This window comes from Paraburkholderia sp. GAS33, from assembly GCF_050436645.1.
GTDB lineage: Bacteria > Pseudomonadota > Gammaproteobacteria > Burkholderiales > Burkholderiaceae > Paraburkholderia > Paraburkholderia phenazinium_B.
Window position 1 is genome coordinate 171,318 of the sequence record NZ_JBNDMP010000013.1, and the last position, 57,671, is coordinate 228,988.

Below are 57,671 nucleotides of genomic sequence, written 5' to 3' on the forward strand. Positions count from 1 at the left end.
TCGCGCAGGGTATATCGAGTGGGTCAACGAACACGTCAAGCCGTACGTCTCGCAAAACGGTCTCGATGAAGCAGCATGGGCTGGCTTCCTCGAGCGCATCCAGTATGTGAAGCTCGACCTGGGCAAAGCCGAAGACTTCGCGCTGCTGCGCGATGCAGTGAGCGAGTTGCCCGGTATCCGTGTGTTCTATCTCGCGACCGGGCCGTCGCTGTTCGTGCCTATCTGCCGTGCGCTCGCCGCGGTGGGCCTCAATACGAATTCGCGCATCGTGCTGGAAAAGCCGCTCGGTTACGACCTGAAGTCGTCCAACGCGATCAACGACGCAGTGGGCGAAATCTTCGCCGAAGAACAGATCTACCGCATCGACCACTATCTCGGCAAAGAGCCGGTGCAGAACCTGCTCGCGCTGCGCTTCGGCAATGCGCTCTTCGAACCGCTGTGGCGCCGCGAGTGGGTCGAGAGCATCCAGATCACAATCGCGGAAGAACTGGGCGTGGAAGCGCGCGGCGACTTCTACGACAATACCGGCGCACTGCGCGACATGGTGCAGAACCATTTGCTGCAGTTGCTCTCGATTGTGGCCATGGAGCCGCCCCACTCGATGGATTCGGACTCGGTGCGCGACGAAAAGCTGCGCGTGCTGCGGGCCTTGAAGCCCATCGATCAGCGCGACATCAGCAAGATCGCAGTGCGCGGCCAGTATCATGCGGGCGGCATCCGCGGCACCTCGGTGCCGGCGTATGCCACGGAACCGGGCGTCAAGGCGAACACCAACACCGAGACCTTTGTCGCGCTGAAGGTGGAAATCGAAAACTGGCGCTGGGCCGGCGTGCCCTTCTTCCTGCGCACCGGCAAGCGTTTGGCGGATCGCGTCGCCGAAATCGTGGTGAACTTCCGTGCAGTGCCGCATTCGGCGCTCGGACCGACAGCCCTGCGTCCGGGCGCGAACCGGCTGGTGATCCGCCTGCAACCGAACGAAACGATCCGTCTGTATTGCCTCGCCAAGCAGCCTGGCGAGGGCATGAACCTCGCCAGCGTTCACCTCGACCTCGCGTTCGACCAGTTCTTCCGCGAAGGACAGATGGAGGCTTATCAGCGTCTGTTGCTCGACGTGATCAACGGCCGGCTCGCGCTGTTTGTCCGGCGCGACGAACAGGAAGCCGCATGGCGCTGGGTCGAACCGATCCTGAACGAATGGGCAGCCGCTAACAAGCCGCCCAAGCCCTATGCAGCAGGCACGTGGGGGCCGGCGGCCTCGAGCGCGATGCTGGCGCAGCACGGCACCTGCTGGCTCGAAGAAGAAAACTGATCTGCGGTGACGCAGCGCATCTGAAAAGCCGCGCCGCGTGCACCGTATGCGATATACCGATCGACTGAACGGGGTGGCGCCGTAACAGCGGCAACGGCAGCGTAAGGAACCGGTCCCTTAGGCAGCAGTTGTCCAGCGTGACGGCATATTCCGCAGACCCGACAAAAAAGCAGTACGGAGGAGAAATGATCGAGCTTCACACTTTCGACGACCAGCGCGCCCAATCGGACGCGCTGTCGAAAGCGGTGGGCGACGCGTTACAGGCGTCCCTGACCGCTCGCGCGGCCTCGGCCGGTAATGGGCCGAACCACGTCACGCTCGCAGTGTCGGGCGGCAGCAGTCCGCGTCCGTTCCTGCAAACGCTGTCCACACAACCGTTTGACTGGGCGCGCATTGCCGTGACGCTGGTCGACGACCGCTGGCTTCCCGAAACGGACAGTGACAGCAATTCGCGTTTTGCGCACGAGACGTTGTTGCAGAACGCCGCGAAAGCTGCCGCATTCTGGCCGCTGGTGGACACCAGTCAATCGCTCGAGGCGCACGTTGCGGCGTTGAACGCCGACGCGCGTCGCACGCTGCCGGATGTCGCCGTGCTCGGCATGGGCGAGGACGGTCACACAGCGTCGATCTTTGCGGATGCGCCCGAGTGGGACTTCGCCATCACGACGCAGGAACATTTTGTTGCCGTGCATCCGGGCGCTGCGCCGCATGCACGCGTGAGCTGGTCCATGTCCGCGTTAAAGCAGATGGGCCGGCTATTTCTGTTGATTGCAGGACCGCGCAAGCTGGACGTGCTCAACGCTGCCGCCGCTGCGCCACAAAAAAATGCCATCTCACAGTTGGCAAACGACAAGGGAGTGAGACTCGATGTCTACTGGTGTGAAAAGTAACGCTGTCCCGGGCGCGGGCCAGCACGCCGACGGACCGCGCCTGCTGGCCGACATCGGCGGCACCAATGCGCGTTTTGCACTGGAGACGGGGCCGGGCGAAATTGGCCAGGTGCAGGTGTATCCCTGCGCCGACTACCCGGGCGTCGCTGACGTCATCAAGAAGTACCTGAAAGATACGAAGATTGGTCGCGTGAACCACGCGGCGATTGCGATTGCGAACCCGGTCGACGGCGACCAGGTCAGCATGACCAACCACGACTGGACCTTTTCGATCGAAGCCACGCGCCGCGCGCTGGGCTTCGACACACTGCTGGTCGTCAACGATTTCACGGCGCTGGCGATGGCATTGCCGGGCCTGACCGACACGCAACGCGTGCAGGTAGGCGGCGGCGCGCGCCGCCCGAACAGCGTGATCGGACTGCTGGGTGCGGGCACGGGTCTGGGCGTCTCCGGTCTGATTCCGGCAGACGACCGCTGGATTGCGCTGGGCAGCGAAGGCGGCCACGCCACCTTCGCGCCGGCTGACGAACGCGAAGACCTGGTGCTGCAGTACGCACGCAAAAAGTGGTCACACGTATCGTTCGAACGCGTGTCGGCGGGTCCGGGCATCGAGGTGATCTACCGGGCGCTGGCGGCGCGCGACAAGAAACGCGTGCCTGCCAGCTTCGACACCTCCGAGGTGGTCAAACGCGCGCTCGAGGGCGAGCCGCTGGCGGCGGAATCGGTAGATGTGTTCTGCGGCATCCTGGGCACGTTCGCCGGCAACATCGCGGTGACGCTGGGTGCGCTGGGCGGCATCTACATCGGCGGCGGCGTGGTGCCGCGGCTGGGCGAATTCTTCGAGCGTTCGTCGTTCCGCGAGCGCTTCGAAGCGAAGGGCCGCTTCGAGGCGTATCTGCAGAGCGTACCGACTTACGTGATCACGGCGGAGTACCCGGCGTTCCTGGGCGTCTCGGCGATTCTGGCGGAACAGTTGTCGAACCGCGCGGGCGGCAGCTCATCCGCAGTGTTCGAGCGCATCCGCCAGATGCGCGACGCGTTGACGCCGGCAGAGCGCCGCGTGGCCGATCTCGCGCTGAATCATCCGCGTTCGATCATCAACGATCCGATCGTCGACATTGCGCGCAAGGCTGACGTGAGCCAGCCGACGGTGATCCGTTTTTGCCGCTCGCTGGGCTGCCAGGGCTTATCCGATTTCAAGCTGAAGCTGGCGACGGGGTTGACCGGAACGATTCCGGTGAGTCATAGCCAGGTGCACCTGGGTGACACGGCGACGGACTTTGGCGCGAAGGTACTGGACAACACGATCTCTGCGATTTTGCAGTTGCGTGAGCATTTGAACTTCGAGCACGTCGAGCGGGCGATCGACCTGTTGAACGGCGCGCGCCGCATCGAGTTTTATGGGCTCGGCAATTCGAACATTGTCGCGCAGGATGCGCACTACAAGTTCTTCCGGTTTGGCATTCCTACGATTGCTTATGGCGATCTGTACATGCAGGCAGCGTCGGCGGCGCTGCTTGGCAAGGGGGATGTGATTGTTGCGGTGTCGAAGTCGGGGCGCGCGCCGGAGTTGCTGCGCGTGCTGGATGTGGCGATGCAAGCTGGGGCGCAGGTGATTGCTATTACGTCTAGTAACACGCCGCTGGCCAAGCGTGCGACGGTGGCGCTCGAGACTGATCACATCGAGATTCGCGAGTCACAGTTGTCGATGATTTCGCGGATTTTGCATCTTGTGATGATTGATATTCTTGCTGTTGGTGTCGCCATTCGGCGTGCCATGCCTAGTGAGGATGTGGCGGAGGCTGTCGCTAAGGCTCGTAGCGGGGCTGATGATGATGCGACTGCTGTGCTGGACTGGCTTAGTCATGGGGCGGCTTCTTCGGCGCCGGACTAAGGTGGGTGGTTTTTTTTGCCTGTGCGGCCGCTTGTCGGTGTTCTTGCTGCTTTGGCCTTTCCTTGCATTCTTTTTGGTTTGCTTGCGTTGCCCCTGTGCGGGGCGGCACCTACTTTTCTTTGCCGCCGCAAAGAAAAGTAGGCAAAAGAAAGCGGGCTTCCAACCGCTAGCCGGTAGGTGTCCACCACTGGCATGAAGCCGGAGAGGTCCGCGCACGGGACCGTCCCTCGCATCACATCCCTTAGTGACAAAGCGCTCATCCACCCCACTCCGCACTACGTGCGTCGCGGATGGGTCTGCAAGGGAAAGCGGGGTTGCGGGAATGCCTGGAGCGCCGCGCTTTACGGCGCCCCCGGAAGCGAGATGAAGAAACGGCTCAAGCTGCCGAACAAAGGCCGCCTAATATAGTTAGCATCCCTACAGATCTTCCTGAGGATGTTATACCCGACGGCGGGGCGCGTAGCGCGACGCTGGAACGGATGACTGCCTTGTCACTAAGGGACGCAGCGCGAGGGCGGAACGCGTGCGCGGACCACTCTGGTTTCATGCCAGTGGGGGACACCTACAGGCTAGCGGTGTGAGCCCGCTTTCTTTTGCCTACTTTTCTTTGCGGCGGCAAAGAAAAGTAGGTGCTGCCCCGCACAGGGGCAACGCTAATAGACCACTAACAAAGCAAGGAAAGGCCAAAGCAGCAAGAACACCGACAAGCGCCGCGCAGGCAAAAAACCCCTAAACCCCACTCCTATGCCACCGCAAAACCAACCCCCTGCCACAAAAACAAAGCACCCCAGCAACCCCAACAGTAACCCCCATACCCGTAGGCGAAACCCCTTGCCAAAGCCCCACAGCAAGACTGGAAGCCGCGCCAAGCGCCAACTGCACTGCCCCAAAAACCGCCGCAGCCGCCCCCGCATTGTGAGGATACCGATGCATCAAATCCGTCGTGCAATTAGCCGACAACAACCCCACCACCCCGACCACAAAAAACAACCCGGCAACGATCGACCACAACCCGCCCCACCCCGTCAGGCAAACCAGACAAACAAACAACGAAGCCACACAACTGACGATCGCCGAAAACGAAATGATCGGCAACGACCCCAACCGTCCAATCAACCGTGTGTTGAGAAAATTGCCAAACATGATTCCAACAATATTCAGCCCAAACAAAAACCCATAATGCTGCGCGGAAACATGGAAATACTCGATGTACACAAATGGCGTCGCGGTGATGTACGCGAACATCGATGCAAATGCCATCCCGCCGCATAACATCAGCCCCCATGCCACCGGATCCCTCAGCAACTTCCCGTACACCCCAAACGATTGCAGCACCGCCGAATGCTTGCGCTTCTCAGGCGGCCAGGTCTCCGGAACCTTCAGGTAAGCCGTCACCGCGCACACCGTGCCAAACAAAGTCAACGCAACGAACACCACGCGCCATCCACCCAGCAACAGCAACTGCCCGCCAATCAGCGGCGCCAGCAACGGTCCAATAGACGTCACAATCGATAGCATCGACAACACCCGCGCCGCATCGGCCGGTTCGTGTGCGTCGCGCGCAATCGCACGTGAGAGCACGGATGCCGCACCCGCGCCAAGTGCCTGCACAAAACGGAACGTCACCAGCGATCCAATCGAAAACGAAAACCCGCATGCGATGCTCGCGAGCGCATACATGATGATGCCGCCCAGCAACACCGGCCGTCGTCCGTAGGAGTCGGAGAGCGGTCCGTACAGCAACATCCCGACCGAAAAGCCAAGCATGAAACTCGTGAGCGTCGTCTGTGCGGCACTCGTGCTGACCAGAAACGCCTGCGCAATTGATGGCAGGCTCGGCAGGTACATGTCGATCGAAATCGGCCCGCACGCGGCGAGCGCGCCGAGCAACAGGATCAGCCGGCCATCGGGCCGGCGTCGGGTGACGTGAGACATGGGAATCCAGAAGAGGCAGCCCGCCAACCACGCGTCGGACTGCAGGGAACAGCAAAGATTGCGGTATTACCGCTGTAATTGTACGCGACGGTTAACGGGGCGTCGCCCTCTCGCCTGGGTGCAGTGGACCTTCGGCACGCGCAGCGGACGACGAACGCAGCTATGCCGTCAATCGGTTAAGCTCCCGCCTGAGCCCGTCACGGCCATTCCAACGCACCCGCTTCTAGCCCGTTATGACCGCCTTCCTGTTGATCTGGAGCCCCAAGAAATGGCCTTGGCCAGAACTGCCCGATGTCGCCAAACGTGTCGCCGCCGGCGAAGCGGTAACCGATGTCTGGGGCTGTGGCGTCGCGCGCAGCATCCTGCCGGGCGATCGCGTGTTCGTCCACCGCGTCAGTCAGGAACCGCGCGGGGTATTCGGCTCCGGCTACGTCACGCGCGCTCCGTACGAGGTGCCCGATGTCCATTCGAAACGTGGCTATCGTCTTTGCATTGATTTCGTCTACGACTGGCTCGTAGACGCGAATCATGAAGTCGTCGTCACGCGCGAGGCTTTGCGCGTACACCCGTTCTCCGTGCAGACGTGGGATGCGCAGGCATCGGGAACCTCGATCAAGCCGGTCGCCGAAGGCGCGCTAGAGAAACGCTGGGCCGAGCTGACAGGCAAGCGCAAACCGCCGAAGCTCGATGCGCCGGCGGGTCCGACCCACTCCAGCAAGGTCTCGGCTCATGCGGCGGCGAAACAAGCCGCAGAAGCGAAGCTGAAGTCCGGCAGCGTGACGCGTAAAAGCCCGCGTCGAAGCAAGTCTGCAGCCTGACGCGTTTGCCTGCTGTGTCGACGAGGCGCGTTGCAGGGCCTCGCCAACGCCCCACCACTAGCAACTCCACAACGCTTAACGCGCCAGCACCTTCAGGAAGCGTCCACGTGCCGGCTTCAACACCAGCATCGCCAGCGCGGCCGTGCCGAGGTCGAGCGCAATCGCGCAGCCAAACACCGGGATCCAGCTACCCGTATGCTGATGCAGCAGTGCGGCCAGCGGACCGCCGAAAATCGAGCCCACGCCGAACGAGATATAGAGCCAACCGTAGTTCGCGGTTGCGTAACGGGTACCGAATGTATCGGTCAAGGTCGACGGGAACAGCGAGAAGATTTCTCCCCAGCCAAAGAACACGAGGCCCGAAAGCAGCACGAACAGCACCGCGTTATCGCGCGTCAGCAGCCAGAGCGTCATGGCCACGCCCTCCAGCGCGAAAGCGAATCCCATTGTGTTTTCACGGCCCAGGCGATCCGAGACCCATCCGAACAACGGCCGCGTCAGACCGTTTGTGAAGCGGTCGATGGTCAACGCCAGAGGCAACGCCGCCAGCCCGAACACCATGACTTTGCTCACGCCGAAGTCGGCGGCGAAAGTCGCCATCTGCGATGTGACCATCAGGCCGGAGGTCGCCATCATCGTCATCATCAGGAACATCAACCAGAAGAGCGGCTGCTTGAGCATCTCAGACGGTCGAAAGTCGCGCGTAGCGCCCCCCGTGAGCGCACTCGGCACGCTCGCGCCCAGATCCGCCGGCGGCACGCGCAGCCCCTGTGAAGCGATGAACCCGACCGCGGCAAAGACGATCCCGAACAGCCACAGCGTCGACTCCACGCCGCGCGAAGCCAGCGATGCCGCGATCGGAAAGGTCGTCACAATAGCGCCCATGCCGTAGCCGGCCGCCACCGCGCCGGCCGCGAAACCGCGTCGGTCGGGAAACCAGCGGACCATCAGTCCCACCACGCCGACATAGACGATGCCGGTACCGAGACCGCCGACGCCGCCATAGGTGAGATACAGCATCGGCGTGCTGTGCGCGTAGGAAGCCAGCACCCAGCTCACGCCCGCCAGCAGCGTGCCGATCGAGATCAGCAGGCGCGGGCCGAAGCGATCGATGAGCGCGCCCTGAAACGGCGAAAAGAACGCCTGCAGCAACACAAGAATCGAGAAGGTGACCTGCAACTCCGGCAAGGCGATGCCGAGCTTGGCGGCAAGCGGTTTGGTCATCAGGGTCCAGACATACTGCGGGCTCGAGATCGTCATCATGCAGACGAGCCCGAGGGCAAGCTGAAACCAGCGGGTGCGTGCGATTGACGGCGCGATTGGCGTGGCCGTGGCGTTCAACGCATGCGTGCGGCTATTCATTGGTGCTCTCCGGTTCGAATGGCGCGAGCCGCTCGAATCACCCCGGATTCGCTTGGACTACAGCCGGCGCCCTATGTATACAAGCTCGTCGACATTAGCGAGAAACATGCCGATTGAATGCCCGAGCCGGTCCGATCGAGAGAAGATCCTTATGGGACGGGGGTTTCCAGCCGGAGGAACAAAGCCGGCTGCGGGCATCGCGTTGCCGCCGAGTGAGCCCCAGGTGAATCTAGATGGTGCCGCGGCCCTTCGGCGGTGCGCCCGTCACTGCGGCGCGATCCGCCTTGGTGCGCACGCTATGGAGCCGGTGCACGGTCAGCTTGCGGACTTCGGCCTGACTGCCGTGAATGTGCCGGGCGATGCAGTCGAGCGCCGCGTTGGTATCGCCCGCACGGATCGCCGCGAGGATGGCGGCGTGCTCCTCGTAGGTTTCGTCGATGCAATTGCCGTACACGAGATCGAGCCGTCGCACGACGCGAATGCGGTCCGTGACGCGCTGCAGGGCGGCCGCCAGTTCGTCGTTGTCGGTTGCCGACACCAGCGCCAGATGGAACGCTTCGTCGAGCGCCGCCACTTCGCGGCCGTCAGTGAGACGTTCGCCCGCCGGCGCCTGCCAGATCACATCAAGTTGATCGAGGAGACCGCTCAACGCGGCGGAAAGCGGCCCATCGCGCTGACAAAGGCGGCGAATCGCGAAAGTTTCGATCAGCTCGCGCATCTCGTACAGATCGTCGAAGCGCTTGAAGTCGATCGGCACGACTTCCCAGCCGCCGCGCACGTAACCTTGCATCAGACCGTCGCCCTGCAGCCGCTGCAAGGCTTCGCGCGCAGGTGTACGCGAGACGTTGAAACGCTCCGCGATGCCGCCTTCGGTCAGACGGTCCCCGGGCAGCAGCCGCAATTCGAAGATGTCGTCGCGCAGTTGTGCATAAACGTAGTTCGCGCGCGACGCGCCCGCACCCGGCGGCGTGGCTGCCGATGCAGGAGCGGGCGGGGTCTCGGGTTCGGCGGTCGCGGCCGCTGCGGAAATAAGGGTGTCGCGCATGATGGACGAGGATACCAATAAATATCGGCGCTTCAAAAGCGGCATTGCCTCGCCGCGCCGCACGCCCGGCCAATCTCCCCAACCCCCGCTGCGCCCCGCCGCCCGCCGACTGTGCGCGACTCCGGTACAATTTCAGATAACCATTCAGCCGCCGCGAAACAGGGAAACGAGCATGCGGGCCGGAGTCTCCTCCGGCTGCCGGTCGACCCTGCTCGCCTCTGTGCATCCCTTTCTGACAGGTCCAACGTCCATGTCCAGCAATTCCCGGAACGAAGCGCTTTTCGAGCGCGCCCAGCTCACCATCCCGGGTGGCGTCAACTCGCCCGTGCGCGCTTTCCGTTCGGTCGGCGGCACGCCGCGCTTTATCGAGCGTGCGCAAGGCGCCTACTTCTGGGATGCGGACGGCCAGCGCTATATCGACTACATCGGCTCGTGGGGCCCGATGATCCTCGGCCACGTCCATCCCGAAGTGCTCGATGCCGTGCAGAAGGTGCTGATCAACGGTTTTTCGTTCGGCGCGCCGACCGAATCCGAAGTCGAGATTGCCGAGGAAATCTGCAAGCTGGTGCCGTCGATCGAACAGGTGCGCATGGTGTCCAGCGGCACGGAAGCCACCATGAGCGCGCTGCGTCTCGCCCGCGGCTTCACGAACCGCAGCCGTATCGTCAAGTTCGAAGGCTGCTATCACGGACACGCGGACAGCCTGCTCGTCAGAGCCGGCTCGGGCCTGCTGACGTTCGGGAACCCGACTTCGGCAGGCGTGCCGGTGGATATCGCCAAGCACACCACCGTCCTCGAATACAACAACGTCGCCGCGCTCGAAGAAGCGTTCAAGGCTTTCGGCGACGAGATCGCTTCGGTGATCGTCGAGCCGGTGGCGGGCAACATGAACCTCGTGCGCGCCACGCCCGAGTTCCTGAACACCCTGCGGCGCCTGTGCACCGATTACGGCTCCGTGCTGATCTTCGACGAAGTGATGTGCGGCTTCCGCGTCGCCCTCGGCGGCGCCCAGCAGATCTACGGCATTACGCCGGACCTCACGTGCCTCGGCAAGGTGATCGGCGGCGGCATGCCGGCGGCGGCATTTGGCGGTCGCCGCGACATCATGGCCCACCTCGCCCCGCTCGGCGGTGTCTACCAGGCGGGCACGCTGTCGGGCAACCCGATCGCCGTGGCGGCCGGTCTGAAGACGTTGCAACTGATCCAGGCACCGGGCTTCTACGAGACGCTCAGCACACGCACCACGCGTCTCGTGCAAGGACTCAGCAACGCAGCTCGCGAAGCAAAGGTACCGTTCGCGGCGGATTCGCTCGGCGGCATGTTCGGCCTCTACTTCGCGGACAAGATTCCGGCGAGCTTTGCCGAAGTCACGAAGAGCGACGTACCGCGCTTCAATGCGTTCTTTCACAAGATGCTCGACGCGGGCGTGTACTTCGCGCCGTCGGCTTATGAAGCGGGCTTCGTATCGATTGCTCATGACGACGCGATCCTCGACGCCACGATCGATGCGGCACGCCGCGCCTTCGCCGAACTGACCGTCTGAGGCGCCAGAAGCATGCATCAGGTCACCACTACTCACGACAGAACACGCCACAGCACTTAACGGACGCCGATGTTCTCGCAAACCGATTTCGTCCATATGGAACGCGCGCTGGCTCTCGCGAAGCGCGGCATGTACACGACCGATCCGAACCCGCGCGTCGGCTGCGTGCTGGTCAAGAACGGCGAGGTGATTGGCGAGGGCTTCACGCAGCCGGCAGGACAGGACCATGCCGAAGTACGGGCGCTGAAGGATGCGCGTTCGCGCGGCCACGATCTGCGCGGCGCTACGGCCTACGTCACGCTCGAACCATGCAGCCACTTCGGCCGCACGCCACCGTGCGCCAACGCGCTGATCGAGGCGCAAGTGGAACGCGTGGTCGCGGCCATGGAAGATCCGAATCCACAGGTGTCGGGGCGCGGCCTCAAGATGCTGCGCGACGCGGGCATCGAAGTGCGCTGCGGCCTGCTCGCCAATGAAGCCGCTGAACTGAACGTCGGCTTCGTGTCGCGCATGACGCGCGGCAGGCCATGGGTGCGATTGAAAGTGGCCGCCTCGCTCGACGGCCGCACCGGACTGCCATCCGGTGAAAGCCAATGGATCACCGGAGAAGCGGCACGCGCCGATGGCCATGCGTGGCGCGCCCGCGCATCGGCGATCCTCACGGGCATTGGCACTGTGAGGGAAGACGATCCGCGCATGACGGTGCGAGCCGTAGATACGCCGCGCCAGCCGCAACGCGTATTGATCGACAGCCAGCTCGATGTGCCGCCTACGGCGCAAATTCTGGCCGGCGCACCGACGCTGATTTTCTGCGGCAACCTGGATGAGCGTCACACCGAGCGCGCTAGCGTATTGCGCGATCGTGGCGCGGAAATCATTCAAATGGCGAACGCCACCGGCAAGGTGGATCTGCCTGCCATGCTGAAGGTGCTCGGCGAACGCCAGGTTAATGAGTTGCACGTCGAGGCTGGCTATAAATTGAACGGCTCGCTGTTGCGCGAAGGCTGTGTCGACGAGTTGCTGGTCTATCTGGCGCCGAGTCTGCTCGGCACCGACTCGATGGGCATGTTCAGCCTGATCGCGCCGCTAGCGCTCGAGGACCGTGTACGTTTGAACTTTCACGCCGTCGACCGGATTGGCGACGACCTGCGGATTCTGGCGCGCTTCGCGCCGCCATCCGCGCCCCGCCCTACTGGGAATTAAACAAGGAACCAGCACGATGTTTACCGGAATCGTCGCGGCGGTCGGCCGCATCGAATCAGTCAAACCCCTTGGCAGCGACGGGGACGCGGGCGTCCGCCTGAATGTCAAAGCAGGTGGCCTCGATCTCGAGGACGTCCAGCTTGGCGACAGCATCACGATTCAAGGCGCCTGCATGACCGTGGTGGCCAAGACGTCGGATTCGTTCGAAGTGAATGTGTCGCGCGAGAGCCTGAACTGCACGGCCGGGCTTGGCGAGCCGGGTGAGGTCAATCTCGAGAAAGCGCTACGCGCGCATGACCGGCTTGGTGGGCATATCGTGTCGGGTCATGTGGATGGACTTGGGACGGTGACGCATTTCGCGCCGGTTGGCGAGTCGCACGAATTGCGTGTGCTGGCGCCGCGGGAGATTGGGCGTTATCTCGCGTACAAGGGCTCGATTACTGTGAATGGTGTGAGCCTGACGGTCAACGCCGTGAAGGATCGCGATGATGGTTGTGAGTTTTCGATTAACCTGATCCCGCACACGGTTGAGGTGACTGCGCTTAAGAATCTGCGTGAGGGGGCGAAGGTTAATCTGGAGATTGATCTGATTGCAAGGTACGTGGAGCGGATGCTCAGTACGTCTCAGGACGGCCATAAGCCATTGAAGTAATTCGGCTTTTGGCTAAACGACCGTCTACCGTCGTCTCGCCAAATGCAGCCAGATATACAGCATTGTGACGGTATACTTGACGGTATACTTGACGGTATACGGTCGTTTTCTGCGCCAAGTATACCGTCACGCTTCCGGGAAAACGCCTCCCCGAGGGATTCAAACCGGCTGTCTGCCACGCCGGCATTGGGATCAGCGGCGATCCCCGGAGATACAGCAGAGCAGAGAGTTCGCGACTTTTTGCCGGTTTTCCGGGTATCCCGCTCAACATTCGAAACTGCGGATCGAGCGCCACATCAGCCATCCGCCATGCCACCGACCGCGACATACAGACATGGATTGCCGAGTCAGCTACGAACACAGCCTCAAAAGCGATCCTGACGCGTTCATCGTTCAGGTTCCTTCGCAACTCGTAGACGGGATTCCTGGCAACATCCCACGCGCACTACTGCCCGAGTACATCATGGAACTCATCCTGAGTCGGTCGCCGACCATCGGAAAAATCCGGAACCTGCGGGTCCTCTGAACACTATCCTCCCTGTAAATCAGGCAGGGAATTTTGTCGTTCAAGGCTCGCATAATGCTACTTGGTTCATCGATTCTGCCATACCGGGAAATCACTTCTTTCGTGGCCTTTACAATCCTGCTTTAGACTTGTCAATATCTGAACGATTGCTGCTTTAAGGTTTTAATAACAGCCCCCGGCCGTCAAGCGAAGAGACCCACAAGATGGAGAACCTGTTGCCACCCGAGACCAACTTGCTAGCTCAACCAGCAGGCCAGTTGCTCGACGCTTTCGGCGCTGGGAAGGCTTCACCCGGCTCCGGCAGCGCTGCCGCCATGATGGGATTGCTGGCCGTGAAGCTGATTCGCACGGTCTGCCTGAAGAGCCTTGAAAAGAAACCCGACCGGGAACTTGAGGTCATCCTGCGCCACATTCTGGAGCAGTTGGCCGATACCGAATCTGCCTTGGTCGCGATCTTCGAAAAAGACGCTCGCGAGTTTGATGAGATCGTCCGGCTTCGAATAGCGCGCGACGCCGCGGACAACGCGGACGAACGAAGCACGCTTCAGCGCCGTGCCAACGATCTGCTTGAAACGGCAACCGACAACACCTTCCAGATAATCGACCTGTGCCTGCCGCTGATCAACCACGGCGTGACCGTGTTCCAACACGGCTGGAAAGCGGTACGGGGCGACTCCGGCGCTGCCATCAGCGGCGCGATTGCCGCGGTCACATCGGGACTGTTTATCGTCAACCTGAATATCAAGAGTCTGAAGGACCGGAATTACGCTAAGGACAACATCGGCCGTTGCACGGAACAATTTGCAGAGCTGCAGCGCAAGCAGGTCACTGCATTCAGTTGTGTAACATCGTTAAACGTCGAAGCGCTGACGTCGCTCGGCGATGGAGCCCTAGACCCGCAGCAGTTGCCGCTCGCGTTTCAGGACGAGACTGGCGCCGCACCCGCTGACGAAGCTGCGGCATGAGTAAATTCTGTCGTCTATCAAAAATGGCCGCGAAGCGTTGGCTCGCGGGCTGCTTGAGTACCTACCTCATCTCGGGGAACGGACGTTCGCCACATCTATCGCTTGACAGCTTCGCCAACTAAAGCTGCCCCCGGTCTGTCAGCACGTCGATGCCCGGTGGAGGTTGTTCAACCGACAACAGGCCAACAGTCACATGTCGCTGCCTACTAACGCGATCCCGCCAAAGCTGACGACCGTGCTGCTGCGTCCCTATGCGCTCCGCCTTCGGCTTCCGCACCTCGCGAACAGCCGTCGAAGCCAGCTATCCGCCACCGGCCCGGGTTGCGGCGGGTCTCCATCCGCTCTGCTGATTTCCGGCTTAGGACCCACCTCACCTACCGTCATAATCACGCCAGACGCGTCATCCGGATTACGGCGACGAGCGTCTATAGCATTGATTTGCATCAAGTGTTGTGATGCGCTTGATGTGTTGAAAAGCGACCGCAATATGGCGACTTCTGGAATACCTACACGTTGAAGATACAGCGCCCGTAGCAAGTGTCGCATGCGAACATTTGCCACATATTGTTGTTGGCCATCGAGCACGTTCACGCGAAGTTCTTCGTCCCAATGCGTGTAATAGTTCCGTGTGTCAATCCATGCACGAGGTATCTTCCCGTCCGCACCGAGAATAGCTCTTCTAATCGGGATCGGGAGAATCTCCGTGAGAGCATCCAAACGCTTCCTGAGCGAAATTTGATTTCCATAACGGATACGCGAGCGAAGGGAATCCCGGTGGTCGCGTCCAATATCATCCGGAATAGCATCACCGAGACTCTTCTTGACTCTCTCGTAGTCACTGTCTGGCATGTAGTTACCTGCATACAGACCGCGATGAAATCCTTCTAGTGATTGAATCAGCGACAGAAATTCGACATGCAACCACAACTTCTCAGAAGCCAGTACGCTAAGAGCCAGTTGGCTCGGCATTTGTACGCGGGCATATAGCTCGAACCAACTGGCAATTACGGTAGAAAGCTCAATGTCCATCGCCCCCCGGATCATGAAGAATTCGCTCAGGTTCGTGTACGTGCAATAGCGGACGTCTCGCATCGTGACCAGCACTGAGACATCACGAAGAGGATCGTCTGTGGCTGCGACAATGCAATCGGGCGACATAGGAGTACCGGCCAAAAACGCAAGCAAGGGGGCAAGCTTTCCCTGCTGCTCCATATACCAGCCAATAGTCTGTGGCGTATCTGGCCGAATTGACACCCAAGCCGCCGACGTCACCGTCGCCGAGAAATGATCCGAAGTTGACGTACACCTGATGTCAAACTTGACGGTCGCGTTAATCGACGGGACACGGATACTGTCCTCGGGAGGATGCAGGATGCGAAACGAATGAGAGAAGCTGCCTGTTTCGGCGTGGATCTCACTCGATTCCTTGACCGTCGGCTTCGACAGCCAAACCTGTAGTCCAGGAATTCGCAACTGCACTTCAGGGAAAGTGGCTTCTGCTTCAACGTGAGCCCCAATGAGCAACCACGATGCGATCACCCTTTCCGATTGACGCATGCCGCCGGAACCAAAATTCACCGAAATCCCCGCCCTCTGGGCGCCAAGTATGGTGACTGCCTGGCTCTTGGTTGTCAGCCCATGAATAACGGAGTAGGCAGGTACCTCATCCGCAGCGCGAACAGTGCCGCTTACCGGCAGAAACGCCTCATTGAGATGAAGCTCGGTCCGCTCTTGACTGTAGTGGATCTGACCTGGGATCAAGCGTGACTTATCGTCGGGAAGATACCACTCGCCGGACAACTGGAAAGCATCAGATAGGGAAAGTTCGGCCATTTTTATTCGCGTATGAGAAGATCAGCACATCTGGCGTCGTTGCCTGGAGGCTCAAACAGAGTTGAACTGACGATCCAGCATTCGGTTATGTTTTAGTAAAACTCACGATGCTCTTTCGGACACGCCCGTGAATCCGCATTCAAACAACGGGGGAAAGCATACCCAAACTTACTACTCGACGCGCATTGCTGGAGAGGAAACTATTCGGGCATAGCCCATTACAAACCACCGACGATGCGCCAGCTTGCCACAACGCCCGACAGCCTTTGATTGAACTGCAGCTTACTCTCTGCTTTCCAGTTGCAATCAACCAGATCGGCTCTAATCTCAGTTCAAATTAAAATGCCGACGCCAACGGGCCCAGCGTTTCCGCATAGCCGAGATGTTCGCGCGCTGTTAGGGCTCGTACTGCACTGTGTTCAGCATGAGGTCACTTGTAGCGAGCAGGACGCCGACCAGCTTTCTGCAACACCACCGTGGTCGCCGAGTCACCAGGTGGTCAACGACGGTTTGGCAGAACCTCTTCTTCCCTCATGGTCGCAGTGCCTGCCGCAATTCCTGGAGTATCTTCATGTTCACCTCCCAACCGTCCTCGAAATCCTCCACGAGGACCTTCCCTTCATATTCCGGGTAAGCCAGCTCAATAACGGCGGCCCAAAATCTCGGTTTGGATAGAAGCCACTGGTCATCGCCGATCAGGCTGACCAGGATGTTTCTTACGTGCGCCAGGCTATACGAGACGCCGAACTGAGCCTGCAACAATCCCCTCACGCGCGCAAGCGTCCAGCGAGCGGGTTTGGCCGCGGCTCTACCCCGTCGTCCAGACTCACGCACGTAACTGTCTGCCAGCAATCTGACAAATGCCAGTTTCTGCTCATCCGTCAAACCACGGGGGCGACCCATTGGCCGCTTGCGCCACGGTTCATCATCGGGATAGGCGGCCTTCAGCTTCGCCCATCGTGACACTGTCTGGCGAGTTACGGAGAGTTCCCGCGAGACGTCCGACTGCGACATACCCTCATCCAGCAATGCCATCGCTTCCCACCTGCGATCACTCAACGCATCAAAGTCCCGCTTCGTCCGTTGCTCCGCCATTGTGCCGTTCGCCCATCAGATACATTGTCACTTACTATATTTAAAATACCCGGAATCTGTCAAAGTTATTTAGCTCACACGACTCCGATATCAATCTGTATCGTTTCAACATCGATAACTTCCATGTTGAACAACAGAAAAATGCCTCTAACAAACATTGAAATCAGTCAGGCGAAGACTGACGGCAAGCCCTTCAAGCTATTTGATGCGAACGGCCTCTACCTGCTCGTGACTTCTACCTCGAAGTCGTGGCGGTTCGATTACCGCATCGGTGGCAGAAGGGGCACCGTAGTGTACGGACTAACCACTGAGCTTACGGCATCCAAAGCGCGCGAGCGGCACCGGGAAGCCAAACAACTGCTCGCCAGCGGTATCGATCCAGCAACGCACAAGAAGCTCGAGAAACTTGCTCTTCAAGCATCTTTCGGTGACACGTTCGAAGCCACCGCAAAGCACTGGTTCGACAGCAAGAGCGCCTTGCGCTCGAAAGCCTGGCAAGAAGCTCACAGCCTGTACCTGCGCCGCGACCTGAACCCGATCCTCGGCAACGTGCCGCTCGACCAGATCGACGCACGTACGCTGCTTAACGTGCTCGAATCGGTGCGTCGTGACCGCGGTGTCAAGACCGCTGAACGCGTCCGGCAAACAGCGGCCCAGGTATTTGACCACGCAATTCGCAAACTCAAAGTTCAGGCCAATCCCGCTCGCGTCCTGCAAGGCTGGGTTGATGTCCCGGCCCAGGTCAGCCATGAGCCGCTACGCGAGGATGAGATTGCGGAGTTCGTCGAGCGGCTTGATGCCGACACCGGGTCTACTGCTACGAAGTTGTGTATTCTCCTCATGCTGCTCACCTTCGTTCGCAAGAACGAGATGGTCCAGTGCCGTTGGGACGAGTTCGATATTGATAACGCTGTATGGACTATTCCGGCCGAACGCATGAAGATGCGCGATGCGCACGTCGTACCGCTCAGCCGGCAGGCGTTGGCGGCGCTAGAGCAACTGAAGCCGCTTTCGTTCGCATCTGACTTTCTGTTTCCCAGCTTGAGCAGCCTCTATAAGCCGATGAACCTTGCCACACCCAACGTTGTCTTTGAGCGGATGGGTTACGGCGGTCGCTTCACGCCGCACGGCATCAGGGCGACCGCATCCACGTGGCTGAACAATCGCGGCGTGCGCGCGGACGTGATCGAACGCCAACTCGCGCACGTCGAGCGCAACCGTGTGCGGGCTGCCTATAATCGCGCGGACTACATGTTCGAGCGCATCGCCATGATGCAGATGTGGGCGGACTTCGTGCTGCCCGATCAGGTGACGAGCGGCGACAAGCTCGTGGTGCCGCTCCCCCAACAAACTCAAGAAGTCTGACACTATCTACTGACCGACCGAGAGCTATATGAACACTCAAAATGACTTTAAGTTCGATCCGAACGTGTTTGCTCTAACCACTATCGAGAAGGGATTCGAATCTGACGATACGGCCTGGCAGTTTCTCAGGTGGAATCCCGACTACCGGGAAGCATTCCATCGGCTACGCGACGAGAAAAGCGATGCGGATGCGCTCGAAGCGATCCTCGCTCACATCAAGGCCCCTAATCCCGAGTTGCTGGCCTGCGCCCAAGATAAAACGTGCGCGAAGAGGTTTGGTATTGCTGCATGGCTCGATCCCGAGGAAGAACGATTGCCGGCGTTAAACAATCCTGGCGATTCGTGGTTCTTTCCGCTCATGAAACCGCTGCAGGAGGACACCATGATTAAGTCCCAGCAGCGAGGCGCATCGTACGAAACGCGGCCTGGTGGCCCATGGTTGACTGTGCGTGAGACGCCTTTCGGGTATCGCGAAATACTACGAACAGGGCCACGCCCTCCGGCGCGCCCGCCCGCGAAAAAGGACTCTCACAGTGAAAGGATGGTCTTCACCGCTATTGACTGCAGCGTCCCAATTGACGCGCAGCTTATCGCGCTTGAAAAGCTCGTCCGCACGCACCGCGAGTACTGGAACGAGGGGATCTGCACTACCGATACCCCAACCGTGGTCATCGAACCGATCGGATGGAACGATGTGATTCTCCCGAGCCGCGTCGAGAACGCCGACTTTTGGCGAACCGTGGGTATCGACGTACTCGGTCCCATAAAAAAACAGATCGAAGAATGCAGATCGACGCTTGCCGACGTACACGGAAGGCTAAAGGGCGACGACCTCATCCTGCGCTTTGGCGAGCGCTTTCCCATGCCAAAGGTGCCGGGCAGCAAAAACGCAGCACCCAGCAGCAACCGGTATCTAAAAGCCCTCCTCCTGATCGCGGAGCGGATACCACACGACGCATTCAGGGCGAACAACATCGACGCTGATTGGCCTGGGCTCGCCCATCAGATCGCTAAAGAACTTCGGATTGTTCATCCTGAGCGGCCGCAGTGGATGCAGGCTTTCGATGAAGGTATGTCAACATGGCACCTGCGTCGCACCAAAAACCTCGTCATGCACTTCTACGCATGGCTGGTACACGCGCAGTTGTCGTTCGCTGATGAGGCGAAAAAAGTAAAAGAACAAACCGCAGCAACCTGACCGCTCTCTGCCGGTCACACTCTCCCCGCACTAGCACAGCACGCATATCGACCCATCGTGGTCGATGTGCGGCCACCTTCCCCACACGCCCCTCCTCCCGCCATTCTCCTCGCGTTGACCTGTAGCAGCATGCCCTCGTCGCCGCCCATCGTTCTGCCAGCCCACCACCGTGATTACCAATGTGCCCTCTGATCGAGGCACTTCGCAAGCTCTTCACGTCATACCTCTTCCGCAACCAAACACTTTTCCCGGCGCGTGTCAAATCTCAAATCGGAGGTTTGAAAAAACACCAGCATCAAACCTCCGATTTGACATTCTGAGCAGGAGTCCGTTTTCCGGACAATTCGTTTTTGTTCACTCCTGAACAGACCTGAATAGACAAACGGAGCCATCAATGAATCGAAATATTTTCTCTGCACCCAGTCGTGATGTACAGGCAAATGAACCGCCTTCGGTGATTACGCGGATTCGCCATGCACGTCATATCCTCCCGGCCCGCGCGGGCAACGGCGTGAAAGACAAGCATCTGCCCGCGAACTCGGATTCCGGCTCGACCAAAGCCATCAGCGTGAAACCCGATGCCAGCACCGTGTATTCCCCGGACACCCCGCTTCTCGGCCAATTGATCGGCTGGGTGCACTCCCGTACCAGCGACCGCTATATGAAAGAACCCGAAGTTCTGACGATTATCGGCCGCTCGAAGGCGGCGATGCGCAAGGACGTTTCTCTCGGACTGTTCCCAGCGCAGGTCAGGACCGGGCTCAAGTCCACCGGCTGGCGCGAATCGGAGGTCATGGGTTGGGTCGAAGCTACGACGATCCTCTCGCGCGTTGCCAATCCCGGCTTCGACATGAAGGAGTTCGTGGCGGCTCTCATGGCCAGCCGTATCCCGCTGTAAGCCTGTGGCCAGCAGACCTGCCAGCAACCAGCCCAAACCAACGCTTAATCAAGGTAACGAAGATGAACCGCAAAAGCTCTAAGACCCGAACGACGCGGTCGGTTTTGCCGAAGAAGTTGGACAAGTTTTTCTTCGAACATTTCCGCGCCGAACCGTTCAACTTCTTCCGAGATGCAGAGCAACTTCCGGGTACCCCTGGGACGTTTGCAATCGGGAGAGTACCGATCGAATTTCCCGACCTACCTGAATTCCCGAATGGGCACGTGTGCAACGCTGAAGCCGCTCTTACAGAGTTCTTCCATCTCCGAGCGGATTGGCAGCGAGATCTCCCGTATTTCACTGGGCCGTTCTCCTTTCAGCGAGAAAACGGACAGATGTGCGTCGTCAAGGTCCGTACCAAGTGCGAACCGAAGCTTATTCGCGTCCAACAAACCCACAACCGCATCACGATCTTACTGCCGCACCCACGTCAGTGGATTCGTTCCGGGCTGGGGTGGCTGTTTGAACCGCCCTGCCCCTGCGGAGATCCGAAGTGCATTCCTGCACCGTGGCGTAACACCGGGTGCCGAAATGGCTGGGTAGAGTAGTTAGCCATAGACCTAATGCCAGGATGCCGCGATGAATCGGGAACAGGCACGATCGACTCGCCGCTCGACACCACGGCTAAAACGAACTGATCAAACATATTGCTAGCGAGACTCGAAATAATGCGTACCAACAAAAGGCAACCTCAGAGTAATCCTCAATCAGATCTTGGGAGAAGTATGGTCAAACGCCGAGAGGCGGACCTGATGCGCTGTGAGAATGGCCGGACGCCAGACTCCAGAAGCCCCGTCAGCCTGCCCGGCTCTGACTCGCACCCCTCGGAAGCGTTCATATACGACAGGGACGCTGCACTCCTTGGACTGGATAACTGCGCGAAGTTTCTCGTGGGCCAAAACGAATACTGGCTCTATCCCGTGCCATTGCATCCGGAAAAAGCGATGACCCTAGTCATGCATACAATGGTCGAATTGAGTAATGACCAAGAGTGGCTGTCGCTCCTGCTTAAGTCGTCAAAACCGATCCAGCACATCTTGGTGAATGGCGGTCAATGCTTCCTCACGCTCGACAAAAACAGGAAGTTTCGGCATGTCAGCGTCGAATATAGTCAGGGCGCACTAAGTTTCACCTTCCCGCCCTTCGGATTGTGGACGGCTGCTTCTCTCGACTGGATGATAGACAAGAAATGTCCCCGCAAACGACTGGACTGCCACCCGGCGCCATGGCGTGGTACGCCTTGCCCCTGTTCGGGCAGTGATAGGAAGCCGACAAGCAACCCTTTCGAACGTGACGCCACCCTAAAGGCAAAGGGCAAGCTCTGAGGTAGCGGGACGGTGATCTTCGGATGAAGATCACCTTTCTATTTTTAGGACTACTTTTTATCATGAAAATACGAGATAAACTCTCACATTCACCCGACGGCCCCGCCGCGGCGCAGCACCGCCGCAAAATGGTGCTCGGGGTGCTGGCATTCGCAGGGCAGGTGACGCTCGTTGAGCAGGAAGGGAGGCACGAGGCAGCCATGTTCCGTTTCCTGTGCCCGTATACTGGTGCTGGGGGCAAAAATTTGCTGCCTCTGGGTGTCGGAGCAGGTGTTAGAACGCTCTATTGCTGTGACCGGTTTTACGAAGATGAGATTGAAGAGCGTAGGCAACGCGTGACGCGCCGCGACCCCTACCAGTCTTCTCGGGACCGGGCAAAAGAGAACCTGCAGTTTTACTACCTTGAACTTGATCAGGACACACGGCATTCGCAGTCGCTACTGACACCCGAAGGCCACCAGCGGTTGATGGACCTGGTACGCCGTCACAACGTCCAGTTACTTGTCATCGACGACGTGGAGGTCTGGACACCGCAGGTGGGAAAGAAAACCGGAGAGTACTCTCAGGTCTCTTTCAGCGGACTGCTCGAAGAACTGACGGCGCGGGGAATTAGCGTCCTGATTTTCACGTCTGGGGCGAAGGGGCGAAGGGCCGTGCCCACGTTGCTCGGCTCGCTGCCTCACAAAAAGCTCTCCATTAAGGAGGACAAGCGTCATCCGATGCCGGGCGGGGTTCGGCTGGTCATCTCGCGTGAGGCGTCGCACGACACCAGCCTGGTTCCCCGAAACTTCGTCTGGTGGTCAAAGATCGACACGGATGAGAATTTCGACTTCAGTTGCAGGGAGGGTGACTTTGTCGAGCAAAAATCGCCCTCTAAAAAGGCAATCGAAGACCACCGCGAAGCAATCAAAGCGATGATCGGAGAGGGTGTACCCACACAGAAGGAAATTGCGGATCGTCTTAGAGTACATCCTTCGACGATCTGCCACCACGTCGACTATCTTGTGCAACACGGCGAGGTACTGATGGACAGGCAGAAGAAAAAACTCTCGTTGCCCAACCCCGACGCCTCAAAGGCCAAGGGTACCGATGACAATGCTTCCGGCTGAGTCCCGAGGCGAGTTTTGCTAACCCCCTGCGGCCGCTAAAGCGATTGCATGATTGCGCGATTGCACGTTGTTGTTAGTGCGATTGCGTGATTACGCGTTGCGTCAGCGGCCATTTCATTTCGGCTCACTCGTTGTCGTCTGGGTGACCATCAGTACGATCCGAAGGCAACGACGGCGGTGAGTAGTACCTGGTCCCCACCGCCCAAACAGGCACAGGCCGCACGTTCCCCAGTGAAAACAGCGCCTTCAAATCGACCGCGGGCTGCACTTCGGTCCGCCGGTCCACCCCAATATTCACGCCGAGCTTCTGCTGAATCACCGCAACGTACCGGCCCGCCGTTCCCCTGTTAGCAAACTGCTCCTTGACGCTGCGCCCGAGGAGCCAGTTCGTGAAAACCTGCAGTTCCTTCGGCTTCAGCAGCTTGAGCTGGGCGCCCGTGGGCACAGGCTGCACCGCATAGACAATCCTGTACCGGTTGAAAACCTCGAAGAAGAGCGCGGCGACGTCAACTTTGGCCCAACTCGCCACCTTCTTCAGGTTGAGCCCGCCCAGCCCCCCCGACAGCGACTTGAGGCCCTGCGAGTACAGCTTGACCTCTGCGCGAAGGCCCTTCTCCGCCTCAACCGTTAGCAATCGCTGGTACTTCGTAGTCGGCCAGAGAAACGCCCCCATCTCCTCCAGCTTGTCGTAGAGCGTCAGGGCATGGTAAGTCGAGCGGCCCTTTGGCGTGAGCCCTAACGTAAGCCAGGTGGGCAGTATCCGCTGCTTGCCCTTCCGGTTGCTGAAATCGATAGCGTCCAGGATCGGCACCACCAGTTCCCGGGCGCAGGTGAAATTCGCGGTGAGGTGGATACCGGTGAGATGTACCTCGCCTGCAAGCCACATCGCCCGATCTTCAGCACGCACCTCGATCCCAAGCGCCCTCGTCACCCGATCCAATATCTCATACACGTAGTCCTGCAACACAGCGTGCCCGAACAGGTTATGCCCTTGCAGCACTTTGGGCGGGCAGCAGTCGATGAGTACGGCGTGGGCCGCCTTCAGCTGATGGCTGATCTGCTTCGACTGGACATAAACATCGGCATTACCATCCTCCAGCGATTGCTGGATTGCGGTCGCCCCGAAGAATATCTCGCCGGTCTCGGGATCACAAATCTGTACCGGTTTACCACGAGGGAGATGCAGGCATGGCGCCAGTATCCGGATACGGTCGATGAAAACTCCCGATTGCGCATTGCGCGTTGCGTGGGCGGACACGGGCTGCGGGCGCAGCGACTGTCCAGCCGTTGCAGCGATAGCTGTTCGTTTCATAAGTTCTACCCTTCCAATGATGGTTGAGTAGAGCCTTTAACGAATAGCTGGGAAGCATGAGTTTCCAACGGGGATCGTAGATCGGATTGAAGTTCCAGCGATAAACAGAAGCTTCCAGATATTAAGCTGTCACGTTTAGCCAATAAGTTCTAGAGCTATATCAGCTTAACTATCAAATCTTAAACACCAAGCTCTAGATCTATGTTGATTGGTTGTTCAAATTTGAGCGTGAAAGCTGCGCAACTATTAACTAATATAACTTTGGCAACAACAGCAACCTGCCGCCGACATCCAGACTGGTTTAGCCAGGCCATTCCCACCTGCAATTGCGCAATTGCAGATTGCGCATAGCTCTGAAGCTCGCGGACGCGAGATCGACAAATCTTCGCCGATCAACGCTGCGAATGGCATGTGGCGTGCAACCGCGCAATCACGCAATCGCGCGATCAGATACCGCAGCAGGACGTTGCTGCATGTGTGGCCGGCCCGTCGCGCCGGGTGTTCGCCGTTCAAATGTCCCGCGGCAGCAATCCAGGTGCGAACTTCACCTGTCCGCAATTGCGCAATTGCAGATTGCGCGAACATATTCCGTTCCCCACAGGCAACGGGTCCGCAGACGACGTTCGGCGCCGAACTCGGCGAACAACGTACGGCACGCAATGCGCAACCACACAATCGTCGTCAAACCTGCCGAACTTGCGCAATCACGCAATGCGTCAATCAGCATTTTTGGTAGCAGATTAAATGTTCGATATTGACAAAGTTATTCATAAAACCGGCAAACGGTAACTATTGATAAAATACATTATCAATATAATCGCCGCGCGCTTTTAATTCGTCAACTTTGACGCATTCAACAAAAGACCGACTTCATTATATCCCGGTTAATCGCGTGCGACGCAACCTACTGGGAGAATCCGTGTCAACCAGAATCATTGCTGCGCGCGACAATACCTCTCGCGCACTCACCGCCGCCGAATTCCTCAAGTTATCGAATGTTCCTCCAGAGATCGAATGGTCCGCCAACATCGACGCGCCACAGACCCGCCGTGCTTATCGGATCGACCTACGCGATTTCATGGGTTTCGTGGGGATCGTACAGCCGGAGGAGTTTCGCACCGTCACGCGTGCGCACGTCCTCGCCTGGCGCAAACACCTCGAAGCTCGTCAGTTGTCCGGCGCGACAATCCGGCGCAAACTCTCGGCGCTGTCATCGCTGTTCGACTACCTGTGTGAACGCAATGCCGTTTTGCTGAATCCGGTTGCGGGAGTCAAGCGGCCCCGGGGTAACAGTAACGAGGGCAAGACGCCGGCACTCGGCGACCATCAGGCGCGCGCGCTGCTCGATGCGCCTGATGCCGATACGCTGAAGGGCAAGCGCGACCGCGCCATGCTCGCCGTGCTGCTGTACCACGGTCTGCGCCGCGAAGAGCTATGTTTGCTCAAGGTCCGCGACATCCACCAGCGGCGCGGCGTGCTGCACCTGAGGGTGCATGGGAAGGGGAACAAGCTCCGCTTCCTGCCGCTGCATCCGGCCAGCGCCGAACGTATCCATGCCTACCTCGAGATGGCCGGACACGGCACCGCACCCGACGCGCCGCTGTTCCAGCCAAGGCGCAAGACCGGCGCGTCGATCACGGCTGACGGCATCTATAAATGTGTGCTGGCGTATGCGGTCCAAGTGAAGATTGCGGTAGCCGGTTTTGGCGTACACAGCCTCCGCGCAACAGCCGCTACCAACGCGCTCGACCACGAAGCCGACATTGCCAAGGTTCAGGAATGGCTCGGGCACGCGAACATCGCGACCACCCGCTTGTATGATCGTCGCAAGACTCGGCCCGAGGACTCACCGACGTTCAAAGTCATATATTGAACGCTGTATTTTGCCGGGTCGTATCCACAAGAAAACAGCTGCTCCGATCACCGTGAAATGCCAAAGCTCGGGCTCGACCTGCGGTAGCAGGTGAAACGATCCGCGATTCGACAGCACATCGGAGGCGCGCCGATGTGCTACAGTACATAAGGTCCTGGTTAGCGTTTATGGCGAAAATGCTAAAAAGGCCTCTAGTTGCCATCGCCTTAAGACACCCATATTTGCAAGAAGCGATCTCTCGTAGTCGAGGTCGCGATGGACGTAACTTTCATTGTAGTGTTGCACTTCAACGTTGCCCACATCGGAACGTTGATTGCGCTAACGTTTGTAATACGGCGCAAGAAGTCAAAATAATCGGCGGGACGGAAGGCCACCCTTGGGTGGCCTTTCCTTTTTCAAGGCACACGGCACACGAAATCGACGTTTAGAGAGCTGAAAGCAACAACGCCCGCATATGCATATGCGGGCGATGCAAGGGCATGATCTATAGTCTGCCGAAACAGAGGAAATCGAACCCCCACCTCCGCATTACGAATGCGTTTTTCATGTTAGGTGGGGGTAGTATGCGATAACTGGAGACAAGCAATTCAGCGACTTACACGATACCTGGTGGGATTTGCTATCGCCGTTTATCGCGTGCTTTCATTGTCGTTGTGCCAGCAGTGTGCCAGGGCAACAAAGGCGACGCAATAGCCCGTGTCGTCGACGATATGTGATCAGCCGCTAGAGGTGATATACCGAGTGATCCGCTCATGCCCCCAAGACGCGGTATTCTGCAAACAGCAGTTTCGATGTTAAACAGTCGTCGCTTCGGTCATGCTTACCGGCGGAGCGCTGACAATGAAGGTCACCTATTCCTCGTGATCGAATCTCCGTCTCCACGGTTGGAAAGCGCCGCTTGGCTCGACGCTACTGAAACATGCTGGTGAGCTTATTATTCTCGTGAAAATAGATGTTGAACCCATAGGTTGAGTGCGCGCCTGGAACAAGTTTGACGAGATTCGTCGCTGCTGTGTGCGCCATCGACCGAGCAGACAATTTCCCCTTCTTCTTGCTCTTGTTTTCCACGTATAGCTCGGCGAGCTTGGAAAAAAATATCATGTCTATGGCTGTCCCATCGATCCAATGCACACTATCGCTGTATCCCGCGAACCAATCAAGTTTGGTTTCCGGTTTTTCAAGAAAGAATTTTGCGACCGCTGTGTTTCCAGTCAAGCATGTGCCCAAGAAGAGTCCTTTTATCTGCCCCTTGCCATTCGCCGCGATGAAACAATTTCGAGCTTCAGCGCGACTGATCGCATTGGCAGAATCTGGGCCGATATGGTTCTCGTTACCGTGGCTTGCCAAGTAGATGATCTCGGTCCGCTTGTCTTTCCCTCGCATGCCTAGCACGGTGGACAACGACGCTCGGTTAACAAACATATCGTATAGAAACGCACTTGGATTGTCATAGTGAAGCGCAGCAACCGCCTCGAATAATGGCCTCACGCTATGGTTGCCGGTAGACCACCATCGAGATTCAACTACTGAGAAGGGGCATGAAGTCATGTTTGAGTTATTTCCTTCGTCTCTTAATCAAAAGCGTCGGGTGTGCTCGTAGGTACTACGATACCTCGGGCTTCGTCTAGTCGCGCAGGCTCATCAAGCGCATCGATGATAATGGATTTTTTCCCATCGAATACGTCTAGTGCATATTGAAGATCATTTTTGAGGTCTTGAAACTGGTGACCCGACGCTTTCTCGGTTTTTGGAATGCCCACATTGTTCCACTCCCAGTAATCGACGTGCCCAAGCAAGTTAGTCATTGCACTTTGAACTCTGAACAACGGCTCCACTGTGCGCGTTTCGACCAACTGATTGAATTCGACCCGTCCGAGCAGATCTGTTATCGCGCTGGCCTTGCGCTTAATTGCGCCACGGTAGTTAGGCACGCGATCGTCGGCCTTGTCGAACTTGATCGTTTTGTAGAGTATGCCATGGCCGATTTCGGTATGAACAAGACGATGCGCCTGGAATACAATGCGTCGAAGAGCGGCGCGGGCATCCTTCTTAACGCTATCTCGCTGCCGCCTCTCGTCGTGCGACTGAAAGACAGGGACAAGCACACCGACACCAACCAGTGCAATTGTTCCCAAGGCGGTCGCCCAAGCAACCGCTTGGTCTAGATTCTGTGGGGGGAAAGTTCGGAACATGGCGGCGATCAGGCCGCAAATGAAAACGGTGGCCAGAATCGTCGCACTGGACAATACGTCAAACATAAACAAGCTCCTCGGGAAAAGTATTGCGATCGGACGCAATGGTACTCCTAGGTTAGAATGCGATGCCCTTGACGGAGCACTCCATAGAGACTCTCCTTTAAGGCCACAACGGCAGGATCATTGTTTTCAATTATTCTTCTTCCTCGTCCATCGCTTGACCGATTCTCTCCTGCTGCTTGATCTCAGCCTTAGCATCATTCAACAGGGCCTCATATAACTCATATGCAGGCTCGAATCTACCTATCCTTGACAATACTGCTTCGGCCGAATCCCGAACCGCCAAATCCCGAGGAAAAGGTTTGCCCGGAACACCGGTGCGCACCCCACCAATCGCGCTCGCATAAAGTGCATTTACGGCACGTTCCATGAACTCAAAGCCAAAAGACTTTGCCCGCCGAAGAAATCGAATGACAAATGTCTCCCTCTCAAAGACAAATGTGTGGGCGGTTTCTCTCAGGATCGTCATTACCAGCTCAAGGTCACTACTTTTTCCAGAATCAATGAAATTTTCAAGATAGGAAAAGAAATCGTCGTTGAATGGGGCGCAAAGTCCTTCGATAAGGTAGGAAAACTGATACCTAAACGGCACGTCATCTGAACGTGTGCGCGCCCAACCAAATATATAATCGAGCCAATATTTCGAGTCAGGCAACGTTGTCAATCCGAAGCTCCCGTGCCTGAATGAGCTATACGGAATAGGTTGGTACCAACTTTCCGATTCTAACGCGCGTTCTACACGTGACTTGAAAAATTCAATCATTAATTCAGTTTTATGCCGAATCGCCTTCCCAAGAAATTCCTGAATCCAATAGCTGTCAAGTCTATCCAACTGAGTAAGTTGATGGAGAATTGACTGCAACTGACCTTGAGTTATCTCATCGACGGAGATAGCGTTCGTATTGCAAAGCCACATCAAATAATGATCTGCAACATCGGAGTCGATAGATAAATTTGCAAGTGCGAGCAGTTCCGCAGCCAACTTCCTATCGACTGACGCTACCAATCCGATGCTATCCGCGCCATGCAAAGCAATTCGCTTTGAATTAGACGTAACGATCTGCTTGAGTGCTCTGATGTCTGTCTCGGAATATCGATCATTTGGGCGATAGCGGGCATATGCTTCAGCCACCATCTGCATGCCAACTGTATCGTCGATTGTCAGATTAGAGGCCACTACATCGACTGCGTATGTTGCATTGTCGCTCAGCAGCCTCGCGAGGGCGAGTCCTGCAAACGGCTGGGTGAGTGAATCGCTCCTAAGGCACGCGTCTTCCACCAAGGCCTTGGCAAAACCGCTAGACGACCAGATGATGTGCGTAACAAGTCCGAAAGGGGAGTTTGGCGAGTCTTCCTTCGCGCCCGCAATCTCTCGAAGACAATCTTCAATGAAAGAGCGAAGCTTCGATGGATCAGGATACGCGTGAAGAATTTGCCCGGTAAACTCTCTGAGAATAGCGTCGCGCTTTTCGATCGAGTATTCATCCCCCGCCTCACCAATGACTCTTCCCCATCCACTCATCAAAAAATTAATAGCTTTGGAATGTAGGCTATCTTTCTGCCTAGTCATCGCCTTCTTTGCTAGTTGTGTAGTTGCTCCGTCGAAATATTTGGCGTGCCACGAGACAGCATGAGCCAATCGGTTAAAAACGACCGGTGACGTTTCGCGCGTCTCGAGTTGATCGTTGATGGACTTCAGAGTGCAGCAGAACTCGTCCACCCACTGATCACGACCCTCGGAGGACACCGCCATATTAAATAGCCCCATTGGAAAGCGAAGAGCGCTTTCCAACAAGCCGGCTGCTCGGTATCCGCGCGATATATTCGAATGAAAAAGTAACTCGATGCAGGTATTTATAACTTTTTTTCGAACCGGTGTCATATTTACGCCGGAGACGAGGAACGCATTCATCCTCATTTCCCGTTGAGTCGACGACGTCGTGTGTCCCTCTGTAGCCAAGGCGCTAACCATGATATCAAGCGGGGTATATGGAGATTCCCAACTACTGTCCATCGGGATGAGTGAGATTGCGAAATCCACGACGCATTCGATGTAAGCGATGGGCTTGGAAGGTTCCGGCGACGCGAGTTCGGCGAGTATGCGGATCGGATGGGATGGATTCCGCCCAAGCGGACGCGGATCGTGCTGGCCCATTTCCCATAACAACTGGCACGCCTTCGGCAGGCATTCATAGTTGTACGCGGCATTGCGGATGATTTTCGCAGCGCTCTCTTTCTCTTGACCTGCCCGAATCAGCCGGGCAGCAAAATTCAAAGCTTGGTTCGGCTGGTAAAAGGCGACCGCAGCAGCCGCTCGCAGATAAGCCGAAGTATGTTCAGAGTCTGTAAGAACCCGCTCCCACAGAGCGTCCAGTAGCCGGCTCTGACGCGTATCACCGCTCGACTTGATCCAGTCTAGGCGACCTAGGTTCGCGAGTATGTGCTCGACGTACGCGGCGGGCACCGCATCAAACACGCTCTCAGCAAATCCCGTAGACAGGCCCGTTCGACTAATGCATTCTTCTTCAACAACGAAATCTGCGAGCAAGTCTGGCGCAATACGGCTTGAGAACCCTCTTTGGAATAAAACGCCAGCCTCCCGGAGGCGCCGGGTAATCTGAGCAATCTCGCCAGATTTGAGCCCTGCGATACTAGCCAGTGCGTCGATTAACGCCGGATCCTCGTCTTTGATTGGTTGAAGCAAGGAGATTGCAGCAAGCGTTATCCGCACCGCGCTAGCATTTAGACCCTTGCTCACGCCCTCCACAATGCTCTCTACCAAGCGACTGAGTAATTCAGCGCGGAAGGTCTCTTCGCTGAGAAGGAATTCCGGCGGAAGCACCTTGCTCGTTGACAAAACTTCGGCCCCTATAACGGTAGCCAAAGGGCAATCGCGCGTGTAAGCAGCTAGTCGGCCAGCGTGACTTTGATTTCCGCCAAATCTTTTGAGGGCCTGCAGAGCAAGCGCCTCGCTGTCGGCCTGAGACATTTTCGGTAGGTAGACGCACGTAATCTCGCTGCCTGAGACAGCGCGCGCCTGCCTCTTGATCCGCTCCATGCCGTAGTGCCGCAGTGAGATAACTAGGCGCGCATGCCTTGACGGGTCGGCGGCGTAATCGAACAGTAGCCCCAGATCCTCACGTTCGTGTGCGTCATCGCAGATGAGTAGTTTCGGCCGAGGGCCTAATTCGTCTAGGCTCTTTGTGGTAAGCGCGTCACGCGACAGGAAGTAAATATCCAGCGGTAGGCGAGCACCTGCGATGCGGTCTGCGACTGCTTTGAGCAAACGTGATTTCCCCGAACCTCCGTTTGCAACCAGCAACGCCACCGGTCGGCTGCTTTCGTCCGCAAAGCGAAATAATTCATCGAGCTCAGCTTCTCTGCCCACAAGTTCCCAAGAATGCGAAAACGCGCGGTTTATCTGCAGCGTGGGCGCAAAAAATGCGTCCGGCGTATACCAAGGCGACGCATCGAGTTCACCGGTCAGCGTGCGATGCTGCCCGGAAAAAAACACATCGACGAGAGTTCGCTGTTTGGCTTTGGGTAGGTCCTGTCTGATTAGACGCGAAATGTCTTCCCGATCCCAGAGCTCCCAGTCGGAGTATTTCTTGATTGCATCGCGAGCCTGAGTACTGGCTACGCTGCTTAGCAGGATGACCTTTTGGGTCGCTTTTCTCGTGTGAGCTTTTACGGCGTCGTCAACCTTCTTCGGGCCGAACGCCGCATGGCGTTTGCATTGAAACGTGGAAACGCGTCCGTCGGGAAAGATAGCTTCGATGTCTAACCCGTGCTGCTTATGTCCCTGATCGCCGTAGCGGTGTACGTCGGCTTCGGGATAAAGAGATTCCAGGAAGTAAGTGCAGAAGCGCTCGAATGAGGTTGGGCTAAGCGCATCGATTGGCCAAGGCTGATCGAAGGTGGCTTGTGGCGCAGACTTAGGAGCGTAACCGGCCGCCGACAGAAGTTCGCCCGTGTCACAGCGTAACGCCGATGCGATTTCTGGTATCTGGCCTGCTCGGGGTCGGGAGAGACCCTGCTCCCAACGACTGACCGTTTGCTGCCGAACTCCGAGCAGTGCTGCAAGTTCAGTTTGATTCGCTATGCCTATCGCTTGTCGCGCCGCGTTGAGCCGCCGCCCAAATTCTTGCCAGCCCATAACTCACCCATTTAATGTGTGCGGAAATATCATACACATTAAATGGGTTCCGTTTCAAGGGGTTTCGTGCGTCTGTAGCGAGTAACGGTGGCTGCATCGACCACAACCAGCGACAAAGGATGGACAGACTGCACTGTGTTGCATTTGGCTAAACGCCAACGCCACACGCCTAAGCAAAGTTAAACCGTTGCGTATTATGTTGCAAATATATAGGGTTCGATGCAAAATAATATATATACCCTATTGCAACAACGACAACAATCACCACCATGAGCATCATTTCGTATTTGCGCGTTTCGACCGCCGGGCAGACGGTCGAAAACCAGCGGCAGGCCATCACCGCCGCTGGCTTCAAAGTTGGAAAGGAGTTTGCTGACCAGGCGACGAGCGGCACCACCGCCGCCGACAGCCGCGACGGCTGGGCGAAGTGCGCGGCCTACCTCCGCGAAGGGGACACACTCGTCGTCTACGCGCTCGACCGGCTTGGCCGCAGCACCGTTGACGTACTGACACAAATCAACGCGCTGAGCGCGCGAGGTGTGCGTCTGGTCATCCTCATGCAGGGATTTGATACCGACACGCCGGCCGGCAAACTGGCGCTGACCATGTTCGCCGCATTTGCGGAATTCGAGCACGGGATCAGGAAGGAACGACAGCGCGAAGGTATCGCGCGTGCTCGTCTGGAAGGTGGGAAATATCAAGGCCGTAAGCCGAAGCTCACGGCTGAACAGCAGGCCGAATTGAGGCGGCGCTTTGATGCTGGCGAGAATCGCACTGCGCTCGCGCGGGAATTCGGTATTGACCGCGTAACGGTACACAGATATTGCGCAGCGCCGACGGACCGTTGACGACCCACTAGGGACGATCAATATTCCTGAGAGCGGACATTCACGGTTGATCCACTTCCAATCGCGACTACAAAGTCGGCCTATGCATTCCCGATAAATGGCGAGCGTACCGCCAGTCTTCGTTCGGCGACCTCTCACCACGCTGGTATCAGCTTCGCAAAAGCAGCTCTTAACGCAAGGACAGTGCGAGCGACCGACGGTTGGCCAACACAACAACTCGGCCCGCATTGAAGTGCCCTACGAACAGACCATACAGGGCGCTGATCCACAAGATACTGCCGACCGCAAAACACGCGACAGCAAGATTGGGCACCGCTGCGATGAACGGGCACGCGAGTCCCACCACGAGCAATGCGAGACCGGTCAGGTAATGCGGTCGGTGCTGCGCGGCCTTGCCAAGTGCGAAGCAAGCGAGTCCTGTCAGCACCATGAGGATCGGCAGCAGCCAACCCGGATGGCCAAGCAGTTCAAGCACGAACACCAGATTGAACAACAGCCCGGCGCCGCATAGCAGACCTTCCAAAGCGGATCCCGCGCCTGATTCGCGCGCAGATTGAGAGCGGCGCGCGCGGTAAACCTCGACGCCACTGCGCGCGGCACGGTGATCGCACCAGGCCCACAGAAAAATCGCGGCACCGGCCACGAATACCACGCACAGCGTCGACAAATCCTGTGCATGCTTTTGCAGACACCAACCCACCATCCAGAGCGAGCCAATCGCACTGAAGACCATCTGATCCGATGCTCGGAACACTTGAATCGATTCTCTATATTTCATCGCAACTCCTGAGAAGGATGAGACGCAGCCCGGTAGATCTTCTACTCGCCACCGTCGAGGATGCTTCGCAAGTGATCGACATACTGCTGGAAGGCCCGTCGCCCCGCCGTGGTCATCGCAACCCGGGTGCGCGGCTTCTTGCCGTTGAAATCCTTGACTACCTCGATATAGCCGGATTTCTCTAGCGTCGCGATGTGCGCTCCGAGATTGCCTTCCGTCGCATTGACAATTTCCCGCAGGCGCACAAATTCGATCTGCTCATTTTTAGGTAACGCCTTCAGGGCTGCCATGATCTTCAGTCGAACCGGCTGGTGGATGGTCTCGTCCATTTGCGTCATTCAGGTTCTCCTCATCCAGAAGCCAGCGAGGATTAGAGAAACACCGCCCACCACCGCCATCCACAAGTCGTAATGCGCGTGCACTTCGTAAAAGCCATACGCAGTCAACGCTGCCAACGCTATGCCCGTCCATCCCATCCGCGGGCTGCCCCACAGACCGCGCAGCAAGTAGAACATCGAGACGATCAGCATCATCAGGGACACAACCTGGCGCTCGGCCGTAGGCTGCATGACCAGTTGGACCGCGACGAAGAAACCCATAATGGTGAAGATCGAACCCAGCCAGCGCCAGATCTGGTTCATCTTGCTCATGCCTGGCTCGTCTCGCGCGCGAGGGTTTCTGATAGCCATATAGGTGCCGCATGCAATCCCGAGAATGTTCAACGGAATCCAAACCAGATTAATGTGGCTGGGGAAGAAATCGTTCAGGCTGAAACCCATCAGCCAGATAAAGCCCCACAGGAAAAGATGCGGCGAGGCTTTCTGATATCCATAGAGAGTGCTGCTCAGTGCTCGCGTCTGCTCGACCTCGCGCAACGCCTGTGCTGCTTGTTCCGATGAAATTGGCATCGCCTGGTATCCTCGTCGTGTTGATGTAGATAACTCTATATCACAGAGTATTCTGTTGCAAGCGGGATTTTAGGGGCTCTCAACTGGCCAAGTGGCTTATGGCAAGTACCCGACCACGCTGATGGGCTAGACAATGGGGGCTTGTTTGTGGGGCCAGGTCTGAAGTTGGCAACAGAGAAAATCTTATGATGCGTGCCGATTGTTGACGATCTGCCCCTTGATGCCGAACGACTCAAACTGGCCGGTTCGCGGCGGTGGTCTAACCGGCACAACGCCGGCTATACGCGGTCACCTACTCGATGCGCTCGACAAGATGCGCACGATTGGCGGGGGCGGCATATGACTCCGGCCAATATTCAACGATGCGAGTGATTTTGCCGGCTTCGACTGAGAAAAACGATACGGCTCGCGCGGTCATAGATCCATCGGTAACCGTCACATCGGATACTGCTTCACTAACCGTGTTAGCCACGACTCTGTTCACTGCGAAGCGCCACGGACCCTGCGCAGGGTACTCCGAGTTCATCTGTGCGAACCGCGCGGCACCACGGATGCGTTCGTTCGACTGGGGCCATTCAAGGATAAATTGCTCACCTAACACCGCCTGCACGGATGCAAAGTCGTTTGAACCCATGAGCGTCCAAAACTCACGGACGAGCACCGAGATATCGTTAGTGTCTTCTGTCATGGTTGCTGCGTTCGGCAAATTGAAGGACGTGTGATTCGAGATTGTCAGCGATTCCGCCGCCCGTGTCGAACGTCTCCTGTTGGCCGATCACTGTCTTATGCGCGCGGCTGGACTGGCTGAATCTCAAACGGCCGCGATCGGCAGGACGCGACCCGCTCCTGCCTTTCATCCTTCTCCTAAGCAGACCCTCCGCCCGCATCAATCAATGCAGATCGTCCAAGCGTACTTCGGCTCGCCAGCACGCGTATAAGGTTCGGATCAGATCAATTGAGCCGGTCACTTACCGTCGCAAGTGACCGGCCTCTCGTCAAAAAGCCAAACACGCCGACTAACTTACTTTAAGCTCGCCGAGCGACATCTGCTTCGGCACCTGGCGACAGGTTCGGCTTGATGCCGCTAACGAGATACATCAATGCTGCACCGCCAAGCACAACGGATCCAGCGCCGATGGCCTGCGCATATCGTGCTTGGTTCTCAACATCTCTCGCCCACAGTGCATCGAATTGCGAGGCATCGCCGCCTCCGGCAACAAAGAACCCCCGCGTCTCTGATTTCCGAGCCGGGTCGTCAGCTTGTTGCCACGCTTTCATACCGTCAACAATGATTCGTTGCTCCGCTCGTTCGTACGGCGGATAAAGCGGAATAGCCTTATCCGATATCCATGTCCGTATTTGCTGGAGGCCGACCTGATTGAAATAGCCGGGAACAAGTCCGCCAAGTGAATGATCCCCGCGCCCCAGTACTCGACGTCCACGCTCGATTGTCAAGGCGAACTCGTAACCTTCTGCACATTCTTTCGAGGTGAATTCGTCGCCGAACGATGAGCGCATCGTTGTCGCACACAGGTTGTCGGGTTCTACACAAAGAAGCAATCCGCCTGGCTTCAGAACACGAAGCATCTCGCGCATCGCGTGCTGAGGATCGCTTACGTGAATCAACACTGTCTGGCACGTGACGAAGTCAAAACTGGCGTCAGCGAATGGAAGTGATAGCGCATCGCCATACTCGACACGAACGTCCAGTCCTCGATCACGCATCGTGGCTGTCCACGCGGGAGCATCGCGCACCCACTTCGGATCCGTGTCCACGCCATGCACTATCGCACCTGCGGCCAGGTGCGGCGCGATGATCCGCGTCCAATGCCCCAATCCGCATCCGACATCGAGCGCGGAGTGCTTCGATGCCAAATTCAACCGCTGGGCGATCAAATTGACGAAATCCGCGTTCCACCAATGATCGCGGTAATCGCCGAAATACTCTTCTGAATGACCTGTTTCGTTCATGCTATTGACCTTTTGATTGTGCATACGCTCGACAAACGAGCGAAAACACGCTCGGCAGAAAACCCATGCTAAGCGGCTTATGTGTGGCAATACGCACAAGGTCAAGTTACAAGGACAAATTCCTGTTTCAGTTGATGATCTGGCCTGCAAAGATACTCGGACGAAATACGGGACGCAATATCTCCTTGCGCACGGACACGCGCGACATGAACGGTTGCGAAATGCCGAATGACTGTCGACAATCTACGGATGCATGCCGATTGACCGTTGTTGGCCGATCACGGCCGCCGTAGCTCAGTCCGATGCAATGGTCTTAGCTATATACGCCGAATATGTGCTCACCGAAAATTTTTGAGCGAGTCAATTTGACAAACTATAATCGCGCTCCATTTTCCCGGAGCGATCCATGGCAGATACGGACTTATCATCGACCTCCTTGGGCCTGGCTGCGTATGCAGAATTTGCAGATCGCTATGCTTCGGTAGCACCAACGAAAGCGCACAACGCGCTTTACGAACGCCCCGCGACGATTGCTTTAGTCGGAGATGTCTCCGGTTTGCGCATTTTGGATGCGGGATGCGGACCGGGAATTTTCAGCGAAATCTTCGCCCGCAATGGAGCGACGGTCCACGCATTTGACATCACGCCACGGATGGTCGAGCTTGCCCGCATACGTTGCGCCGGACTTCCGGTCACGTTGGCTGAAGGCAATCTAGCTGAACCACTGAACTGGCTGCAAGATGCGTCATTCGACAAGATCGTGTGTGCCTTGGCGCTCGACTACGTTGCAGACCTGGCTCCAGTGTTTAAAGAATTCAGAAGGGTCGCCAGTCCTGGCGCAACATTGGTGTTCTCGATGTCTCATCCCATGCGCGACTGGATGGACGAGCGGACGCACGGAGCCTGGACATACTTCGATACGTCCCGCTTCGGCATGTACTGGGGCGGCTTCGGCGAACCAAAGCCGTTCGTTCAGTCGTATCGACGCCCGCTTGCAGCCATACTCAACGATTTGGTCGAAAGTGGCTGGAATCTGGAGTCGCTCGTCGAGCCAAAACCGCTTGAAGAGATGAAGACCGTCGACCCGGAGCATTACGCAGAACTCTCTATGACCCCTGCGTTTATCTGTGTTCGGGCACGCTGCTAGGCATCTCGGTATTCATAGCGAGAAATAGCTCCGAATGTCGTCAATCTGAGAGGATGCGTCCACTGGCCGTTCCTGGCCGAACCACGTCCGACGACGGAATCACGGTGCGAAGCGATACGTCATTTTTCTGGATAGCGGGCGACGGACCTATGCTTCTGGGGTTGCGGTTAACTCCAAAGCATAAATCCCCCGCTTTGCGACGCATTGAACAGCCGGATCAATCGTTCGCACATTCCGCAACTCCCAGCAAATATAGCCCGCACACCATTGCTTGCCTTGCGAAAGAGCCTCTTCTGGCGTCCAATCATGCGTCCCAACGACGTCGACCAATGCGAGAGCGACGCCTTTAGGGTCTTCCTGCCCGTCCTGCCGCAAGAAAACACTGTTTTGCACCAGTACGAGGTCAATTAGAGGGAGCGCAGGAGGAGCCCATGAGCGAATTTCTACAAGCTTCCTTCCCTCCAATATGTCATCGACGGCGGGCGTCACAATCGACAGCGCATGATGTGGCATTGCATGTAACCTTTGAAACATGGAAACAGCGGAAGTCTAACGACGGTTTAGAAAAGATTGTTGCGGATTCCCGCGATCTTGTCGAAGGTCCGCAGTTGGCCGCGCGCTGCCTCATGCAATTGGCATACCCCTCTTCGGGGTCGCTCGGTTTCGATCGGCAGCACGCGACCCACTGCGGCCCCCGTCTTTGCCGAAAGCGGCCATTCGCGCCTCGCCAGTCCTTGGGCCCTAGATCCCTAAGCGGCAACGTATCGCAGATCTCGCATATATCAGGTCACAGTGCAGTTCACTGCTGTATCTGGTCAACAGCGTGCTCGATACAACGGGCAAGCCCGAACGTACCCATGTCGTAGTTGGACAGGACAATCACTACGTATCCAGTGTCCAGGGCTACCCTGAAACTCGCGCTGATTCCGGGGAACCCGCCGCCGTGACCGATCATCGTGCCCGATGCCGTCTTTTCGACATTGAAACCGTAGCCATAGCCCACGCCAGCGTAATCGGTCCAGAGAGCTTGACGCATTTCCGGGCCCACGAGGGCGCCCGAAATAAGCGAGTTGGCGAACCGGTGTAGATCGCGCACGGTCGAGTAGCCACCGCCAGCCGGCCCACCTTTGGCGACATGCTCGAAAATATTCTCGCGCCAACCAGATGCGCTCCGACGATCCGGCGGATCGACAAGCGGGATGTAGCCCATTGCGAGATTCGGAACCGGGGCGTCGATGTCGTAGCAATCCGTGTCGAGCATACCGCTCGGTGCGTAGATCGCTTCGCGAACATAGTCGTAGTAGCTCATGCCCGTCACCCGCTCGATGATCACTCCGGCTAGCAGCATTCCGCTATTGCTGTATTCGAATCGTTCACCCGGCGTAAAGGCGGGAAGGTCATCGCGCACGAGTGGCTTGAAGTCGTCGATGGCACGAAACCGGGCACGTGAGCCGCTGAAGAATGTCTCGTTGAAATAGTTACCCAACCCCGAGGTATGCGAGAGCAGATGATGAATCGTGATGCGGCGGGTCACCGATGCCGGTAGCCAGGTGTCGTCAATGTACTGGTCGACGGTATCCGTGAAGCTAAGAAGGCCGCGTTCCACCAGTTGGGCCACCGCCACTGCAGTAAACATCTTGTTAGCCGAACCAAGGTTGAATTTAGTGTCCGGATTGTTGGGCACGTCATACCTCTTGTTTGCGGCTCCGCATGCATATTCAAACAGCACTTCAGATCCGCGTGCGATAAGCACGGTTCCCGAGAACACTCCTGCGCGAGCGCCTCGATCGCATAGATCCTGGACTTGTCCCAAACAATCGGCCTGCGACCTGGCGATGCACTGCATCTCACTCGGGCCGACCTCAATCTCCAGAATCTTGCCGTCCTCAAACGGCTCAAAGCGCAAATGGAATTCATGTGTAGCGGAGTAAATGCGGTCCTCTACAACTACCGTCTGAGTGAAATCGCTCGTCTCTACCGGCTTGATCTCCCGCAGCACGATGCCTTGCGATAAACGAGAGAAAGAGACAAACCAGTCAGCATATTCGTCCACAGTCGTCGGACTGGAGGACCGCAGAGCCACATGGACGCGCAAAAAATCCAGCAGGGACTGACGACTGTTGGAGTTGATCGCCACCAACAGCCCCTCAATGCGTGCGTCGCCATCTGGCTGCGGTGCAGTACCCCGGTTATGCATCGGGGAGCCGGTATCTGGCATAACAATCCTGTGCGTTGTTCGAACCGCGACGAATGGTTGCGTCGGCGCGTCAATAAGCCTCGCCTCAGCGTCAGAGGCGATACTCCCATACTGTACTGGCTATCCATCGAGGCGGAAAGCATGCGGCGGCGCGCGATGCTGACCGGATTGCAATGTAGGGCGTTGTAACCAAGGTCCGAAATTAGCCGCCTAGCGCCCGACGACAGAGCGCGACGATCGCCTCGGGCGCAGCCTCTCTTGCAGCGGGCATAAAGCGACCCACAGGAGGCAGTCGCGATTCTCGAAAGCGGTCACACGCTACTTAATCGCGACTGCTCTTCCGGGCTTCGAGTGGGTCCAGCCCGGTTTTCCCCAGCCCTGCGCATTCCGCAATCTTATTCCGCTGGCGTGTAGGGTCGTTTGCCAGATTTCTTTCAGGGGTGTGAGACTACCCATGATTCGCAGCTCAACCTTCCGTGAATCCAGTTCAGCGATCAAGTTATCAAGGACGTCCATATGCGACGGAACGACAGGGATATTCGAAACCCACATTCCCGCGTCGTCGATATCCTCGAACTGATCAGCAGCTAGATGGTAACGATAGATGACGCCACTAGTGAGACGATCCAGCCACGCACGCTCAATGTGAGCAATAGCACGGCGGTTAGTCGTCTCGCCGAACCATGCAGTTCGATCCTTTTCACTTGTGTATTGCGTGGGCCAAACAACAATGCGTGGGCATTCGCGCGGAAAGAGGTACAACAACTCATGTGCCTCGTCCGTTGCCCAGACGAGTGGCCCGTTCAGCCGTTCTTGCCCCGCTGGTCTATCGACAGCGACCCGAACGGGGCGTGGGTGGAATATCGTTATATCCGGATCGTCGCTAAAGTGAAAAAGGCGCATTGTCATTTTGCAATGAGGCGGTTTCGGAAGAAGACGACACGCTCGACTTCCTCGAAGCCGAGGGCTCGGTGCAACGCCTGTCCGTCGAGATTGTCGATCTGTGTATCGGACGCGAACTCCGTGCAGCCGTGCGCTGAGCCCCACTGACCGGCGGCGGTGCATAACGCCCTCGCAATGCCAACTCGGCGCGCAGCCGGAACGACGTATATGCCTTCCAAGAAGAGCACGGGCGACGTCTTGCAACCGTTTACGTAGTCGTGGCGCAGTGCGGCTTCTGCGAACGCAATCAGCGAGTTTTCACAAGAAAAAGCGATGAAGTTCGCATAGCGATGTGGGTCGGCAAGCAATCGCTGAGTTTCGCTAATGTGGTCGTCCTCGCTCACGTGTTGCCAGAGCAGACGCCGCAACGATGACCACCCTGCGGTGTCTCGTGGCGAAGCAGCGCGAACTGTAAAGGTAAATGGAGGCATGCCGGTAAGTCGTCGCCTATGAGATGTACAGTGCCTAAGCAGAATAGCTGATTGTCAACCATCTGACCGAGCAATGAACGGCCAGTTGTGGCCGAACGATGCGATCCGACGCTTTTCCTGTAACCGACCAGCGGGGGGCATTCGCTCAGTATGAGATTTCGAAATGCGATTCCCGCTGGATCACGTGTGCGAGGTCGACACGATCGACCTGAAGCAATTCACGAAGAAAGACGGGGCGTACCTCAATTTCAGACAGCCGTTGCCGAGCAACCCACGAGAATGTAAGGCGCTTGCTCCCCTCGGACCCATGGTGCAAAACCGTCAAATCCAGCAACGGCGATCCAGCTTCCAGGCGCGCAATGAGATAGAGGCCAATCTCATGATTTGGCCGTCCGTTATGGCTGAAGAAATTTTCGACGATACAGAGAGTTTTCTCGATGTGGACGGAAGCGCCAACCTCTTCCCGCATCTCACGGATGACCGTCTGTGCGGCATGTTCTCCAGGCTCGACCCGGCCTCCGGGAAGACACCAGAAGTCGTCCCCCTCTACCTGATGCAGCAGCACGTATTCGTCTTGATAGATGACGGCGGCAGCCCTCAGATTGAAACGATGACTTCCGGTGTCAAACGAAATCATGATCTTGAGCTCGAAGATTTGTGAGCTGCCATTTTGGGCTAGGCATTTTGACGCGTGGTCGATCGTTGACGATCTTGGCCCTCACGTCGAACGTCGGCTCATGGCCGAACCCGGAATTTGTGGACAGCGGCGACTAGCCTATCGCTACAGCGCGCTCATTCAGAAGTTCCGATATCGTTGTGACGCTGTCAGATTACCGACGGACCCGAGTATTCAATTGTTGTCGATCTAGCTGCTGGCGTCGAACGGCGGTTCCTGGCGCGCTCTGCCCATCGCCGATCAGCGGCAGGGAGCTGCGGGTTACTCGATATCCTTAATCCGTTGATCGTCTTGCACGAGAGCATACACATAGACATCCCGCGGCATTGGCGAAACGTTGGGGTGCATCATATAAGCGCGAAGGACGCCTTCTCGTTTCATCCCAAGCTTTTCCATCACCCGTGCGGACGCAACGTTTTCGAGATCGCAGACTGCCTCGATGCGAAAGGTCGGCGGATTTGACGAAAACAGAAATTCGATGACCGCCGCGCATACTTCGGTCATGCAGCCTTTTCCCCAATAACTACGCGCTAAGACGTACCCAAGATTTACCCGATGACCGGTACGACGGAGCTCAATCATTCCGACGACACACTCGGTATCACGATCCTGTATGACAAATGGCTGAGACTGTCCTGAGGTCCATTGATCAATGCAATAGGTGACGAACTGCTTCGTCGCTTCAATGTTCGCATGCTTGCGCCAGACGAGATACTGAACGACGAGATCATCCTGCGCATAGGCGTCAAAGATTGCCGAAGCGTCAGACAAGTGAGGCTTTCGAAGTAGAAACCGGTTTGTTTGAATATGCAATTCTGTCATTGGGCTAATGTTTGGTCGACCTTAACAGCACGCGGAGGGAGTAGGTTAGATTGTCGGCGATTCTTGCGGCGACGTCGAAGGTCCGTTCCTGGCCGTACCTCGCCGGTAAAGGAATGTTTTGGCCTCAGTGCCGCCCCGTCGACTAGTCGTCGTTCAGGCGCGCATACAACTGGAAATTTCCTGGTATGCCACGGACAGTGCGAAACGAGCGAAGCAGCCCCTCGTGTCGATATCGGCATTTCTGCAGCACGCGTGCTGAGCCCACGTTCGTCTCAAGGACCGCTCCGTGAACGCGGACGAATCCAAATGCCGAGAACGACCACTGCGTCACCGCTGAACATACCGCGCTCGCAACTCCTTTTCCCCAATAGGCGGGCGCAAGGTCGTAAGCGATTTCCGCAGTACGGTTGACATCGGAGACGGTGTGAAACCCTATCGTGCCGATCAGTTCGCCGGTAAGATCATTGATGATCACCAACCGCCTGATTGAGGACGGCAATTCAGAGTCAAGCGCGTCAAACATCGGCCCTCTTTGTCGGACCACATACGCCTACCATTTGTGCTGAGATCTGGGCGATCCTGCCGACCAGGTCGCTCCCGCTTATTGAACGTAGTCAAGTGGCTGAACCGTGAAATCGAGGACCGCGCCAGCCCGGAGAACGACAAGCTTTATAAGAGCATCATTCAGCGCCCGTAGCTTGGACATGGTAGCCGAGACCACCGGTCCGGAGACTTCCTGTCCATTGATCTCGAATATGTGGTCCCCTTCTCGCAATCCGACTTCTGCGGCGGGCGATCCGTCTCTGATATAGCTGACGGTCGCAACATCACCGGTCAAGTATGCGATGCCGAAGCCCGCTCTGTTATAAGGCAGGATATAAGGGCTGCTCGAATCGTCAAGTCGCGTAAGCCAGAAACGCCGCCCCCTGTAATCGAACGTCACGGCGTGCGACCTCAGCAGAACGTCGCCCACGTCAGCGGCGAACTCTGAATCTGTATTCAGGCCCCCGTCGGCGTTCGAAAACATTCCAATGGTGTCGGCGAAATTTGTCGACCCGATCGTTATCGAGGGAATCCGGCCTACCTTGATCGCTACGCCGCCGCCCACAGCGGACAGCGCCCCTCCGATGTCATACAGCCGCTTTGGCATAGCCCCAGGATGAGCTATTCCGAACGTCCGGTTAACGAGGATTGCTCCATCAAATCCGGTGTCGATCCAGAAATAATCTACGGCACCGCCCATCTCACCTTCTACGGCCGGGACGGTGTGGTCGAGCGTCATAGGCGACGCGGGCGCATTGCCGACCGCGGCCTGAGCGGGCGTCAACGAGAGACTCACGGTACGCCGGGCAAAATCGAAAGTCGTCGTATAGCGCGCGAGCACTTCGTATCCAATCGATCCGGCAATCTGCGGGACGCCCCCTCCGGAACCCTGGTCGATTATCGAAACATACTGATCCCGCAGATGTGCGCTCCCTATGCGCAGATCCTTTATCCTGGAGAAGCGTGTCGTGACTGCAGAACCGGTCATCCCTGTCTCGTGCGCACCGCCAGATAACTTGAGGCCCGCCGCCGCAGCCGTAGCCGGTGTTATAGAAAGTGCACCGCCCGTGTCGAACAGAAAACTGAACGGACCTTTTCCGTTGATGAAAACGTTGACGAGAGGCAGACCTGCTGCGCCCATCGGCATCGTCGTGATGCCACCTCCGTCGATCCAATAGTCGCTCAACGTTGAATCGGGTTTGCCAGCCTTCGTAGCGATCACTTCCGGGGCAACACCAGTCTGTACCCGAGTGTCGCGTAGATCCCATTTATTGCCGTCGCGATCCACCACGCGCTGTCTGAAGGGAATCATTCGATTGCTGACGCGACGGTAGTCAGCGTATGTCGTTGTCGCCACATCCGGTTCATCCCTGCGTAACCAGCGCAGCGGCAAATGCGTCGCGTGAGAGACCCAGACCGTCGTTACTTTTCCTCCCTGTGGCCGCACTTCCAGCACGTCTGCAGTCTCACCATTTATCCGCTCAGTTCTCAGGAAGTTTATGTTCGCAGGCCAGCATCTGTTCGATATTCCGCCGGTTAGCCAATATGCATCGCTCACGATGCCTTGCCGAAATCCATCAAAATCCGCGTCGCTGACAACGCCGTTCGCATCTCTGACCCATGCGCGAGAGCCCGACACGCCAAACGCGAAATCTGCGGGACCCGCATCGGTAATCTGGATAGTGGCTACCTGCTCGTGCGGATCGGTGGCGATCAAGAATTTCCCGACGAAACCTTTTGAACGGGCAGTGCCTTCAATCAGAAAGGGGCGGCAGTCTGTCTGCTGTTTTGGATAACCGAGGTTATCTCGGCTGCTGACGCTTTGCTCCGTATTCGCAATATCGGGCGCTGGGTCCGCCCTCGCATCGTCAGCCGTCAATGCCATAAACGCCGTCAACGACAATACGATTGAACAAGACGATCGAATAAATAGAAATGACAGGTACCGTCGGCGCAGGGCAGTAACGAGCATGGGCAGGTTGGGCAATATGAGCGCGATGAAAGATAAATTGTACGGTCTGCAAAAATACTGCGAGTGGTAGTTGGCTACCCAAGCGCTTTAGGCAAGTTGTCAATTGTTGAGGTTCTGATCGTGCTTGTTTGTCGGTCACTCTTTCGCAAATACGGCAGGCCCCCCAAGGATCTCGCAAGGTCGCGAACGGTCGAAACGCAACTCAGCGTTTCGTGATGTCTCGAATATGAAGCTGATTTTAGACCCCCTCAGCCGTTATACGACAGTCCGTCACGGTCGCACCCGTTACGGGTGATTATTGACGTTCTATAGACGATGCCAAATGGGTCGTCCGTGGCCGAAGCCGGCTCAACGACGATGAACAGCAGCCGACCCATAAAAGACTTTCGGCTTTCTCGCAAACGGACGGTCACGAACAGCAACTCTGATCGTTCAGTCGAGAACTTGCGATCTTGACCTGCCGCTCATTTCGGTTGGACGATTCTTTCGTATTGTGCGCTATCGGCCTCATCTTTTGTCCAGCCCTCACCGGCGCCCACCCATGTTCTCTCGCATCTCATCGAATCGGGAAGCGCAAGTGGATCCCTCCCGTTGAGAAAGCAGAGATTGGTAGATACCGACGCAGGATTGATGGGCCGGCCCGACGCATCGTTCTTGCCTAGAAACGCTTGCACCTGGAGATCAATCTCAGCCTCACCGTCCAATCTCTGAGGCGGTACGACCCGTCTATCATCGACACTGACATCGAATTCCATCCCGGGAAGATCTCTGCCGGGCCAATGGTCCAGAATTGACACGACAGCCTTTTGACCCGCCCCGAGATCACACTCGAAGGGATGTTTTGAATATTGCTGGATGAATTTCCTCAGTTCGTATATCCCCTGCCTTGCCAGCGGTGCAGCTTGCGAGCATCCCACGTCGCACACATTCCACGTAATGAATGTGCTGACCTCAAGCCGGTTGATAGCGCCCATACACTGGATTCGAATGAAACTGTAGGGGGCATCTGCCCAAGCGCCCTGCGAGAGGAAAATTAGCCCAGCCAGTACGAAGGTCGCTCGCAAAACAACTCGCAACAGTTTGTAATCGGACATAACCCCTCCTGATTCATCGACTGCCAGATTGTCAACGATACATGCCTATACGTCGACTGGCCGGTTCTGGCCGGCTGTTGACAAGTGCATATCGCATAAATCAAGGCGGGACGGCCTACCACCGGATCGGCTCGCGACGGCGCCGCTCAGATGGTTGGGGCAAACTGCCGGCGGTATTTCACAAAGCCACGCTTGAGGTCGGCACGGAACCCGACATGTTCGAAGAATTTGTGGGCGTCGGCGCGGGAGGCCGAACTAAGCAACATCATCTTCGAACAATTCCGCGATAAGCAGTACTGCTCGACCTCACGTAGCAGAGCCTGTCCGATTCCATTTCCGCGGCATCGATAATCGACGACCAGATTTTCGATCACGGCGAAAGGTTGGCCGGCGTACATCACGTCTGCGCAAAGAGAGACCAGTACGGTAGCGCGGACGTCGCCATCAACCTCGCAGACGAACACCCGAGTGCGTGGGTCTTCCGCAATCATTTGAATCTGCGCTTCGGTGACATTCACGTTCACATCGTCCACCAACTGGCAATACAACGACTGGAGGGCCGCAGCGTCTGTGCGGTCTGCTACGCGAACGACCGGAAGGCAACTCATGATGTACCGTGAACGTTTCGGAAATAAACGTCGATTTTAGATCACTAGAGCCGCCGACTGGTGGTGTTGCCCGGGCAGCTGATTGTTGACGATTTAGAGAGCGCCCCCGACCGGCGGCTTCTGGCCGACCACCGCCCGACGATCCCGTTAGATGCGGATCTCATACAAGAGGCATAACGGCTCAAAGCGGACCTTAGCTGCGATGATTGAAGCGTCGTTAGCGTCCAAAACGCGTTTTTGCACCGATTTCAATCAGATACGGCGAGCGCCGTTTACAGGTCGCGCTTCATATAGCGAACCCACCCGATTCTTCCTTTGTCCCGGGTTCCCAGATCAACCCAGCCGGCCTTTGCATATGAACGGCGGCCGGCCTCATTCGCTTCGTCGACGGAAAGCATAATGGACTTGGTATCTGCCCACTGGGCCAAAAGCCACTCCGGCAGACGCCGGAGCGCCGCCGTTCCGATTCCCAAACCTTGAAATCGCAAGTCGATACGTAGGGCAGAAATGACGGCGGCTCCTGTTGAAACCCAACTCGGGGCGGCGTTTCGTCGCTTCAGGACGAGAAACCCAACAATTGTGTCCCCATTGAAGATAGCCGCGCCGCGGATGTCGCCAGTCAAATCCGATGTGCAAGCCTCCACCGCGCGATGAATCGGCCCGGCAAATTCAATCTGTTGATCGGAAATCTTCAAATTCTCAACGTCGATTTTCTGGGCTGGACTTAACTCGTCCCATCGGACGATGCGGATCACACGAGCCATTGGTTTTTCCAACTCGGCGGGCACGGGAAAGGCTAACGGGGACGCAGCGCCACACTCTACCACCTGTCCTCTGCGTCGAAATTGTTGACGATTCGGCACCGGCTGGTGACTGTCTCTTCATGGCCAAGGTGTGATGCCCGCCCCGCGTCCGAAGACACTACCATCGGTGGAGTCGCGCTCACAAGCCTCCGTCCACTTTTGGTCAGTCTCGCTTGAGTTCGACCAACTGGAGTTGCTCCTCGCCGACTGTTCGATATCTGAAAGGCACGAATCCGAAGGTGGAGTAAAGCGCCAAAGCCGGCTCGTTTCGCGCCCCTGTGGAGACTGTTACCACCTGGGTTCCGGCTGCGGCCAATAACGTCGATAACAGTTGTCGTGCCGCCCCTCGACGCTGGTATTGAGGCAGCACCGTCAGCGAAGAAATCGAAGGTGGCGTTTGAGCGTCAGACGATTCTATGCTCGCGACTCCAATCAGCACTTCATCAATGTACGCGCCGAAGAAACGATCGGTAGAACGCTGAATATCTGCAGCGGTCCTCTCAAGTGGGGGAAACCACGTGGCGTCCAGCAGTTTCGCTTCCTGCAAATAAGCAGCGTATTGAACCACCTGAATTTCCTCGGCGATCTTCTCGTTGGAGTTATCTATGGTTGAAACAAGGATGGACCTCATGGCATTACCGGAAATCAAATGTTGGACGGCAGGTACTCAACGATGGCGCATTGTCGACGATTTGAGTCGATGCGTCGAATGTCGCTTACTGGCCGAGGCCGTGTAAAAACGCGTGAGCCGGCAGTCTGTCGAGCGACTGGTGAGGCTGCGCCTTCGCAGCTTCGTGCCTTCTACGACTGAACTGATTGCGCCACGCCAGCAAGCATAGGCAGGTGTGAGATTACGCGCCTGCCAGCTTCATCGCTCGCAGTGTCTTTGCAAATCCGAGGATCTTCATGACGCGTTTGAGGTTGTACGCCAGCACATGCAAGCTCATTTCAGTCGAGACGTTCCGAAGCCTGCGCATCTGGAAGTGGGTTGAGCCCATCCAGTGCTTCAGCGTGCCAAACACGTGTTCGACCGTTCGTCGCCGTATTGTCATCGCGTCAAGCTGACGATCCAGTCTGCGTTGCATTCTGTCGAGTACCGCTTCGTGTTCCCATCGGCGAATGCGCCGATACGGGGCCGGCGTGCACTGTTTTCTGAGTGGACAGTGTGGGCAGGCACTGCTCCAGTAGGTCCGCAATTTCAGCAGATTGGCACTCTCCAACGAGGTGTAGCGGTATATCGCGCGTTGCCCCGCCGGACACAGATACTGGTCGTCTCTGGCGATGTAAATGAAGTCGGCCCGGTCGAAGCGGCCGTCAGCCTTTGCCCCCGAGGTTTGTGATTTGGGCACGAGGGCCGCAATACCCGCGTCGTCGCATGCCTTGATCTCTGGTGCGCTGAAATATCCACGGTCTGCCAGTGCCCTGATTTTCTTCTTGCCCATCGCGTCGCGCGCCGCTTTGGCCATCGGGCTCAACTGCGTCCGGTCATTGCCGACGTTCGTGACTTCGTGGGTTACGATGAGATGGTGCCGGGCGTCAACGGCAACCTGGACGTTATACCCAACCACGCCCGTACCCTTGGCCTGAGAGATCATCGAGCGTGAGTCCGGGTCGGTCAGCGAGATCTGCTTTTCCGGCAGATCGTTCAGAAGCTCCGCTGCGCGTTTCAGATCGCGCATCTGTTCACGCAGCGTCTCGATCTTCTCCCGTAGGCGTTCAGTCTTCGCTTCTACCTCGGCTGGCTGAGTGCGATCGGCGGTCTCTAGCGCGTCCAGATAACGCTGGATGCTTTGCTCGATCTGCTCCTGACGCCGCGCAATCTTGTTGGGCGTGAAGTTATTGTCGCGGCTGTTGACCGCCTTGAACTTGCTACCGTCGATGGCTACGACCGCTTGTGTGAACAGCTTCAGGTCCCGGCATATCATCACGAAGCGACGGCACACGTTGCGAATGCCTTCACCATTGCTCCGCCTGAACTCGGCAATCGTCTTGAAGTCTGGCGCAAGCCGGCCGGTCAGCCACATCAGTTCGACATTGCGTTGACACTCCCGCTCCAGACGACGGCTCGACTGCACACGATTGAGATAACCGTAGATATATATCTTGAGCAGCACTGCGGGGTGGTAAGACGGTCGCCCTGTGCTCGCGGGCATTGTTCCGTCGAATCCGAGGGATGCCAGTTCGAGTTCTTCGACGAATGCGTCGACAATCCGCACAGGATTATCTTCAGCGATAAAATCATCGAGACACTCCGGCAGCAGTGTCGTCTGACTGCGTTGCGCACCTTCGACAAATCGCCCCATCTGCGCCTCTCATTCCAGCAGTTTGATTCAGTCTAGGCGATCATTCGAGTTTTTACACAGCCTCGGCCGACCTCGGTCTGATGCAATTGGCATGATCTGCGTCTAGTTGACGGGGAGCGTTACAGCGCGATTGTTCACGCGAAGCGACTCTCCACTCGAGCCGTTTATTGGCCGTGTTGGCTCAATAATTCGGGAAGGTTAAGGCCGATGGTAGCCAATTGCGTCGTTACGTGAACACGCTCGATATAACCGTATTCGAACGCATTTCGTGGGCCGTCTCCGATGGTGCGTGAAAACATTCCAACTACCTGTCCGCTTGAATCGAACACCGGAGAGCCGCTGTTGCCCATTGAACCGTCGAGGTCGGTTCTGAAGTAATCGGACCGGTCCACTGACTTGACCTTCCCAGTCGAGACCCGCAGCGAGCCGTCTGCATCTGCGTAGTTGAGTTCGTTCAGCTTTTGCTTATTGCGCGCGCTACGCAGTGGAAATCCAGCCATCCAAACGGTCTCCCCCGGCTCCGCGATCCGTTCGCTGAGTGCCAGATATGCCTCGGGCGATGGCTCGATCCGAAGAAGCGCCGTGTCTTCCCGCAATTCGCTGACGTTTTCACCGGTCTTGCGCAATGCCCTTACTTGCGGAGGATTGGATACGAGCCATACAGCCTGCGCGTCGTGCCATTCCCACTCACCGGTCGATCCTCGCCGTGCAATCTGAGCCTTGAGTGATTTGCAAAGCGTCTCGATTGCTGCGACGCCGTTCTCTCGCTGATGATTAGCAACTTCCGCGGTCACAAGATGATAGTTTGTCAGCACGTATCCGTTGGGTGATATCGCGAAGCCGCTGCCTCCTCCATCCAGTTCGATTCGTGCCGGCCAGTCTGCATTACGCCGGACGAGTTTGGCGAACTCGTGTCGAACCATCCCCATCGCGAATACTGGATCATCGATCTTCTTCACGTCGTCCAGAGTGAAATAGCGGAACCAGCATTCCGACCCGTCCGGCAATGACTCATTGCGTGCGAGCGCAGCAGCTTCCTCGCTGCTGTTCGCAATGTCGATCACAAGAATAGTCTTTGGCATGATGCGTACCATCGATGCGATGAGCCTGTCTTTGTCGATCTGTGGCACGGCCAGTTTAGACGGGTCGAACATTCCTTCGGACATGCATACCTCATGGCATCGATAGTTGAACGATGACGGGGCAATCTGGCCCCGAATGCCGATTGTCGACCATTTCGGGACGACTGTCGAACGTCTCAAGTTGGCCGATCACCGACAGCTATCGACCGATGAGCTTGGTCAGGTATTGCGGCCATTCATGTGTAAGGGACCGCGTACAAGAAAAAAGTGCGTATCGTTATCTGTGTCGACTTTGAAGCCATGCCTCAAATATAGAGAAGCAACCGGGTTCCACTTGAGATACTCGAGCTTGACCGACTTCGCCTGATAGTCGGCCCTCCTTAGAACCGATCGAAGGACGACCGTACCTATTCCCTTCCGTTGATAGCACGGCAATAGATAGAACTCGCCAAACTGGATATGAGTAGAAGCTTCGTCTATGGCGACCGTGCCGGCTCGGCAACCGTCGACGGTGATAATGAACCATGTTCGTTCTCGCCAACGTTGCTCATGAACCCGGCGCTGCAGTTCGTCATCCCACCCCCAACGAACAGTAATGTGCGGGCCAAGAGGCGCGCGTTTGACCTCGAAGGCGAACTCTACATCGTCTTCCGTCGCCAATCGAAGCTCAAATAGCGCCGTCTCCTTAACCCCCTGTTGAGTTGGGTTCCACATGGTTCGATCATTCCCCCAGGTTATTAGCGATCTCTCACGATTGTTGCCGATTCGTCGGGCACTGTCGAAGGTCCGCAAGTGGCCGCACCCAACCGGACGGCGAGCTGCTTGCATCGGCCCTGAATGGGCTTTCCGCCTATCGAGTATCGTCGCTGTGGCGAGTTTCAGTCTCGCTAACGGTTATCGTTTCCGAAGCGGAACAGTAGGTAACCACCGAGTATCACGGCGGAGCCTATCGCCATTGCCGTGCCACAAACTCTTTCGAATCCACCGCCACGGATCGCCACGATCGCTGCGCATATCATCACGAAACCCGCTGTGACCGGCAGTAAGCTAGCTGCCTGCGATACACCCGCTTTTCTAGTCATATATCTTCCCGCGTAGAAGCTGCTATCGTTCGGCCAATTGCAGTGTGGATGGAATCTGAGCCGAGCGCAGCTGATGGTTAGCGATTCCGGCACTAGAGCCGAGTGACTGAAAGTGGCCGACCTGCGCCCCACGGCTAAACTCGAAGATCGTTTCGGGTACTCGTTTCATGCAAATGGCATAAGGCGACCCACTACAGCCCTTCGGCCCGACGGATAGCGGACCTTCGGCGGTGGTGGACTCGTGACCTCACCAAACACGACCGTCAAGGAATTTCATGCCCAGCCATAACTCGAGTAGTTGACTCCATCCCGAATGCAGCTTATGGCTTGGCGGACATAAGGGATCGTATTTCCTGGCAGATTCGAGTTATCTTTCCATGCCAGCAAATCATGTTTGTCAGTTTCGATTAATACAGGTTCGCCTTCCGGCTTACGTATCGCGAAGAAGAAACCGAGCCACTCGGTCCCGTCAGGATTGCGAACGTGGATGGTGTGGGCAAGTCGGAACGATTCTGGCGAAGCAGTAAGGCCGGTCTCCTCCGCGAGTTCCCGAGCAACTGCTACTTCCAGTCGCTCTTTGCAGTCTAGCGCTCCTGCCGGAAGGCTGAAATCGCCGTCGTGCCACCCGGTATTCGAGCGGCGTAGCATTAACACACGGTTACCGAATTCGACGTAAGCAAAGACACTAACGCTAAGTGCAAACCGTTCCCGACTTACCATATCATTCGTTCCTCACGGTCTCTTTGCGAGCAGACTCGGAATTATTTTTGAGTTCCCATCTTGATAACCTTCAACACGCCGCACGATTACACTTCCATCTTGTCATCCACCGAAGGTGATCGCAAGACCAGCGAACGATGCGGAACTTCAACGCGTATAACCTGATGTGCCGTTCCTGCCGGTACACACAGGACTTCACCAGCAGCGATGGTGAATAACTCTGCGTTAACGGCGATTACCATCGGACCTTCGAGAACGATGTAGATCTCGTCGCTTTCCCGGTGGGCATGGGCCACAGCATCCTGCCACGGTGTCGAGGTGTCGTTGAAGATGACTTGTAGCCCCTCGGACCGAAATGACAGCTCGTCAGTGGGGCTTCGTCCACTGATCAGGGCCCAGTGGCTCGTGGTCACTTCCAGCTTGCGGTGAATCGGTTTTCTCATGTCCGTTTAGTCCAGAAGAGAAGCACATTAATTCAAGCAGGTCGCTGTCACCTCATAGGCACTGTCGGTCGGCTGTCACGGTCCGCGCGATTGCCGCCTGACGCAGTCAGGTCATGGCTAACCCTACGGAGACGGATGCAGGCCGTTAAGGAACGAGTACTTGCTCCGACCAACCCGCGTGCGTCAGGCTGTACGCCCTCCGATCGTGCAGACGGTCTTCGACAGACCCGAGCCAAATTTCCACTAGCGTGGGTTTAAGTAGAAGCGTCGCGACCGTCTCGGGGCATTCAGTCAGGTCGCCTGAGGCACGCGCCAGGGCGTCGACCTCGGCCAGCAATACTTCCCTCGACGCGATCGGCGAACTTTGCGACCGCCCGCGTGCGTGGTAAGTATCGGCGAGTCGACTGGCTTTGGGTCTCGCGCGCCAACTGGCGACTGTCGCCTGGTCGTGTTGGATGCGCGCATGACCTCGAAGTCGGCACTGGATCATCAGGGACGGCCAGAAACACAAGACTTCCCATTTATCAGCAGCGAGCTGCGCAACCTTCGGGCTTGTCGCACTGATCGATGCTATCAGGCCGTTGTCCGTCACTTCTCGCACTGTGATGACTCGCGCGACCGGCATACCGCCGTCGTCCAAAGTGACAAGCGTGACAAACATAGCACATGGGTCGCTCACGCGACTGGCCTGTTCGAAGAGATCGAGTACACGGTGCAGTGGATTGGTCATATACGCGAGCGAGATTCAACCATTGACGAAAGGGAGCGACCATTTGCTCATCGGACAGCCGTTCATCCAAATTTTGTGTCGCGCGTCGTGAACCAGTCGGAAACATGGTCAACGGCTACGTCGAGCTTCCCTAATATCCGAAAGCTCAACTCGGCGACAGAGGTCGCCGGTGGCTTTAAGTCTGGAACGACGACCACTGCCATACCGGCACTGGCAGCCGCATGCGCGCCGTTATCGCTATCTTCAAAGGCTAAACAGGCAGCCACCGGCACGCCAAGCCGAAGGGCTGCAAGTTTGTAGACCGCCGGATCGGGTTTCCCACGCTCGACTTCGTCACCGCCAGCGATCGTCTTAAAAAATTGCAGCACGCCTACGGCCCCAAGGCGCGATCTGATCTCATCCACGGAAGATGACGAAGCGACAGCGCATGGAATGCCTGCTCGCGATAACTCAGTCAGCAGAGCTCGTGCTCCGGATTTCAGCGGGAATACCGGATGCATGGATGGCTTGCTCAAGTGCAGCCGGACTCGGGTCAGCGCCTCCCGAAATGTAGCAGCCCCACCGAGCAACTCCGTCAGGATCAGTTCACATTCCGTAGACGACTTCCCTACAATCCGAAGATAATCGCCCGCCGACAATGCGATCCCGAGGTCCAATCCCACCGCGATCCACGTGTCCATGATCGCGCGCTCTGAATCGACCAGCAGGCCGTCCATGTCGAAGATCGCTGCTGAGAACATTTGCTGACCTGGCTAGATTGCTTTGCTCATGATAACGCTGCGGTAATTCGTATGCTTCCACTGCGCATATTCTATAAACCGATACTCCCGACGGCGGTACCATGCGACGAGATGATCGGCCGGCTCCGCCGTATCCAACGCGAGTTCAGTTGCACCAGCTTCGACACCTCTCGACTCCACCAGATCCATCATGCGCGCTCCCAAGCCATTCGACCGTAACTCTGGCGCAACGGCGAATTGGCCAATGCTGGCAACATCGGGGCGGTCGAGCCATGCACTCCCACTGGTCTGCTCTACTGACTTGAACATAATCGTCCCGACCAAGATACCCTCAGAAATCGCTACATAGCACTCACCCTCGTCAACGCGCCGCTGCGTGACTTCCTCTGACTGGTGCGTCGCCATGTAGCGCAATCCCATTGCTGCGAGATTGGCATATGCTCGATGCAAAAACCGGGTGAGATCAGGTATGGAATCCGAGGAAGTAAGACGACGTAGTTCGATCCCTTCTAGTCCGCTTTTTGTCTTCATTGACTTCTCGGGTAGCGCTTGGGGAATTCATATTGTTGATAAGTTTTCGGGCAATCTCGATGCACCGAAACTGGCCGGGTAGCGGCCAGTGCCTGCGAGCTTAGGCGATCAATTGCCGTCGAAGAAAGCAAACAACATAACCAGCGTCGCAGCCGTCGAAGCGTGAAGGACGACATGCAAGGTGTTGGGTACGATTCCATTATGCAAGGGTAGGAACGAGTGCGTGTTGCCGAACATGATTTGATAGCGCGCGGCACGCTTTGCATCGACCCGGACAAGGTAAGGAACCCACCAGGCATATAGTTCACCTAGGAAGAGAATGACATACGTACCCCTCAACCAACTACCCAGCCAATCCGGATAGGACTGGCCGAAATACAGGCCGCTGAAGACCAAGCCTATGGTCCAGGGCACGCTCTGGATAAGAGTAACCACTATGAGACGCTGCAGCGTGTCTTGGTTACGCACTGCGCGGACGTCGTTTAGTCGACCGAGCGGAATCCAGTCGTGGAACCAGAGGAAGGCAACCTGAAAAACTTGCAGCGCTATCAAAACTATCTGATCTGTCATGTCCATTGAATTGACTGTCGCACCCGCAAGACTTTGCATATTCCTGACGGCCCCATATTGAGCCGGCTGATTTACCGTTAGCGTCGAAGTTTGCATCAGACATTATTTTTCAACAACCGTCTTTGAAAATCTATTTCTCAGGTATGCGAAATAGATTTCGAATTCCCGATACCGGTCTTATGCGGTCTGCAACTTAGTCGCGTAGCCTTTCGATGCCAAATCCAGCGCTCCATGCATCTGCTCAGACGGGGGATTGTCAGCAATTCTGCCCTGCTCGTCGAATGTCTCTTTCTGGCCGAGGCCGTGTCAAAACGCACGCATCAATCCGAAGTTTTCGAAATCGGCTTGCGAGAAGCGCCTACAACGGCTTCGGCGGGTGACGGCAAGGCTAAAGCGCCCCCTCAAAACCTAGTGATTTTGAGTTTTGACACGGCCTCGGCCGCGTGCGGCCCAACGCATCGAAGCATGTTATCCCGACGATCGCTTAAACCGCCCTCGGGCGACGCTCGGAGATTGCAGGTTCTGGCACGCCGCTCGCGCCGGAGACTATTCTAGTCGGATGAGAAATTCCTCTGTAAGTACCGTAACCAGCTTGCCCACATCGTTCTCTTCATCGTCGTGAAAAATGACACCCATGCCGAGCGCCTTCGGTGCAATCAGATTTTCCGGATTGTTATCGATGAAGAGGCTCTCTTCTGGTCGTATGTCCAGACAACTCAAGGCGTATTCAAAAACGGCCGGGCTGTCCTTACCTGAACCGAACTCGGCGGACACAACTATCGGATTGAACACCGCATCGAGACCCTGAGACATCCTCACGCAATCGATTCTATCTTTTTTGTTATCCGTGATGATTCCGAGGGCGTACTTCGGCTGCAATCTTCGCGCAAGTGCAAACATTGCAGCGTTTGCCGGAGTGCTCAGGAACGCCTGTTCGAGCAAAGAAAAATCGATCTTGCAACGCATGGACTCGCAGACGTCGTCCCAAATCTCCCGATGCGTGATCTTTCCGACAAGCAATTCCGGGTTGTGTTTTGAAAAGGCTTTTCGAACTGCTTCGTACTCCACCGCGGCCATCTTGCTCAAGTATCGGTTCGTTGTGAGCGACCCAGTCTTATCGGTCGTGAGTA

The 57,671-nt window shown here is 57.0% G+C and carries 52 protein-coding genes and 1 pseudogene (2 of these 53 cut by a window edge); 17 read left to right on the forward strand and 36 right to left on the reverse strand.

The genetic code is table 11. From position 1 onward, the window contains the following. The 3 genes from zwf to P3T24_RS31455 all read left to right on the forward strand — a co-directional run. On the forward strand, window positions 1-1,309 hold the 3' portion of the coding sequence (gene zwf / locus P3T24_RS31445; RefSeq protein WP_074263618.1) for a glucose-6-phosphate dehydrogenase. Its footprint begins 152 nt before the window's first position; only the last 1,309 of its 1,461 coding nucleotides appear in the window; its start codon lies off the left edge, out of view; it ends in the stop codon at window positions 1,307-1,309. Window positions 1,310-1,494: 185 nt separating this feature from the next. Next, entirely contained in the window at window positions 1,495-2,199 is a 705-nt protein-coding gene (pgl, locus tag P3T24_RS31450; protein WP_429440603.1) for a 6-phosphogluconolactonase, read from the forward strand. Then, window positions 2,177-4,093, forward strand: a complete 1,917-nt coding sequence (locus P3T24_RS31455; protein ID WP_429409218.1) for a bifunctional transcriptional regulator/glucokinase — start codon at window positions 2,177-2,179, stop codon at window positions 4,091-4,093. The genes pgl and P3T24_RS31455 overlap by 23 nt, the downstream gene beginning before the upstream one ends. Before the next feature lie 729 nt (window positions 4,094-4,822). Here the strand turns inward: P3T24_RS31455 and P3T24_RS31460 are convergent. After that, window positions 4,823-6,028, reverse strand: coding sequence for a Bcr/CflA family multidrug efflux MFS transporter (locus P3T24_RS31460; RefSeq protein WP_074263615.1), 1,206 nt, complete (start codon window positions 6,026-6,028; stop codon window positions 4,823-4,825). 233 nt (window positions 6,029-6,261) lie between these two features. Here P3T24_RS31460 and P3T24_RS31465 point away from each other — a divergent pair, with 233 nt between their 5' ends. Next, entirely contained in the window at window positions 6,262-6,846 is a 585-nt protein-coding gene (locus P3T24_RS31465) for a hypothetical protein (RefSeq protein WP_429440605.1), read from the forward strand. Between the two features lie 75 nt (window positions 6,847-6,921). Here P3T24_RS31465 and oxlT read toward each other — a convergent pair whose 3' ends face one another. Both oxlT and P3T24_RS31475 read right to left on the reverse strand, forming a co-directional pair. Next, window positions 6,922-8,208: an oxalate/formate MFS antiporter gene (oxlT, locus tag P3T24_RS31470; RefSeq protein WP_429440607.1), complete on the reverse strand. Its 1,287-nt coding sequence runs from the start codon at window positions 8,206-8,208 to the stop codon at window positions 6,922-6,924. Window positions 8,209-8,437: 229 nt separating this feature from the next. Beyond that, window positions 8,438-9,253: a GntR family transcriptional regulator gene (locus P3T24_RS31475; RefSeq protein ID WP_429440609.1), complete on the reverse strand. Its 816-nt coding sequence runs from the start codon at window positions 9,251-9,253 to the stop codon at window positions 8,438-8,440. A 250-nt stretch (window positions 9,254-9,503) separates the two neighbouring features. Here P3T24_RS31475 and hemL point away from each other — a divergent pair, with 250 nt between their 5' ends. The 5 genes from hemL (at window position 9,504) to P3T24_RS31500 (ending at window position 14,142) form a co-directional block, all read left to right on the forward strand. Beyond that, window positions 9,504-10,796, forward strand: a complete 1,293-nt coding sequence (gene hemL / locus P3T24_RS31480; protein WP_429440611.1) for a glutamate-1-semialdehyde 2,1-aminomutase — start codon at window positions 9,504-9,506, stop codon at window positions 10,794-10,796. 69 nt (window positions 10,797-10,865) lie between these two features. Beyond that, a complete protein-coding gene (gene ribD / locus P3T24_RS31485; RefSeq protein WP_429440613.1) occupies window positions 10,866-11,999 on the forward strand; it encodes a bifunctional diaminohydroxyphosphoribosylaminopyrimidine deaminase/5-amino-6-(5-phosphoribosylamino)uracil reductase RibD in 1,134 nt (377 codons plus the stop codon). Between the two features lie 16 nt (window positions 12,000-12,015). Continuing rightward, window positions 12,016-12,651, forward strand: a complete 636-nt coding sequence (locus P3T24_RS31490) for a riboflavin synthase (RefSeq protein WP_429440614.1) — start codon at window positions 12,016-12,018, stop codon at window positions 12,649-12,651. A 334-nt stretch (window positions 12,652-12,985) separates the two neighbouring features. After that, window positions 12,986-13,177, forward strand: a complete 192-nt coding sequence (locus P3T24_RS31495; protein ID WP_429440616.1) for a hypothetical protein — start codon at window positions 12,986-12,988, stop codon at window positions 13,175-13,177. Between the two features lie 203 nt (window positions 13,178-13,380). Next, the gene (locus P3T24_RS31500) at window positions 13,381-14,142 is read left to right on the forward strand and encodes a cyclodeaminase/cyclohydrolase family protein (RefSeq protein ID WP_429440617.1); all 762 of its coding nucleotides are present in this window, start codon (window positions 13,381-13,383) and stop codon (window positions 14,140-14,142) included. Window positions 14,143-14,391: 249 nt separating this feature from the next. Here P3T24_RS31500 and P3T24_RS31505 read toward each other — a convergent pair whose 3' ends face one another. Then, window positions 14,392-15,975: a HEPN domain-containing protein gene (locus tag P3T24_RS31505; RefSeq protein WP_429440619.1), complete on the reverse strand. Its 1,584-nt coding sequence runs from the start codon at window positions 15,973-15,975 to the stop codon at window positions 14,392-14,394. A 531-nt stretch (window positions 15,976-16,506) separates the two neighbouring features. Beyond that, window positions 16,507-17,070, reverse strand: a complete 564-nt coding sequence (locus P3T24_RS31510) for a helix-turn-helix domain-containing protein (protein WP_429440621.1) — start codon at window positions 17,068-17,070, stop codon at window positions 16,507-16,509. Window positions 17,071-17,193: 123 nt separating this feature from the next. Between P3T24_RS31510 and P3T24_RS31515 the strand changes: the two genes are divergently transcribed. The 5 genes from P3T24_RS31515 to P3T24_RS31535 all read left to right on the forward strand — a co-directional run bounded on the left by P3T24_RS31515 (window position 17,194) and on the right by P3T24_RS31535 (window position 23,004). Beyond that, a complete protein-coding gene (locus P3T24_RS31515; RefSeq protein ID WP_429440623.1) occupies window positions 17,194-18,435 on the forward strand; it encodes a tyrosine-type recombinase/integrase in 1,242 nt (413 codons plus the stop codon). 28 nt (window positions 18,436-18,463) lie between these two features. Continuing rightward, window positions 18,464-19,633 carry a transcriptional regulator domain-containing protein gene (locus P3T24_RS31520; protein WP_429440625.1) on the forward strand — a complete coding sequence of 390 codons (1,170 nt, stop codon included), beginning with the start codon at window positions 18,464-18,466 and terminating at the stop codon, window positions 19,631-19,633. Between the two features lie 394 nt (window positions 19,634-20,027). Next, complete coding sequence (locus P3T24_RS31525; protein WP_429440627.1) at window positions 20,028-20,531, forward strand: helix-turn-helix transcriptional regulator; 504 nt, start codon at window positions 20,028-20,030, stop codon at window positions 20,529-20,531. 929 nt (window positions 20,532-21,460) lie between these two features. Beyond that, window positions 21,461-21,895 (forward strand): hypothetical protein, encoded by a 435-nt coding sequence (locus P3T24_RS31530; RefSeq protein ID WP_429440629.1) that lies wholly within the window; start codon window positions 21,461-21,463, stop codon window positions 21,893-21,895. 23 nt (window positions 21,896-21,918) lie between these two features. Beyond that, window positions 21,919-23,004, forward strand: a complete 1,086-nt coding sequence (locus tag P3T24_RS31535; protein WP_429440631.1) for a hypothetical protein — start codon at window positions 21,919-21,921, stop codon at window positions 23,002-23,004. A gap of 124 nt (window positions 23,005-23,128) precedes the next feature. Here P3T24_RS31535 and P3T24_RS31540 read toward each other — a convergent pair whose 3' ends face one another. Beyond that, entirely contained in the window at window positions 23,129-24,316 is a 1,188-nt protein-coding gene (locus tag P3T24_RS31540; RefSeq protein WP_429440633.1) for a phage/plasmid replication protein, II/X family, read from the reverse strand. Between the two features lie 892 nt (window positions 24,317-25,208). Between P3T24_RS31540 and P3T24_RS31545 the strand changes: the two genes are divergently transcribed. Beyond that, entirely contained in the window at window positions 25,209-26,189 is a 981-nt protein-coding gene (locus P3T24_RS31545) for a tyrosine-type recombinase/integrase (protein WP_429440635.1), read from the forward strand. 909 nt (window positions 26,190-27,098) lie between these two features. Here the strand turns inward: P3T24_RS31545 and P3T24_RS31550 are convergent. From P3T24_RS31550 to P3T24_RS31560, 3 genes are all read right to left on the reverse strand, one after another. Continuing rightward, complete coding sequence (locus P3T24_RS31550; protein ID WP_429440637.1) at window positions 27,099-27,590, reverse strand: hypothetical protein; 492 nt, start codon at window positions 27,588-27,590, stop codon at window positions 27,099-27,101. Window positions 27,591-27,760: 170 nt separating this feature from the next. Then, window positions 27,761-28,447 carry a hypothetical protein gene (locus P3T24_RS31555; protein WP_429440639.1) on the reverse strand — a complete coding sequence of 229 codons (687 nt, stop codon included), beginning with the start codon at window positions 28,445-28,447 and terminating at the stop codon, window positions 27,761-27,763. 130 nt (window positions 28,448-28,577) lie between these two features. Beyond that, window positions 28,578-32,600 carry a helix-turn-helix domain-containing protein gene (locus tag P3T24_RS31560; RefSeq protein ID WP_429440641.1) on the reverse strand — a complete coding sequence of 1,341 codons (4,023 nt, stop codon included), beginning with the start codon at window positions 32,598-32,600 and terminating at the stop codon, window positions 28,578-28,580. Window positions 32,601-32,869: 269 nt separating this feature from the next. Here P3T24_RS31560 and P3T24_RS31565 point away from each other — a divergent pair, with 269 nt between their 5' ends. Continuing rightward, window positions 32,870-33,448, forward strand: a complete 579-nt coding sequence (locus tag P3T24_RS31565; RefSeq protein ID WP_429440643.1) for a recombinase family protein — start codon at window positions 32,870-32,872, stop codon at window positions 33,446-33,448. Between the two features lie 169 nt (window positions 33,449-33,617). On the opposite strand, the gene P3T24_RS31570 is transcribed toward P3T24_RS31565, so the two are convergent. The 5 genes from P3T24_RS31570 to P3T24_RS31590 all read right to left on the reverse strand — a co-directional run bounded on the left by P3T24_RS31570 (window position 33,618) and on the right by P3T24_RS31590 (window position 37,105). Further along, window positions 33,618-34,226: a hypothetical protein gene (locus tag P3T24_RS31570; protein WP_429440644.1), complete on the reverse strand. Its 609-nt coding sequence runs from the start codon at window positions 34,224-34,226 to the stop codon at window positions 33,618-33,620. A gap of 41 nt (window positions 34,227-34,267) precedes the next feature. Beyond that, window positions 34,268-34,564, reverse strand: a complete 297-nt coding sequence (locus P3T24_RS31575; protein WP_429440646.1) for a winged helix-turn-helix domain-containing protein — start codon at window positions 34,562-34,564, stop codon at window positions 34,268-34,270. Further along, window positions 34,565-35,134 carry a hypothetical protein gene (locus tag P3T24_RS31580; RefSeq protein WP_429440648.1) on the reverse strand — a complete coding sequence of 190 codons (570 nt, stop codon included), beginning with the start codon at window positions 35,132-35,134 and terminating at the stop codon, window positions 34,565-34,567. It abuts the gene before it with no gap. A gap of 292 nt (window positions 35,135-35,426) precedes the next feature. After that, a complete protein-coding gene (locus P3T24_RS31585) occupies window positions 35,427-35,822 on the reverse strand; it encodes a nuclear transport factor 2 family protein (protein WP_429287586.1) in 396 nt (131 codons plus the stop codon). 338 nt (window positions 35,823-36,160) lie between these two features. Next, window positions 36,161-37,105, reverse strand: a complete 945-nt coding sequence (locus P3T24_RS31590) for a class I SAM-dependent methyltransferase (protein ID WP_429440650.1) — start codon at window positions 37,103-37,105, stop codon at window positions 36,161-36,163. A gap of 406 nt (window positions 37,106-37,511) precedes the next feature. Between P3T24_RS31590 and P3T24_RS31595 the strand changes: the two genes are divergently transcribed. Beyond that, window positions 37,512-38,252, forward strand: a complete 741-nt coding sequence (locus tag P3T24_RS31595) for a class I SAM-dependent methyltransferase (RefSeq protein ID WP_074266787.1) — start codon at window positions 37,512-37,514, stop codon at window positions 38,250-38,252. A gap of 147 nt (window positions 38,253-38,399) precedes the next feature. On the opposite strand, the gene P3T24_RS31600 is transcribed toward P3T24_RS31595, so the two are convergent. The 22 genes and pseudogenes from P3T24_RS31600 to P3T24_RS31705 form a co-directional block, all read right to left on the reverse strand. After that, the gene (locus tag P3T24_RS31600; RefSeq protein WP_123385749.1) at window positions 38,400-38,765 is read right to left on the reverse strand and encodes an ASCH domain-containing protein; all 366 of its coding nucleotides are present in this window, start codon (window positions 38,763-38,765) and stop codon (window positions 38,400-38,402) included. Between the two features lie 286 nt (window positions 38,766-39,051). Beyond that, a complete protein-coding gene (locus P3T24_RS31605) occupies window positions 39,052-40,470 on the reverse strand; it encodes a serine hydrolase domain-containing protein (protein WP_429440651.1) in 1,419 nt (472 codons plus the stop codon). 297 nt (window positions 40,471-40,767) lie between these two features. Continuing rightward, on the reverse strand, window positions 40,768-41,358 hold the full coding sequence (locus tag P3T24_RS31610) for a DUF6886 family protein (RefSeq protein WP_429440653.1): 591 nt from the start codon (window positions 41,356-41,358) through the stop codon (window positions 40,768-40,770). After that, on the reverse strand, window positions 41,355-41,822 hold the full coding sequence (gene aac(6'), locus P3T24_RS31615; RefSeq protein WP_429440537.1) for an aminoglycoside 6'-N-acetyltransferase: 468 nt from the start codon (window positions 41,820-41,822) through the stop codon (window positions 41,355-41,357). The genes P3T24_RS31610 and aac(6') overlap by 4 nt, the downstream gene beginning before the upstream one ends. Before the next feature lie 145 nt (window positions 41,823-41,967). Further along, window positions 41,968-42,459: an NUDIX hydrolase gene (locus tag P3T24_RS31620; RefSeq protein WP_429440655.1), complete on the reverse strand. Its 492-nt coding sequence runs from the start codon at window positions 42,457-42,459 to the stop codon at window positions 41,968-41,970. Window positions 42,460-42,759: 300 nt separating this feature from the next. Further along, window positions 42,760-43,320, reverse strand: coding sequence for a GNAT family N-acetyltransferase (locus tag P3T24_RS31625; protein ID WP_429440657.1), 561 nt, complete (start codon window positions 43,318-43,320; stop codon window positions 42,760-42,762). Window positions 43,321-43,462: 142 nt separating this feature from the next. Then, a pseudogene (locus P3T24_RS31630) lies at window positions 43,463-43,846 on the reverse strand (GNAT family N-acetyltransferase); the annotation flags it as partial. Between the two features lie 75 nt (window positions 43,847-43,921). Then, a complete protein-coding gene (locus P3T24_RS31635; protein ID WP_429440658.1) occupies window positions 43,922-45,748 on the reverse strand; it encodes an aspartyl protease family protein in 1,827 nt (608 codons plus the stop codon). A gap of 551 nt (window positions 45,749-46,299) precedes the next feature. Further along, window positions 46,300-46,929, reverse strand: coding sequence for a hypothetical protein (locus P3T24_RS31640; protein ID WP_111936011.1), 630 nt, complete (start codon window positions 46,927-46,929; stop codon window positions 46,300-46,302). Window positions 46,930-47,075: 146 nt separating this feature from the next. Beyond that, window positions 47,076-47,447 carry a GNAT family N-acetyltransferase gene (locus tag P3T24_RS31645; protein WP_429440660.1) on the reverse strand — a complete coding sequence of 124 codons (372 nt, stop codon included), beginning with the start codon at window positions 47,445-47,447 and terminating at the stop codon, window positions 47,076-47,078. A gap of 362 nt (window positions 47,448-47,809) precedes the next feature. Next, on the reverse strand, window positions 47,810-48,301 hold the full coding sequence (locus tag P3T24_RS31650) for a GNAT family N-acetyltransferase (protein ID WP_429440662.1): 492 nt from the start codon (window positions 48,299-48,301) through the stop codon (window positions 47,810-47,812). Between the two features lie 202 nt (window positions 48,302-48,503). Next, window positions 48,504-48,971 (reverse strand): GNAT family N-acetyltransferase, encoded by a 468-nt coding sequence (locus P3T24_RS31655; protein WP_429440664.1) that lies wholly within the window; start codon window positions 48,969-48,971, stop codon window positions 48,504-48,506. 220 nt (window positions 48,972-49,191) lie between these two features. Further along, entirely contained in the window at window positions 49,192-50,643 is a 1,452-nt protein-coding gene (locus P3T24_RS31660; RefSeq protein ID WP_429440666.1) for an IS1182 family transposase, read from the reverse strand. A 164-nt stretch (window positions 50,644-50,807) separates the two neighbouring features. Next, complete coding sequence (locus P3T24_RS31665) at window positions 50,808-51,809, reverse strand: S1 family peptidase (RefSeq protein WP_429440668.1); 1,002 nt, start codon at window positions 51,807-51,809, stop codon at window positions 50,808-50,810. Window positions 51,810-51,944: 135 nt separating this feature from the next. Then, window positions 51,945-52,439 (reverse strand): GNAT family N-acetyltransferase, encoded by a 495-nt coding sequence (locus P3T24_RS31670; protein WP_429440670.1) that lies wholly within the window; start codon window positions 52,437-52,439, stop codon window positions 51,945-51,947. Between the two features lie 641 nt (window positions 52,440-53,080). Next, entirely contained in the window at window positions 53,081-53,527 is a 447-nt protein-coding gene (locus tag P3T24_RS31675; protein WP_429440671.1) for an NUDIX hydrolase, read from the reverse strand. Between the two features lie 86 nt (window positions 53,528-53,613). After that, a complete protein-coding gene (locus tag P3T24_RS31680) occupies window positions 53,614-53,970 on the reverse strand; it encodes a cupin domain-containing protein (protein WP_429440673.1) in 357 nt (118 codons plus the stop codon). 145 nt (window positions 53,971-54,115) lie between these two features. Next, window positions 54,116-54,700 carry a pyridoxamine 5'-phosphate oxidase family protein gene (locus P3T24_RS31685; protein ID WP_429440675.1) on the reverse strand — a complete coding sequence of 195 codons (585 nt, stop codon included), beginning with the start codon at window positions 54,698-54,700 and terminating at the stop codon, window positions 54,116-54,118. A 62-nt stretch (window positions 54,701-54,762) separates the two neighbouring features. After that, window positions 54,763-55,440 carry an HAD family hydrolase gene (locus P3T24_RS31690; protein ID WP_429440677.1) on the reverse strand — a complete coding sequence of 226 codons (678 nt, stop codon included), beginning with the start codon at window positions 55,438-55,440 and terminating at the stop codon, window positions 54,763-54,765. 12 nt (window positions 55,441-55,452) lie between these two features. Further along, window positions 55,453-55,971, reverse strand: coding sequence for a GNAT family N-acetyltransferase (locus tag P3T24_RS31695; protein WP_429440679.1), 519 nt, complete (start codon window positions 55,969-55,971; stop codon window positions 55,453-55,455). A 108-nt stretch (window positions 55,972-56,079) separates the two neighbouring features. Next, window positions 56,080-56,637 carry a hypothetical protein gene (locus P3T24_RS31700; protein WP_429440681.1) on the reverse strand — a complete coding sequence of 186 codons (558 nt, stop codon included), beginning with the start codon at window positions 56,635-56,637 and terminating at the stop codon, window positions 56,080-56,082. A 450-nt stretch (window positions 56,638-57,087) separates the two neighbouring features. Further along, window positions 57,088-57,671, reverse strand: partial view of an HAD family hydrolase gene (locus tag P3T24_RS31705; RefSeq protein WP_429440683.1) — the 3' portion only. It continues 34 nt past the right edge of the window; the window shows 584 of its 618 coding nt (coding positions 35-618); its start codon lies off the right edge, out of view — the gene reads right to left on this strand; the stop codon is at window positions 57,088-57,090.

Bases quoted from the DNA above. Each gene is read 5' to 3' on its own strand.
- hemL (WP_429440611.1), top strand. From the start codon at position 9,504: ATGTCCAGCAATTCCCGGAACGAAGCGCTTTTCGAGCGCGCCCAGCTC.
- P3T24_RS31580 (WP_429440648.1), bottom strand. From the start codon at position 35,134: ATGCCAATTTCATCGGAACAAGCAGCACAGGCGTTGCGCGAGGTCGAG.
- P3T24_RS31695 (WP_429440679.1), bottom strand. From the start codon at position 55,971: ATGAAGACAAAAAGCGGACTAGAAGGGATCGAACTACGTCGTCTTACT.
- P3T24_RS31610 (WP_429440653.1), bottom strand. From the start codon at position 41,358: ATGACAATGCGCCTTTTTCACTTTAGCGACGATCCGGATATAACGATA.
- P3T24_RS31490 (WP_429440614.1), top strand. From the start codon at position 12,016: ATGTTTACCGGAATCGTCGCGGCGGTCGGCCGCATCGAATCAGTCAAA.
- pgl (WP_429440603.1), top strand. From the start codon at position 1,495: ATGATCGAGCTTCACACTTTCGACGACCAGCGCGCCCAATCGGACGCG.
- P3T24_RS31690 (WP_429440677.1), bottom strand. From the start codon at position 55,440: ATGTTCTCAGCAGCGATCTTCGACATGGACGGCCTGCTGGTCGATTCA.
- P3T24_RS31700 (WP_429440681.1), bottom strand. From the start codon at position 56,637: ATGCAAACTTCGACGCTAACGGTAAATCAGCCGGCTCAATATGGGGCC.
- P3T24_RS31590 (WP_429440650.1), bottom strand. From the start codon at position 37,105: ATGAACGAAACAGGTCATTCAGAAGAGTATTTCGGCGATTACCGCGAT.
- P3T24_RS31625 (WP_429440657.1), bottom strand. From the start codon at position 43,320: ATGACAGAATTGCATATTCAAACAAACCGGTTTCTACTTCGAAAGCCT.
- P3T24_RS31675 (WP_429440671.1), bottom strand. From the start codon at position 53,527: ATGGTAAGTCGGGAACGGTTTGCACTTAGCGTTAGTGTCTTTGCTTAC.
- P3T24_RS31510 (WP_429440621.1), bottom strand. From the start codon at position 17,070: ATGGCGGAGCAACGGACGAAGCGGGACTTTGATGCGTTGAGTGATCGC.
- P3T24_RS31575 (WP_429440646.1), bottom strand. From the start codon at position 34,564: ATGACGCAAATGGACGAGACCATCCACCAGCCGGTTCGACTGAAGATC.
- P3T24_RS31585 (WP_429287586.1), bottom strand. From the start codon at position 35,822: ATGACAGAAGACACTAACGATATCTCGGTGCTCGTCCGTGAGTTTTGG.
- P3T24_RS31505 (WP_429440619.1), bottom strand. From the start codon at position 15,975: ATGGCCGAACTTTCCCTATCTGATGCTTTCCAGTTGTCCGGCGAGTGG.
- P3T24_RS31660 (WP_429440666.1), bottom strand. From the start codon at position 50,643: ATGGGGCGATTTGTCGAAGGTGCGCAACGCAGTCAGACGACACTGCTG.
- P3T24_RS31600 (WP_123385749.1), bottom strand. From the start codon at position 38,765: ATGCCACATCATGCGCTGTCGATTGTGACGCCCGCCGTCGATGACATA.
- P3T24_RS31595 (WP_074266787.1), top strand. From the start codon at position 37,512: ATGGCAGATACGGACTTATCATCGACCTCCTTGGGCCTGGCTGCGTAT.
- P3T24_RS31540 (WP_429440633.1), bottom strand. From the start codon at position 24,316: ATGAAACGAACAGCTATCGCTGCAACGGCTGGACAGTCGCTGCGCCCG.
- P3T24_RS31555 (WP_429440639.1), bottom strand. From the start codon at position 28,447: ATGTTTGACGTATTGTCCAGTGCGACGATTCTGGCCACCGTTTTCATT.
- P3T24_RS31565 (WP_429440643.1), top strand. From the start codon at position 32,870: ATGAGCATCATTTCGTATTTGCGCGTTTCGACCGCCGGGCAGACGGTC.
- P3T24_RS31640 (WP_111936011.1), bottom strand. From the start codon at position 46,929: ATGTCCGATTACAAACTGTTGCGAGTTGTTTTGCGAGCGACCTTCGTA.
- P3T24_RS31665 (WP_429440668.1), bottom strand. From the start codon at position 51,809: ATGTCCGAAGGAATGTTCGACCCGTCTAAACTGGCCGTGCCACAGATC.
- P3T24_RS31500 (WP_429440617.1), top strand. From the start codon at position 13,381: ATGGAGAACCTGTTGCCACCCGAGACCAACTTGCTAGCTCAACCAGCA.
- P3T24_RS31635 (WP_429440658.1), bottom strand. From the start codon at position 45,748: ATGGCATTGACGGCTGACGATGCGAGGGCGGACCCAGCGCCCGATATT.
- P3T24_RS31570 (WP_429440644.1), bottom strand. From the start codon at position 34,226: ATGAAATATAGAGAATCGATTCAAGTGTTCCGAGCATCGGATCAGATG.
- P3T24_RS31515 (WP_429440623.1), top strand. From the start codon at position 17,194: ATGTTGAACAACAGAAAAATGCCTCTAACAAACATTGAAATCAGTCAG.
- P3T24_RS31605 (WP_429440651.1), bottom strand. From the start codon at position 40,470: ATGCCAGATACCGGCTCCCCGATGCATAACCGGGGTACTGCACCGCAG.
- P3T24_RS31465 (WP_429440605.1), top strand. From the start codon at position 6,262: ATGACCGCCTTCCTGTTGATCTGGAGCCCCAAGAAATGGCCTTGGCCA.
- P3T24_RS31520 (WP_429440625.1), top strand. From the start codon at position 18,464: ATGAACACTCAAAATGACTTTAAGTTCGATCCGAACGTGTTTGCTCTA.
- P3T24_RS31620 (WP_429440655.1), bottom strand. From the start codon at position 42,459: ATGATTTCGTTTGACACCGGAAGTCATCGTTTCAATCTGAGGGCTGCC.
- ribD (WP_429440613.1), top strand. From the start codon at position 10,866: ATGTTCTCGCAAACCGATTTCGTCCATATGGAACGCGCGCTGGCTCTC.
- P3T24_RS31455 (WP_429409218.1), top strand. From the start codon at position 2,177: ATGTCTACTGGTGTGAAAAGTAACGCTGTCCCGGGCGCGGGCCAGCAC.
- P3T24_RS31650 (WP_429440662.1), bottom strand. From the start codon at position 48,301: ATGGCTCGTGTGATCCGCATCGTCCGATGGGACGAGTTAAGTCCAGCC.
- P3T24_RS31525 (WP_429440627.1), top strand. From the start codon at position 20,028: ATGAATCGAAATATTTTCTCTGCACCCAGTCGTGATGTACAGGCAAAT.
- P3T24_RS31495 (WP_429440616.1), top strand. From the start codon at position 12,986: ATGGATTGCCGAGTCAGCTACGAACACAGCCTCAAAAGCGATCCTGAC.
- P3T24_RS31475 (WP_429440609.1), bottom strand. From the start codon at position 9,253: ATGCGCGACACCCTTATTTCCGCAGCGGCCGCGACCGCCGAACCCGAG.
- P3T24_RS31535 (WP_429440631.1), top strand. From the start codon at position 21,919: ATGAAGATCACCTTTCTATTTTTAGGACTACTTTTTATCATGAAAATA.
- P3T24_RS31560 (WP_429440641.1), bottom strand. From the start codon at position 32,600: ATGGGCTGGCAAGAATTTGGGCGGCGGCTCAACGCGGCGCGACAAGCG.
- oxlT (WP_429440607.1), bottom strand. From the start codon at position 8,208: ATGAATAGCCGCACGCATGCGTTGAACGCCACGGCCACGCCAATCGCG.
- P3T24_RS31655 (WP_429440664.1), bottom strand. From the start codon at position 48,971: ATGAGGTCCATCCTTGTTTCAACCATAGATAACTCCAACGAGAAGATC.
- P3T24_RS31460 (WP_074263615.1), bottom strand. From the start codon at position 6,028: ATGTCTCACGTCACCCGACGCCGGCCCGATGGCCGGCTGATCCTGTTG.
- P3T24_RS31670 (WP_429440670.1), bottom strand. From the start codon at position 52,439: ATGTGGAACCCAACTCAACAGGGGGTTAAGGAGACGGCGCTATTTGAG.
- P3T24_RS31685 (WP_429440675.1), bottom strand. From the start codon at position 54,700: ATGACCAATCCACTGCACCGTGTACTCGATCTCTTCGAACAGGCCAGT.
- P3T24_RS31680 (WP_429440673.1), bottom strand. From the start codon at position 53,970: ATGAGAAAACCGATTCACCGCAAGCTGGAAGTGACCACGAGCCACTGG.